We start from the raw sequence: 57,493 nt of genomic DNA on the forward strand, positions 1-57,493 counted from the left end.
ATATGAAAAGGACCTGGAAGATCGTACTAACGGCGGGGGCTATACTGGCAGTGGTGCTGCTGGGTGTTGGCTGGTACCTGAACGTACACTGGAAAAGCTTGCTGGACAAGGAGCTGCGCCGCTACGTAGCGGAAAGCTCGGACAGCCTTTACACCCTGGCTTACGGCAGAATACATCTCAACCTGCTCACCGGTAACCTGGCCATAGAAAACGTGGCCCTGATACCCGACAGCGCTGTGTACGCCAGGCTGGTAGCCGGGCAGCAGGCGCCGCAGGTGCTGTACCGCGCCTCCACCAGCCGGCTGCAGATCAGCCGGATGAGGTTGTGGCGCTATTTCCTCAGCAAGCAGGTAGATGCGGGGGCTTTTATCCTCTCCGATCCGGAGATCATTATCACGGAAGACCGCCGCAGCATAGACACCGGGCGCCAGCGCAGCTTTTACGAGGCCATCAATAAAAACATCAAAAGTTTCGATATAGGCCGCATTTCACTGCAGCAAACCAAACTCCAATACACCCTGATTGCGGAAGACAGCAGCAAACAGATCACCCGCCTCAATAACCTGGACGTAGACATCCGGGGGCTGGCCATAGATTCCATCAGCCAGAAAGACCCTACCCGCTTTCTCTATGCCCGCAATTTTGACATTAACCTCGATAAATGGGATTACCGCACGCCAGACAGCCTCTACTGGCTACACGTCAGCAAAATAAGCTATCACGCCATAGAACGGGCGCTCGACGTGGGAGAAGTGCGGCTGGAGCCGCGGTACGACCGGGCTGCTTTTGACAAGCGGCTGGAGTACCAGCAGGACCGGTATGAGCTGGCCTTCCGTAACATCAGGCTGGAGGGCCTGCCCCGCATGCACCTGCTGCAAAAGAAGATACTGATGAACAAGGCTGCCATCAACGGCGGCTACTTTCATGCCTACCGCAACCGCGGGCTGCCCATGGCGCCCGGCAATAAATATGGGCAATTCCCCAACCAGGTGCTGGCCAGATTTGAGATACCCATGCGTATAGACACCCTGGTGGCCAGCAATATAGACGTAAGCTATTCGGAGCGCAGCGATCAGACCGGGGAAACCGGCCAGGTGCAGTTCCAGCGGGCCGGCGGCACTTTCCGCAACATTACCAATATTGACTCCCTCGTAAAGGAGAACGGTCATTGCACGGCAGACCTGCATGCCATTCTCATGAAAAGCGGCAAGCTGAAGGCCCGGTTCAACTTTGTGCTGGGGGCTGAAGACGGCGCTTTTGCCGTTAGCGGGCAGCTGAATGATATGGACGGCAGGGAATTTAACACCGCCACCAAGGCCCTGGGCATGGTAGAGATCCGCTCCGCCCGCATCAAACAGATGGATTTTGACCTGCGCGGCAACGAGCGCAGCGCCGGCGGCACCCTCACCATGCAATATTCAGCCCTGCGTATAGCCATGCTCCGGGAGGAGAAAAACGGCAATGGCACGGAAAGAAAGGGCCTTGCCAGCCTGCTGGCCAACCTCATGGCCATCCACAACGAAAACCCTTCTCCCGGCCAGCCCCTGAGAGTGGCCAAACCGCGCTATACCAGGCACCCCAAAAAGTCATTTTTCAACCTGATCTGGAAAACCATCTACACCGGGGTAAAAGAGACCGTTGGCACGGAAATGCTGGAAAGCATGGGGCAGTCTCAAAAGTGATATACACATACTATCCACCACCCCTAAAAACACCTTGTTTTTCATGGAAATTAGGCTGATTTTGCTTATTTTTGCTGGATTGTCTACTGATTTGTTAAAAACGAATTTTCTGCTAAAAATATGAGTGAAGAACTAGTGCAAGCAACTGCCCCCAGTAACGGTTATGATGCGGGCAGCATTCAAGTATTGGAAGGACTGGAAGCCGTTCGTAAACGTCCGGCGATGTACATCGGGGACATAGGGGTGAAAGGTTTACATCACCTCGTATACGAAGTAGTGGATAACTCCATTGACGAGGCGCTTGCCGGCTTTTGCAAAAACATTGAGGTAACCATTTGTGAGGACAATTCCATCCGCGTGAAGGACGACGGGCGGGGGATTCCCACAGGCATGCACCCGAAAGAAAAACGTTCGGCGCTGGAGGTGGTAATGACCGTACTGCACGCCGGCGGCAAATTTGACAAGAACACCTACAAGGTATCCGGCGGTTTGCACGGGGTGGGCGTAAGCTGCGTGAACGCGCTGAGCGATCCCCTGCACGTAACGGTACACCGTGAAGGCAAAATATTTGAGCAGGAGTACAAAATGGGCATCCCCCAGTATCCTGTACGTGAAACAGGCGCCAGTGATATTACAGGTACCATCACTCACTTCAAGCCAGACGCTACCATTTTCACTGAAACCACCTACAACCGCGAAACCCTGGCAGGCCGTCTCCGCGAGCTGGCCTTCCTGAACCGGAAAATACGCATCACCCTCACGGACGAGCGTGAAAAGGACGAAAACGGCAACGCTTTCAGCGAAACCTTTTACAGCGAAGGCGGCATTGTGGAATTTGTGGAGCTGATGGATAAAAACGGCCGCCGTAACGCGCTGGTGCAAAGCCCCATTTTCATTGAGGCGCACGATGCGGCCAGCAACGTAGCCGTGGAAGTGGCCATGCTGTACAACGACTCTTTCAATGAACATATCTTCTCTTACGTAAACAACATCAACACCATTGAAGGCGGTACCCACGTAGCGGGCTTCCGCAGGGCTATTACCAGGGTGTTCAAGAGCTACGCGGACAAAAACAAGATGTTCGAAAAGTCTAAGGTAGAAGTAGTGGGAGATGACTTCCGCGAAGGCCTTAGCTGTATTGTAAGCGTAAAAGTACCCGAACCGCAGTTTGAGGGCCAGACCAAAACCAAGCTGGGCAACTCTGATGTAATGGGCGTGGTAGACAGTGCCGTGGCCAACACGCTGGAGGCCTACCTGGAAGAGCACCCCAAAGAGGCTAAAACCATCATTAACAAGGTGGTGCTGGCCGCCCAGGCCCGTGAGGCGGCCCGCAAGGCCCGCCAGATGGTTCAACGCAAAAGCGTGATGACCGGCAGCGGCCTGCCCGGTAAGCTGGCGGACTGCTCTGATAACGACCCCGGTAAATGCGAGCTGTTCCTCGTCGAAGGTGACTCCGCAGGCGGTACGGCTAAACAGGGCCGCAACCGGAACTTCCAGGCCATTCTCCCCCTGCGCGGCAAGATCCTGAACGTGGAAAAAGCCCTGGAGCACAAGATCTACGAGAACGAAGAGATCAAGAATATTTTCACCGCCCTGGGCGTTACCATCGGTACCCCGGAAGATGAAAAAGCCCTCAACCTCAGCAAGCTCCGTTATCACAAGCTGATCATCATGACGGATGCTGACGTAGACGGCAGCCACATTGCCACCCTTATTCTCACCTTCGTGTTCCGCTACATGAAGGAAATGGTAGAGCAGGGTTATGTGTACCTGGCACAGCCGCCCCTGTACCAGGTGAAAAAAGGGAAAGACTTTATTTACGCCTGGAACGAAGAGCAACGCAAGGCCGCAGTAACCAAACTGGCCGGCGGCGGCAAGGAAGACAGCGTTACCATTCAGCGGTACAAAGGTTTGGGCGAGATGAACGCAGAACAACTGTGGGACACCACCATGGACCCGAATGTACGTACCCTCAAACAGGTAACCATAGAAAGCGCCTTCGAAGCAGACCGTATCTTTACCATGCTGATGGGCGATGAGGTGCCCCCGCGCCGCGAATTCATTGAATCTCACGCCAAATACGCTAAAATTGACGCGTAAACGGCTTGAAAATATCCTTTCAAAGGGCTGCTCATTAAAGAGCAGCCCTTTTTTTGTCATATTTATATAAATAACGAATTTTATTAATGAAATAATTTCATAATCTATATAAGTTTGCTATATTGCATGCAATTAGCAGTACCTATGAAAACCAAATCCCTGATGCCGGGCCTGGCCATACTGGCCGCAGCCCTGCTTTCCGCCTGCGAAAAGAAGGATATTTTCAACGATAACAACAGCCACGGCCACTTTTCCATGAAGGTGAATGACTCCCTGGTAACCGTCACCAAGCAGCTTACCGCCAGCCTGTATGACTCCACGGGCAACTATGTATTGGTGATCAGCGGCCTCACTGCCAGCAACCAGGGCCTTACCGTGAATGTTGTATTCCCCGGTAAACAGCTGAAAACAGGCGAATATAAATTGAGCGCTACAGACATGAACTTCATAGCCTGGAGCAAAAAACTGGGTACTTCAGACGGTTACGCCGCAGATGACGTAAACCTGAACGCCGCGGCTACCATCACCATAGAATCTATTACGGAAACAAAAGCAAAAGGCTCATTCACGGGCGTGCTGGTGCATGATGCAATAGATGAAGATAAAAAGACCGTTACGGAAGGGAAGTTTGAAGTAAGCCCTATCATCAAAATGAACTAGCACTTTTTAATATAACCATGTCCTATTTATCCCAACTTACCTGATTATGGCCCGTTGCGCCGGGCGCGCGGAGCCATAGTAGCAAAATAGACTGACAGACAGTTTAATTGACAGTAGAAAACACCCGTCATGCGTCTTCCGGCGCTTTATGACCGTGTACGATCAGACTGAAAAAGGGCTGCCGGTGACGACCGGCAGCCCTTTTTCCTTTTTGGTTTTGTGGTCCGTTTATTTGATCCCGAACACCGCTCTTACTTCAGCACGCACTTTAATGGTCTTGAAGTCGATATTGGAATCAGGCGCACCGCCCATGGCGTCTGCAGCAGCAGCCTTGTACATTACGCGGTTGGCCATTTCGGGGCGCACGTCGCTGTACTGGTCTGTATTAAACTCCTGCACTTCCAGCACACCGGCAATTTTTTCATCTATAGCACCCAGCAGGTACTCTGCTTTGGCTTTAGCGGCCTTCAGCGCGTTCATTTTCACCTGCTTGCGGTACTCGTCCATTTTGCTGTGGGTGTAGGAAGCGATGTTCACGCTTTCAATACCTTCATCGTCTACAGCAGACAGGATGCCGTTGATCTTGTCAAGCCGGTTCAGCTTCAGGCTGTATTGCTTGCGGGCCATAAAGTCCACATCGTTTTTCTTTTTCCTCCACCACTGATCATAATTGTAACCAAACACGTTGGCAATGGTGAAATTCTCTTTCGGGATGCCTGCTTTCTCTACCGCGTCCTGCAATTGCTTTTCCAGGGTGGTGATGGCTACCTTGCTGGATTTGTTCTTCATGTACTCACGCAGGGTGATGTTCAGCGTGATCACATCCGGGGTTATTTCCATCTCAGCGGAACCGGTCACTTCGATCTTTTTCACCGGGGGTTTGCTGTCTGGTGTTTGTGCAAAGGCTGTTGCTGTCATAAAGAGTCCCATTAATAATACGGTTAATTTTTTCATTGCTTTCAGTTTTAAATTCAAGATCAGGATGCAGGGGTTGTATACAATTCCACATGCCCGTGCAGGCTTTAACTTTTCTTTATGTTTTTAGTCAGGTAATGAGGGTTTAACGTACGAGGCAAATATATGTTACAAAAATCAACCGCGCGCTTCCGTCATTTTTTTGAGGAATGCATAGATGTCGTTCATATCCTTCATACGGTCTATTATCAGCATGAAGTTTTTACCCAGCTGTTTCAGCCGGGCGTTGTTGGTGCGCGTTTGTATATAATGCAGGATGTGCTGGAAAGTAGGGGATTCAAAATAGGGGCTGTCAGGATTATTAATAAAATAACAACGCAGGGTTTCTTCTTTCAGGATCATTTTTTCAAAGCCCAGCTCAATAGCCATCCAGCGTGTACGGATGGTGGTGAAGAGGTCTTTCACCGGCTCCGGCACCGGGCCGAAGCGGTCTTCCATGCCCTGTTCAAACTCTGTCAGCCGGGCTTCCTGGGTAATATTGTCCAGCTCCTGGTAGAGGTTCAGGCGTTCCTGTATGCTTTCTACATAAGAGTCCGGGATCAGTATTTCCAGGTCTGTATCTATGGTACAATCGCTGATGTAATCTTTTTTCTCTTCCAGCTGATCTTTGAAAAGATCTTTGAAGTCTGTCTGCTTCAACTCGCGGATGGCTTCGTCCAGTATTTTCTGGTACATGTCCAGCCCTATTTCCGCAATAAAGCCGCTTTGCTCCCCGCCTAAGAGGTTGCCTGCGCCGCGGATGTCAAGGTCTCTCATGGCTATCTGGAAACCGCTGCCCAGCTCGCTGTGCTGTTCCAGTGTTTGCAGGCGTTTGCGGCTGTCTGCCGGTAGTGTGCTCATGGGCGGGGCCAGCAGGTAACAGAAGGCTTTTTTATTGCTGCGCCCTACCCTCCCGCGCAACTGGTGCAGGTCACTCAGGCCGAAGTGATGAGCGTTGTTGATGATGATGGTATTGGCGTTGGAGATGTCCACTCCGCTTTCCACAATGTTGGTGCATACCAGCACGTCATACTTGCGGTCTATAAAATCCATGATCACCTCTTCCAGCTTGTGGCCTTCCAGCTGGCCGTGCGCGGTGGCAACAGACAGGTCAGGGCACAGCTCCTGGATGAGGCCGGCCATTTCACGCAGGCCGTTGATGCGGTTATGAATGAAGTATACCTGGCCGCCGCGTTCGGTTTCGTAATAGATAGCATCCCGTATCTGGTCTTTGTCAAACACCAGCACCTCCGTTTCAATAGGCTGGCGGTTGGGCGGCGGGGTGTTGATCACGGAAAGGTCACGGGCGCCCATCAGGGAGAACTGCAGCGTTCTCGGTATAGGCGTTGCCGTTAGCGTGAGCGTATCCACGTTCACCTTCATCGTTTTCAGCTTCTCCTTGGCGGTAACACCAAACTTCTGCTCCTCGTCTATCACCATTACGCCCAGGTCTTTGAACTTCACGTCTTTACCAAGCAGGGCATGGGTGCCGATAATGATGTCTACCTTTCCTTCTTCCAGCTTTTTCAGCGTTTCTTTTTTCTCTTTGGAAGATTTGAAACGGTTGATGTAATCTACCGTACAGGGAAAATCTTTCAGCCTTTCCGAAAAGGTTTTGTAGTGCTGGAAAGCCAGGATGGTAGTGGGTACCAGCACGGCGGCCTGCTTGCCGTCTACCACGGTTTTGAAGGCGGCGCGTACCGCCACTTCCGTTTTACCGAAGCCTACGTCTCCGCACACCAGGCGGTCCATCGGGGCGGGAGATTCCATATCCCGCTTCACATCTGCCGTAGCCTTGCTCTGATCTGGCGTATCTTCATAAATGAAAGAGGCTTCCAGCTCCGTTTGCAGGTAAGTATCCGGCGTATGGGCAAAGCCTTGCTGGGCCTTGCGGGCGGCGTAGAGTTTGATGAGGTCTTTGGCAATGTCTTTCACCTCCGTTTTCGCCTTCTCCTTCAGCTTCTCCCAGGCATCACTGCCGAGCTTGTTCACACGGGGCGCTACGCCTTCCTTGCCGGTATATTTGCTGATCTTGTGCAGTGAGTTGATGTTCACATACAGCAAGTCGTTGTTCTTGTAAATGATGCGGATGGCTTCCTGCATTTTGCCGCCCACTTCTATTTTCTGCAGGCCGCTGTACACGCCTACGCCGTGGTCTATATGCGTTACGTAATCTCCCGCCTGCAGCTCTTTCAGGGTTTTGAGGGTGATGGCCTTGTTCTTGTTATAGGCCTGCTTCACCTTGTATTTGTGATAGCGCTGGAAGATCTGGTGGTCTGTATAACACACCAGCTTCAGGTCCGTATCAATAAACCCTGCGCTGATGGCTACCGGCACGGGGTAAAATACCAGCTCCGCTTTCAGGTCTTCAAAAATGCTGCGAAGGCGCTCCAGCTGCCGCGGGTTTTCCGCAAAAATGAAGAGGGACGATTTTGTAGCGTTGTGCGCGGCCAGGTCTTTGATCAACAGGTCAAACTGGCGGTTAAACACCGGTTGCTCCCTGGTGTTGAAAGCAATGGCCTGCACGGCGGCCGGTACGTTTTGAAAATTGAAGCTGGGCCCAAACACCACGCAGGAGCGTTGCAGCAGCTGCTGCATGAGGGTATGGCCCTTTACAAAATCTTCTTCCGTGAGGGTCATTTCCTCTTCCTCCGTTACCCTGACCCGCTGGCCGGTTTGCAGCCAGTCTTCCAGCCGCTGCTCCATCTGGCCAATGATGCCCTCCACATAGGCGGGGTCTTTGACCCACACTACGGTGTTGGCCGGCAGAAAGTCAGGCAGGCTCATCTTGGCGTGGGTGGTGGCCCGCGTGTCCATATTGGCAATGAGCGTTACCTGCATCAGCTTGCGCTCGCTGAGCTGGGTTTCCGGGTCAAACAGGCGGATGGAGTCTACCTCTTCCCCGAACAGCTCCAGGCGGTAAGGTTTTTCGTTGCCGAAAGAATAAATATCGAGAATACCCCCGCGCACGGCAAACTGGCCGGGGCCGTATACAAAATCGGAATGTTCAAACCCCCAGGCCGTGAGCTTCTCCAGCAGGCCGTCTACCTTCAGCGTTTCGCCCACTTTGATGTTGACCATGTTGGCGTTGTAGGCGGTGTTGCCCGCTACTTTTTCATAGAGGGCTTCCGGGTAGGTAACCAGCACTTTGCGGTGTACCTGCTGGCCGGTGAGCTTCATGAGCGCCTCTGTGCGCAGCATGCTGTGGCTGCTGTTGAACTCCTGGAACTGGCCCGTTTTCTTGAAGGAATCGGGGAAATAAAAGATGTCCAGCGCCTGGGTAAGCTGCTCAAGGTCATTATGAAAGTACGCTGCTTCCTCCTTGTCATTCAGGATGAAGAGATGGTTGAGGTCTGTAGCGCCCCAGGCCGATGCCGCAACAAAAGAAGCGGCGCTGCCGGCCAGGCCGGTGAGGTGAAAATAGCCGGGAGTGGGCAAAGCGATCCCGTCCGCCAGTGATTTCAGGCGGGCATCTCGCTCAAACAACTGTAAAACTCCCTGCAAATTCATGAAGGATGCAAAGATAAGGCATTTTTGGATGAGGGAAGCAGCCCCAAAGGAGTGATTGCCGGAAGCTGAGGAATCGGGCCCTCCAGGACAGGAACGGCAAACAGGACATCCGGGCCTTCAACCATGGTTACTGCTGTTAGTCCATATTTCATCATCCTGGGGTCATCCTAGGGTATTCCTGGGGTTTTCATAGGTTATTTTATAGAAAAAACCCTAAGAATACCCTGGAATAACCTCATATTAACCTTAAAATGATTATCTTTTGATAAAATAACAATACCATGGCTATCAGCGAACATCTTCTTTTAAAGAAAATGTCCGGTCACGTAGGCCGGCAGATCGTATTCAAACAATACGGCAACAAAACCATTATGGCCAAGTATCCTGACATGAGCAACCGCACGCTTAGCCCCAAGCAGCTGCGGGTAAACGAGATCATGGAGGAGGCGAATTTTGAGGCCAAGCGGATCATGGCAGATGAGGAGCTCAGAAATGAGGCACAGGTAAGGCTGAACGTAACACGCAACAAGTTGTACACAACGCTTGTCAGGGAGTATTTCAAAGCGGCGCGGGCGGCGGAAAATGATACCGTATCTGGCGGGTAAACGGCCGGCTTCCCTGCTGCAAAAATAAGTTTGCCGCACCCCGTCTATACGTTTCAGGAATTTTGCTTAATTTAAAAGAAAGGAAGCATCATTTTACATTAAACTTCACAACATGCTCGAGCAATGGTACACCGGCGTGGTAACGAAGATTGTGGATGAGACGTATAATACAAAGCGGTTCTGGATACAGATACCTGAAAAAGCCAGCTTTGACTTCAAGCCCGGCCAGTTTGTAACCCTGGACCTTCCCATTCATGAAAAAAAGAACAAACGGTGGCGCAGCTATTCCATTGCCTCGCACCCTAACGGCAGCAACGAGATAGAACTGGTGATAGTACTGCTGGAGGGCGGCCTGGGCTCCACTTACCTGTTCACCCAGATAAAAGAAGGCAGCGAATTGACGCTGCGCGGCCCGCTGGGCGTATTTACCCTGCCTGAAGTGATGGAACGGGATATTTTCCTGGTGTGTACCGGCACGGGCATAGCCCCCTTCCGCTCCATGACGCACCACCTGCACCTGCACGGTATTCCACATCCCAACATATATCTCATTTCCGGCTCGCGGTACGAAAAAGACCTGTTGTACAAAGCCGAAATGCAGCGGCTTTCTCAAGAGATGCCGGGCTTCCAGTACATCCCTACCCTTTCCCGGGAAGACAGCCCTTCCTGGTCAGGACGCAAAGGTTATGTACATGCCGTGTACGAAGAGCTGCTGGCAGACAAAAGGCCCGCACACTTTTTCCTCTGCGGCTGGAAGGCCATGATTGATGAGGCCCGGCAGAAGATTGTGGCCATGGGGTATGACCGGCATGATATTCACCTGGAGTTGTATGGATGATGGAATATCTTTAACCCAAAACCTGTACATATGAAAAAATCCCTGTTTACCTTTGCGGCTCTGGTGACCTTTGTCAGCTCCGCTTTTGGACAGTTTCCCATCAACACCTACATTCAACAGACAAGCACGCTCGACCCTGCTAACAACTATACTCATCTTTTTACCCAGTGGCGGTACAATACAGAACAAATTGGATACGTTGGTTATGGTTCCAGTAATGGAACGTTGTACCTGCATAACCAGATCGGCAACCTTGAACTGAACGGCTTGAACAATCTGCTGTTTTTCACAAACAATGCCAAGGCTATGACCCTTTCTTCCGAGGGACGGCTGGGTATTGGTACGGATGCACCAGTTTGGCAACTGGATGTTGCCGGCACCATTGGAGGCAAGCAATCACTATGGTTAAAAACCAATGTTATTAATTCCACTGAGGTGATACTTGAAAAGCCAGATCAGAGCTATTATAGCATAGCTGCCAACAATACTGCCTTTTCCCTCTACAACCACGCAACACAGCACGTATTCTTCATGGCAGACGCCAACGATAACGTTGGCATTGGTACCGCTGACACCAAAGGGCACAGGCTGGCCGTATCAGGCAGCATTATTGCCACCAAAATAAAAGTGCAGCAAACGCCCTGGCCAGACTATGTATTTGAACCCGGCTACCAGTTGCCTTCCCTTTCGGAACTGGAGCATTTCGTGAAAAAAAACAAACATTTGCCTGGTGTACCCTCGGCTGAAGAAGTGGCTGAGCAGGGTATTGACCTGGGCAGCAACCAGGCCGCACTGCTCGAGAAATTAGAAGAGCTTACGCTGATCATCATCGAGCAGAACAAAAAATTGGAAGCGCAGGAGAAGAGATTGCAGGCGCTGGAAAAGAAAAACGGGTAAACCACTACCCCCTCAAACTACCGTAATAGCAGACGCCTAAAATAGTATGAGCTGGCCGTTATCTGGCCAGCTCATACTATTTGACAGAAAGACAAGCTGCTGCTGTCTCTTCCATGTATTGTGCTTACACAACTATTCCAATATCTTCTTCATCACTATCTCCTTCACCTGCGCCATAGGCACACGCTCCTGTTCCATGCTATCCCGGTGGCGGATGGTAACGGTACCGTCTTCTTTCGTCTGGTGGTCAATGGTTACGCAGAAAGGCGTACCAATGGCATCCTGGCGGCGGTAGCGTTTGCCGATGCTGTCTTTTTCTTCGTAATAACAATAGAAGTGCTGCTTGCATTCTGCCATCAGCTCACGGGCAATTTCAGGCAGACCATCTTTTTTAGTGAGCGGCAGCACCGCCAGTTTGATGGGCGCCAGCCTGGCCGGGAATTTCAGCACCACGCGGCTGTCTTGCTTCTCTGCCGTGCTCAGGTCTTGCTCCTCGTAGGCTTCGCTGAGTATCATCAGGCAGCAGCGGTCAAGACCAATGGAAGTTTCAATTACATAGGGAATGTAATTCTGGTTGATTTCCGGGTCAAAGTACTGCAGCTTTTTGCCGGAGTATTGCTGGTGCTGGCTCAGGTCAAAGTCTGTGCGGGAGTGAATGCCTTCCACTTCCTTGAAACCGATGGGGAAATTATATTCGATATCCACGGCTGCATCCGCATAGTGGGCCAGCTTCACGTGATCATGATACTGCAGGTTGGCCGGGTTCAGGCCCAGGCTTTTGTGCCATTTCATTCTTTCCTCTTTCCAGTACGCGTACCATTCTTTCTGCGTGCCGGGGCGGATGAAGAACTGCATTTCCATCTGCTCAAATTCCCGCATGCGGAACACGAACTGGCGGGCTACGATCTCGTTGCGGAAAGCCTTACCCACCTGCGCAATGCCAAAGGGTATTTTCATGCGGCCGGTTTTCTGCACGTTGAGGAAGTTCACGAAAATACCCTGCGCGGTTTCGGGGCGCAGGTAAATTTCGCTGGCTTCTTCAGACACGCTGCCCAGCTGGGTGGAAAACATCAGGTTGAACTGGCGCACGTCCGTCCAGTTTACCGTACCGCTCACGGCGCATTTTATTTGGTTGTCTTCTATCAGTTTCTTCAGGCCCGCAAAATCATTTTCTTTCAGCAGCTCTTCCATTTGCGCAATGAGCGCAGCGGCGGCATCTGCCTCCAGCGTTTCGGCAAAACCTTCAATCAGATGGTCTACCCGGTAACGTTTGTTGCTGTCTTTATTATCGATCATCGGGTCACTGAAATTGTCTACGTGCCCGGACGCTTTCCAGGTGGTGGGGTGCATGAAAATGGCAGCGTCTATGCCCACAATGTTTTCATGCATCTGTGTCATGCTCTTCCACCAGTAATCCCGTATATTTTTTTTCAGCTCCGCGCCATACTGGCCATAGTCGTACACCGCGCTCAGCCCGTCATAAATTTCGCTGGACTGGAAAATAAAGCCGTATTCCTTACAATGCGAAATGATCGCCTGGAACTTGTTCTGATCTGTTGCCATAGGGCGCAAAGATAAATTTGAATTTTGAAACAACGTATTATATTAATAACATATTCATCTTAGTTTCTCATTATCGCGGTGGCGGTTGCTGTCACGCACCGTTTTTTTCTCGAAATTCTTCTCCAGGGCCACGGTGAGGTCTATGCCCGTCTGGTTGGCCAGGCAGAGCAGCACCCACAGCACGTCTGCCAGCTCATCTGCCAGCTCCTTCTTTTTGTCTGATTCCTTAAAGGACTGGTCTCCGTACTGGCGGGCAATAATACGGGCCACTTCTCCCACTTCTTCCGTCAGAATGGCCATGTTGGTGAGTTCGGAGAAATAGCGGACGCCGGTGGTTTGTATCCATTTGTCTACTTTTTCCTGGGCTTCCTGGATGGTGATGCTCATTATTCGCGGTTTTTTGTATCAATAATAATAGTGACCGGCCCGTCGTTCAGCAGGCTCACCTTCATATCCGCCCCAAACTCGCCGGTACCGATGCTTTTCCCCAGGTCTTGCTCCAGCCGGGCCTTCATTTTTTCATACAGGGGAATGGCAACCGGGGGCTTGCTGGCCCTGATGTAGGAGGGGCGGTTGCCTTTTTTGGTGGAGGCATGCAGGGTGAACTGGCTTACCAGCAGCAGGTCTCCGCCCGTTTCCAGCAGGCTGCGGTTCATCACGCCGGCCTCGTCGTTGAAAATGCGCAGGTTCGTTATTTTGTTGCTGAGCCAGGCAATATCTTCCTCCCCGTCTGCATCCTCAATGCCCAGCAATACCAGCAAACCACCTTCTATGGCTGATTTTACCGTGCCGTTAATGGTTACGGCCGCGTTGCTCACCCGTTGTATAACTGCTTTCATCTGTTGTTATTCCTTTACCGGGGAAGTTCATATCCCCCGAAATCCCTTTACTTTTGCGTTTAAAGATAAGAAATGCTTTATGCCTGACGTATCAGCGGAAATAAAATTCAAAACAGCGCGCAGCGGCGGCAAAGGCGGCCAGCACGTGAACAAGGTGGAAACCATGGTGGAAGGCTATTTTGACATTGCCGCCTCTGCCATACTCACGGAGGAGCAGAAGGCGCTGCTCTTGCAGAAGCTGGGCGCCAGGCTCAATGCGGAAGGGCTTTTGCAGGTAAGGTCGCAAACGGAGCGCAGCCAGCTGGGCAACAAGGGAGAGGTGATCAAAAAAATGAACCGCCTCATTGCACAGAGCCTGGTGGTGCCCAAAAAACGCATCAAGGTAAAACCCACCCGGGCCATGATAGAAAAACGCATCCAGTTCAAAAAGCGGCTGAGCGAAAAAAAGAGCAACCGCCGCAATAACTTTGGATCCGAGTAAGTCAACTCCTATTTTTGGAATAAATTCAGCGCATTGGGAAATATTAAAAAACTGGCAGGGCAAACCATCTGGTACGGGGTGCCCACCATTGTTCACAGGTTCCTGGGATTTGTATTGCAGTTATTTTTGACCGGCCTTATGCCGGCGGATGAATACGGGGTTGTGACACAGATCTATGCCGTAATTCCCTTTCTGAACATCGTTTTTACTTACGGGCTGGAAACCAGCTTTTTCCGTTTTGTACAGCATACAGACAAGTCAACGCTGTACAATACCCTCTGCGTGTCTATGCTGGTGAGCACTACGGTTTTTACGGCCCTGCTGCTGGCGGGCACCGGACAGGTTGCGGCGCTGCTGCGTATCCAGGGGCACGAAACCCTGATCACGCTCACGGCCGGCATCGTTTTTTTTGATACCCTGGCTACCCTGCCCTTTGCCATGCTGCGGCAGGAAGGCAGGCCCCGCAAATATGCGCTGGTAAAAGTGCTGACAATTGTTACCCAGATAGCGCTGAGCATTTTTTTCCTGGTGGTATGCCCCTGGCTGGCAAAAAAGGGCCTGGCCAACTGGTACAACCCGTCTTTCAACGTAGGGTATTTTGTACTGTCTAACCTGGTGGCCAGCGCTATGGCCCTGCTTTTCCTGTATAAGGAAATTACTGTTTTCCGCTGGGTGTTTGACAAAGTACTGTGGAAGGAAGTGATGCGCTATAGTCTCCCGTTGCTAATTGTAGGCTTCGGCGGTATGATCAACGAAATGCTGAGCAGGCTGGTATTTGCACAGGTATACCCCTATCCGAAGGAAGAAACAGACACGCAACTGGGTATTTTCGGGGCTGTATACAAGCTGACTGCACTGGTCACTATTTTCATCAACATCTTCCGCATGGGTGCGGAGCCTTTCTTTTTCAACCAAAGCCGCAACGAAGACGCCCAGCTCACTTACGCCCGTGTGCTTAAATTCTTTGTTATGGCGCTGGGAGCGGTTTTCCTCGTGGTATCCTTGTTTCTTGACCTGTGGGGAATGTTCATTACGCTGGGGGAAGACAAAAGGTACGCCGAAGGCCTGAATATAGTACCCATACTGACCATGGGCACCGTGTTCGTGGGAATTTATTACAACCTTACAGTATGGTACAAGCTTACCAACCGGAACATGACCGGGGCATATATCACCCTGGCCGGCGCCCTCATCACTATCGGGCTGAACGTTCTGTGGATACCGGAGTACGGGTACACAGGCTCTGCATGGGCTACTTTCATCTGTTACGCCTTTATGATGGTAAGTTCTTACCTGCTGGGGCAAAAATATTATCCGGTGCCCTATGACGTGGGGCGCATTCTCTTCTACCTGGGCCTTGCCGCGCTCATTTACGCGGCGCACGCCTACATCCGCTCTCTGAATCCCGGCATGATCACTTTGCATGCCTGCGGGGTGGCCGGGCTATGTATATACATGATAGTTATACTGCTGGCGGAGCGGCGGGAAGTGGCCAGCCTGTTGAACCGCAAACCGCGTTAGCTGCCGTGGCCGGCTGCCGGGCTCATCATGCCAGCAATCCCTCAACCCGTAAACCCTGCCCCTCAGGCAAACCGGCTGGTGGGGTCTTCCGGCACAAAAGGATTGTGCACCTTCTCAAACCCGATGGTGGTGGAAGGGCCGTGGCCAGGGTATACCACCGTATCATCAGGCAAGGTGTACAACTGCTGCCGGATGCTGCGGGCCAGTGTTTCAAAATTACCCCCCGGAAAGTCTGACCGGCCTACACTTTGTTTAAATAACACATCTCCGGCTATCACAAATTGCTGTTTGGCGCAATACAGGGAAATACTGCCCGGGGAATGGCCGGGAGTAAAGAGAATATCCAGCTCGTCCTCCCCCAATATCACCTTTTCCCCTTCCTTCAGGTAGCTTTTGGGCATGGGAGAAGGCTCAAACGGCAGGTTGTACATGAGGCCTGACTGCGGAGAACGGTCCAGCACCACCTGGTCTTTTTCATGGATTTCCAGCCCCACCCCAAAGGTTTTGACCACCAGCGCATTGCCGAAAATATGGTCAAGGTGGCAGTGGGTATTGATCAGCCGGACAACTTCCAGGCCGCTTTCCCGTATAAACTGAAGGAACTCTTCCCGCTCATTTTCATAATAAAAGCCCGGGTCTATAATGATACACTGCTTTTTTTCGTTTATAAGGACATACGTGTTTTCCTGGAGAGGATTCACTGTGAAATATTTGATTTCAAGCATTGTTGGATGATTTTTGCTAATTTTAATTTGCAACACAATATTATCAATACTTTCCGTATGAACCGATTTATTACCAGGTCATTCATTCTTTCCTTTATCCTATTGATTGGCACGTTTCACGTTCAGGCACAGACGAATACGGTTGAATTTGGCCAGAACCGGGTTCAGCACAAAAACTTCAAATGGCGCTTTTACACCACCCGCCACTTCAATACCTATTTTGCCCAAAACGGCCTGGAGCTTGGAAAGTATGTAGCACAAACGGCCGAAAAGGAGCTGCCTTCCATGGAGGAATTTATGGAGTATACGTTCCGGCAGAAGGTAAATATTGTGGTGTATAACAACTTCGGAGAGTTCAAGCAGTCCAATATAGGCATCGGCATAGACTGGCAAAATACCGGCGGCGTTACCAAACTGGTGGGCAACAAGCTGCTGGTATATTTTGACGGGGACCATGCCAACCTGCGCCGGCAGATACGCCAGGGCATTGCCCGCGTGATGCTGGAAACCCTGCTGTTTGGCGAAGACATCGGGGAGTTTGCCGGCAATGCCGTGCTGATAGATTTCCCCAACTGGTTTACAGACGGTTTCATAGCCTATGCCGCTGAAAACTGGAACCCCAAGCTGGATGACGAGCTGAAAGCCACCATGCTTTCCGGCAAATACTCCACCTTCAACCAGCTGGCCTTTGACAAGCCGCTGCTGGCGGGCCAGGCTTTCTGGTATTATGTGGAAAGCAAATTCGGGAAAGACGCCGTGCCTTACCTGATGTACATTACCCGTATTAACCGGGGCCTCAAGAAGGGTTTTGAACAGGTGCTGCACATGAAGCCGAAAGACGCCCAGAAAGACTTTATGACCTACACCCTGCGGCGCTACCAGGAAGACAACCGCCGGCGCCGGCAGGTAACCCGCGGCACAGGCATTGTTTCTCACGAAATAGGGAAAAGGGATTATTACCGCTACCAGGCCAACCCTCAGAACCGGAGTTACGCCGTGGTGGAATACACCAAGGGCCTTTACAAAGTGAAGATCAACCTGGGCTGGAGCACTTCCAAGGTACTGCTGAGAAGCGGCGTGCGGCAGCTTACCTCCAAGCTTGACCCCAATTACCCGCTGCTGGCCTGGAACCAGAAAGGCAACCGCCTGGCCATTGTTTACGAACATGAAGGCAAAACCAAGCTGATGGTGTACGACCTGATCAGCAAAACCACCATCCGCCAGGACCTTCCGCAGTTTGACCGGGTGATAGACATGAAGTATTTCTTTGAGTTTGATAATTCCCTGCTGTTGTCTGCCGTAAAGAACGGGCATACCGATATTTTCACCTACAGCATCAGCAACGGTAAAACGGAGCAGATCACCAATGACGTGTATGACGACCTGGACCCCTCTTTTGTGGCCTTCCCGGGTAAAAGCGGCATCATCTACTCCTCCAACCGGCCGTCTACCAAAGCCCGCAGCGCTGATACCGTGCTGCCCCATAACCGGTACAATATCTTCCTGATAGACAACTGGAACAAATCTTCCGAAAAACAGATCTCCCAGCTGACGGACCTGCCCTACGGCAATGCCCGCCTGCCGGTGCAGTACAACACCACCCACTTCACTTTTGTGAGTGATGCCAATGGCATCAACAACCGCTACGCCGGTTTCTTCAAGGCCGAAAGAGCAGGTGTAGACTCCCTGTTTTTTGTAGGCGCCGAAATACTGCATAACCCTGACAAGGAAGAGCTGGATTCCGCCCTGGCAGAATACGGCTCCACAGCGCCAGACTCTGTGCAGGCGGTCACCATCACCAATGACTCCACGTATGTATTCCCTGTTACCAACTACCAGTACGGCATCAAGGAATCCCGCATTGCCGGGGATCAGGGAATGGTGTCTGAAGTGGTGCAGGTAGGAGATTATAAACGCCTGTACAAGCTGAAAGTGGATACCAATACCCTCCGGCGCAGGAATGTATCGGCCAGGCCTACACGCTTTATGGCGCAGAAGATGCATGAAGACAGCCTGAAACTGGGGCTGCCCAGCTACTATCAGAAAGATACAGCTACCAAGCAAGACAACTTCTTCCTGAACGAATTCGGCAACGAGCCCGCAGATACTACCAGCGCGGCCACCGTACTGGCCCGCGAAACCCGGGAAGAACCGCCCGTGCTGAAGCTGGCGCGGCTGAGCAACTACAAGCTCAAGTTCTCTTCTGATTACCTGGTGGCGCAAATAGACAACTCCGTGCTCATGAACAGGTACCAGCCCTATTTTGGGCCGCCCAGCTCGCCCATCCGGCTTACAGACCCCGTGAACGGCCTGGTGCGCATAGGCGTGAGCGACCTTATGGAAGACTACAAGTTCAACGGCGCCTTCCGTATTCCGCTGGCGCTTGACGGTACGGAGTACATGTTCTCGTTCTCTTACCTGAAAAGAAGGTTCGACTATAAATTCACCTACTACCGCAAGGTAGACAAGGCCTCTCTGGGCGTTTACACAGACACCACCATGGGTACCTACCCCATCAAGAACAAAACCAACATCTACCAGGTGGAGGTGAGGTATCCGTTTGACGTGGTGCGCAGCATCCGCCTGATGGGTGGTATCCGGACGGACGAACTGGTAGTACTGGCTAACGATGTGCCTTCGCTGAAAGAGGAAAACTTCAAGGAAACCAACGTACTGGCCCGCCTGGAATACGTACATGACAATACGCTCAACCCCGCCATCAACATCTACAAAGGGACCCGCTACAAGGTGTACGGAGACCTGATGGCCCAGATCAAGAGCAACCGCAACACCCTGTTCAATGAAGTAACGCCTAAAGGCAAGCTCACCTACAACATGGGCGGTGAAATACGCCATTACGTTGAAATTCACCGCAACTTCATATGGGCTACGCGTTTTGCCGTAGATATGTCATGGGGCAGCCGTAAACTGATCTACTTCCTGGGCGGTGTAGACAACTGGCTCATTAAACCGGACATTTACCGGAACACGCCCGTTTCGCCAGACAACTACGCCTACCAGACACTGGCGGTGAATATGCGTGGCTACAAGCAGAACATCAAAAACGGCAACAACGTAATGCTGATGAATACGGAGCTGCGCCTGCCGGTATTTACTACCTTCCTTGACAAGCCCATCAACTCGGCGTTTCTCCGCAACCTGCAACTGATGAGCTTTGTAGACATTGGTACCGCCTGGAACCAGAAGCTCAGCTTCAAGGATGCCAACTATACCACGTACACCAGTCCTGACGGCATTACCGTGCGCATCAAGGAAGGTTTCCTTGGGCCGTTTGTAGGAGGTTATGGGTTTGGTGCAAGGACCACGCTGCTGGGCTATTTTATGCGGGTAGACGCCGGCTGGCCCATGACGGGCTTCTTCCGCGGCAAACCGCTGTTTACCTTTGCCATGGGAGTTGACTTCTAGAACAGTATATTTTGCATAAAAGAATGAGGGCGCGCCGGCAATGGCGCGCCCTCATTCTTTATGTCAGCTGTGCAGGCTCAGCAAAATTTCGGGACAAAGATCAGCGCTCCTGTTACCGCTGCGGCAATGGCCGCTGCCAGTACCGCTCCAGCCGCCACGTCCTTGATCCATTTTACGGCCGGGTGGTGTTCCGGGCTGAGGTGGTCCATTATTTTTTCGATAGCGGTGTTCAGCATTTCGGTGATCCAGACGAGGGCCATTGCGAGCGTTAACAGTATCCATTCCGTCAGTGTGCACCGCAGCCAGCAGGCCAATGCCACCACCACTATGGTAGCGGCCAGGTGAATGCGGGCGTTGGGCTCGCTGCGCAGAAAGGCCAGTATGCCGTTAAAAGCAAAGCGGAAACTGCGCAGCCTGTTGCGAACTGTTTGCATCCGGGAAAGTTTACTGGCTGAATTTGATCATGGTCTCCAGGGCGGCCAGGTGGCCTTTGAAAGCCTTTTCCCCGGCTTTGGTAATAGAATAGGTAGTATTTGTTTTACGGCCAATGAACCCTTTATGCACTTTGATGTATGCATTTTCTTCCAGCGTACTCAGGTGGGAGGCAAGGTTGCCGTCTGTTACTTCCAGCACTTCCTTCAGGTCATTAAAGCTCACTTCTTCGTTCACCATCAATACACTCATAACACCCAGGCGGATGCGGCTTTCGAATACTTTATTCAGGTTACCTATCGGGTTCATGGCCATGCTGATTTATTCCGCGGGTGAACGTTCATACTTCCACCACATAATAGTGCCGTACAAAATGTGCAGTACGCCAAAACCAAGCGCCCAGAAAAGGAGGCCGTGGTAGAGGTTAAAAAGGGCAATAATGCCCAGGATGATTTCCGCGTACCCCAGGTAGCGTATATCCGTTAACGTGTATTTGCCGGCATTCACCAGCGCCAGGCCGTAAAACACCAGGCATGCCGGCGCCACCAGCCCCAGGTACCCATGCTCCAGCAGGCCCAGGATGAACAGGCCGCCGGCAATCAGGGGAATAGCCAGGTTGATGAACACCTTCCGTGCGGCCGCGTCCCACATAGGCAAACCCTGCCGCTGCGCCTTGCGCCAGGTGAAATAGAAACCGGCGCCCAAGGCTGCCACCAGCACGGCGCCCGCTATCAGCAACAGGCGAAACACCAGCACGGCTTCACTGGTGCGCTGGTACCCTTCCGGGGCGGCAGAAAGCAGGTCCCAGGCAAAATACGCACCCACCAGCGCGCTAACACCGGCGCCAACGCCCCCCAGGCCGCTGAGAGACATGAAACGGGTACTCCGTTCCATTATACGTTTAATATCCGTCAGCGTGTCAAGATGTTGTTGCTCATTCATAGAAAAGCACTTTGTGTGTCAAAGCTATGAAATATTTGGCACGTTATTCACAGTGTACAAAGGGAACTTTCAGCAAGCCGTTACCAGCTGTAACATTTTATTTCCTTTATCCGTACATCAAACAAACCATAAATATTTGTTATAAATATGTCGTTTTATACCTGCTTGAACGTTGTATCTGTGAAAATATCTAATTTGCCTCATGTATGACCGGCTGGAAACGAACCATAGCTTTCATTATTTGTACCATCAGCTTCTTTCCCCTTAGCGCTCAATATAAGATCAGTGGAATTGTAAAGGACGCGCATACCCAGGAACTGATCCCTTTTGCCACTTTACAATTTGTTGGCACAAATACCGGCATGGTAACGGATGCGGCAGGCGCCTTTCTTTTCGAGCTGTCTTCCATCCCGTCTGACTCCCTGCTGGTGAGAGTAATGGGGTATAACAGGCTGGTATTGTTCGTAGACAGGCAGCAGAAGGAACAAACCCTGACGTTCGAGATCAGCCGGGGAGACGTATCCCTCAAGCAGTATGAAGTAAAGGCCAACGTCAACTTTGCCCTCATCCTGCTCCGCCAGATCATCCGCCGCAAGCCCTACAACAATTACGACCGGCTTGACAGCTATACCTATGAGGTGTATAACAAACTGGAGCTGGACATCAAGAACCTTAACACCAGCAAGCTGTCTAAAAACCGCTTCACCAAACCGTTTTCCTTCATCCTGAAAAATATAGACAGCACTACGGAAAACCAGCCTTTTCTGCCGGTGTTCCTCACGGAAAGCATTTCTGACTACTACTTCCAGAAAAACCCGAAAAAAACCAAGGAGGTGATCAAGGCCAGCCGCACTTCGGGGCTGGATAACGAGAGCGTAACCAAGTTCCTGGGCGGCATGTACCAGAACATCAATGTGTATGACAACTTCATCCCCGTTTTTGACAAGAGCTTTGTAAGCCCGGTCAATAACAGCGGCGCCATGTACTACCACTACCGCATTACAGACACGCAATATGTCAACAACCACCGTTTCATCAAGCTCAACTTTGAGCCCCGCCGCAAGGGTGAAAACGTGTTTGTAGGTGAAGTATGGGTGCAGGATTCTACTTACGCCATCCAGAAAATGAGCCTGTCCGTACCTGGGGACGCGAATATCAACTTTGTACGAAAAATAAGCCTGGTGCAGGAGTTCAAACCCATGCAAGACAGCAGCGGGTGGTTCCTGGCCAAAGATAAATTCATTGTAGACTTCTGGACGCCCAGCCCCAAGCCTACCAAAACCATTGAGTTCATAGGCCGTAAAACCACGTCTTACAACAACATTGTGGTGAACGACACTGCGGCCACCAACATTTTTACGGAGCGACGCTACCCGCAAAACATTGTGGTGGCAGACAGCGCGCGCATGCGCCCCGACTCTTTCTGGCTGGGCCACCGCCACGAAGGCCTCAGCAAAAACGAAATGGCCATTTACAAAATGGTAGACACGCTGCAAAAGATGCCGCTTTTCCAGAAGTACTCCAACACCATCCGCTTTCTGGCCACGGGTTACAAACCTTTTGGCCCGCTGGAATGGGGGCCGTACTGGTACCTGTTCTCCCGGAACCGGCTGGAAGGTTTCCGTATGCGGCTGGACCTGGGCACCACCCCGCAGTTCCACAAAGACCTTTACCTCAACGGCTACCTGGCTTACGGCTTTGGAGACGACCGCTTCAAGGGCAAAATATCCGCCCTCTGGCTGCTCAAACGCCACCCGCGCATGTACGTTTACGGTTCCTTTGTACGTGACCTCGATAACGGCGCCAGCTATTATGATGAAGTGGGTACGGACAACATCTTCTCGCTCGCCATCCGCAAGCCCAATGTGCCGCAAAAGTTTATGCTGATAGACGAAAAACGGGGCGAGTTTTACAAGGAATATTTCAGCGGTTTCTCCCATCATTTTTCTGTAGCGCATAAACAGTTCCTGCCTTTCGCCCCCCTGCCCACCGGCAACTTTTTCCCGCATAACGGCACGGGGCTGGACCCTCTTACCAATATGGAAGTAGCGCTCAAGCTACGCTATGCCTTCCGCGAAGAATTCCTGGAAGGGAATTACTACCGATTCAGCCTTGGCAGCAAATACCCGATTGTAGAGCTGAAATATGCCCTTGGCCTGAAAGGTGTAATGAAGAGCAACTACAACTACCATAAGGCTGCCTTCACGGTGTCTGACTATGTCAAGCTGCCTCCCTTCGGCCAGCTGTACTATAATTTCTTCGGCGGTAAAATATTCGGTTCGCCCCTGCCTTACCCCCTGCTGGAGATCCACCCCGGCAATGAAATTTATTACTACAACAAATACGCCTTTAACATGATGAACCGTTTTGAGTTCATCAGCGACGAATACGCCGGCTTCAACCTGGAACATACCATCGGCAACGGCGTGTTCAACTACATTCCGCTGGTGCGCAAGCTCAAGCTGCGGCAATTCTGGACGGCCAAAGGCATCATCGGCAAATTGTCTGAGCCCAACAAGGCCATGAACCTCAATGCCGGTTACCCCTTCAAAACACTGCAAGGCAACCCTTACATTGAGGTAGGCACGGGCGTGGAAAACATCCTGAAATTCTTGCGGGTGGATTTTGTATGGCGCCTTGCTCCCAAGCCCTTGCCTAACGAGCCGTATGAAAAACGTTTCGGCATTTTCGGCAGCTTCCGCCTGCAGTTCTAGGAGTGTAACAAACAATGGATGTGCGGCAATGGTCATTGCATATGCTGCAGCTGCTTTTCCAGGTTGTCCATCTTCTCATGCAAAGCCTGCAAACAGTTCATCACCGCCTGCCAACCCACTGGCGGCCTGCCGCCACGCTCTCCCCTGCCCCGCGGCGCCTGTTCGCCCAACAGTTCCGAATAATGCACGTTCAATACCTCTGCAATGGCCATCACCATAGCCCATGTTAACCGTTTGATCATATTCCTTTCAATGTTGCCATAAGACGTTTTACTAACGCCTAACTTCGCAGCCATAAAATCCTGCGTTACGTTTTTGCTTTCCCGTACTTTTCTTATCTGCGAGCCTATATTCATGATTAATACTGCTATGGGAGCAATATTAGAAGAATGAAAAACACCCGCCAAATCAAACTGGTAAAAGCTGAAATACTTTCCGGATAATTGAATATAAGTTCAGTGCAACTGAATTTTACACAAAAAAAATGCGCTCATTTTGAGCGCAGGCGTATCATTTTGAGAAGAAAAATTTCTATTTGAGAAAGCGCTTGCCAACAAGCCCGAAAATCAGCGCGCCGCACAGCGCGCCGGCTGCATCTGCCGCTACGTCCCACATTTCAAAGCTGCGGTTGGCGGTAAAATACTTTTGGATAAATTCAATACCCAGGCCATACAAGCTTACCACCAGCGCCAGGCACAGCAAGGCCAGCGTGCTGATGCGCCCCTTCTGCCGGTAATAGCCGTATGCCAGCAGCAGCACCGTGCCGCCAAAGAGGAAAAAGTGCACGATCTTGTCCATGTGCAGCAGGTCAAACAACCCGCTTTTGGGCACGGCAGACGCGGGCATGGTGCATAAAAAAAGAATGAGGATGATCCATCCCAAGGCGGGTAAATAATACCGGATCATCCTCATTTTATTTGAGTTCGTTTCGTTCATTATACTATTCGCCGATCAGCGCTTTGTAAGCGTCAGCAGTCAGCAAGCCGTCCACATCCGCCGGGTTGTCTACCTGTATGGTCACCATCCATCCTTCTCCGTAGGGATCGGAATTAACCAGTTCAGGGCTGCTTTCCAGCTTGGGGTTCACTTCGCCCACTGTGCCGGATACCGGCAAAAACAGGTCTGATACGGTTTTCACAGCTTCTACCGTTCCAAAGATCTCTTCAGCTTTCAATGCTTTGCCTGCGGTAGTGATGTCTACAAATACAATGTCTCCCAGTTCGCGCTGTGCAAAATCGGTAATGCCTACTTTCGCGGTATTGCCTTCTAACAAAACCCATTCATGGTCTTTTGTGTAACGCAGTTGTGACGGAAAATTCATGTCAGTTTTGATTTTGAGCCGTAAAAATAAGGTTTAAGGCCAGAATAATAAAAAACTTCTTCGTTAACAGGCCTTTAGAAAAACAGGAACTTCTTTTTCAGCCTGATTTTCATGCGTACGTCCTGCAACGGACGGTTGTTCTTGTCTGTTTTCACGGCGGCAATGCTGTCTACCACGGGCAGGCCGCTGATCACTTCGCCAAACACGGTGTAATTCTGGTCAAGGTGCGGCGCACCGCCTATGGTTTTATACACTTCCCGCTGGTCTACCGGTATTTTACGGCCTCCCAGGCGGGTCTGCTCCAGCGTATCCAGCTGCCCGTCTGTAAACTTTTTGCCCTGTACAATATAAAACTGGCACCCGTCAGAGGCTTTGGCCGGGTTATTGTCACGCGCAGCGGCCAGCACGCCCTTTTTGTGGAACAGGTCCAGCTGAAACTCAGCCGGCACGGTGTAGCCTACACTGCCCTCGCCCAGCAGGGCGCCTGCCGCGGCGTTTTTGGACAACGGGTCTCCGCCCTGTACCATAAACTGTTTGATGACCCGGTGAAACAGCAGGCTATCATAAAAATGTTGTTTCACCAGCCTGATGAAATTGTCCCGGTGTTTCGGCGTCTGGTCATACAGCCTGATCACCATGGTGCCGTAATCCGTGGTAACCTTCACTTTGCGGTTACGTTGGGCCTGGGTGGCCATGGCGGCCAGCAGCAAAAAAGAAAGGAGTAGTGTTTTATGCATCGGGTCAGTTTTATGGGCCGGGCGTTGGTAATGCCGGTTCAGCCGCCGTTGCGTCGCACTCTGCAACTTTAGTGCTTGTATGGGCGGCGGGTATGGTTACTCTTCAAAATAGGCGATCACATGTTCCTTTAAAAACCGCTCCTGTTCCTCCAGCCCCATTTTGGGCACGGGCTGCAGCTTCTTGAAATGTGGCCAGCCATCACGGTCACGGCCCTCCGGCTCGTAATACCCGCTCTGGGTAAGCAAGGTGCACACGGCAATGTGCATCAGGTCTTGCTTTTGTTCTTTGGTAAACTTCTTTTTCGGGCTATTCAGCTCCTGTATCCCTATCAGTAAAAGAATGGCTTCCATATTGGGCGTTTTGCCAAAACGCTCCCGCAGCATGTCTTCCACTTTTTTCCATCTTGTTGCAAAATCTTCCTGGTCCATCCCCTGGTTTTTAATGTTTTATATTCATGGCATAGCGATTGCTGCCTTAAACGGACAACAAATGTACGGTTTACCCAAAAAATTGATGTAAATATCCGGACGCTTTCTTAAATTGGAATTTTTTTTAAACCATATCTGTTTACCGGGGAGGCTGTTCAGCAAGGTGTTTTAACAGCATTTTAACGGCGCATACCCGCCATGGCAGTACGTTTAAAGAGCAGAATCACTATTTTAGCAACTTACGAAATGTAAATACATGGAAAATACATCGTACGATATCCGCCAACTTAACGAAAGGATTCACCAGGCCAGTGCATTTGTAGACCTCCTGAACATGGAGATCAACAAGGTGATAGTAGGCCAGAAGTACATGGTGGAGCGCCTGATGATAGGCTTGCTGGCCCAGGGGCACGTGCTGCTGGAAGGGGTGCCCGGCCTGGCCAAAACGCTCTCCATCAAATCTCTGGCGTCTGCCATCAATGCCCGTTTTTCCCGTATCCAGTTTACGCCAGACCTGCTGCCGGCAGACGTGGTAGGCACCATGATCTACAACCAGCAGCGTAATGAGTTTGTGGTAAGGAGAGGCCCTATTTTCGCCAACTTCATCCTGGCAGACGAGATCAACCGGGCCCCTGCCAAGGTACAAAGCGCCCTGCTGGAAGCCATGCAGGAACGCCAGATCACCATTGGTGATTCTACCTTCAAGCTGGAAGAGCCCTTCCTGGTGCTGGCCACGCAAAACCCTATTGAGCAGGAAGGCACCTATACCCTGCCGGAAGCGCAGGTAGACCGTTTTATGCTGAAAGTGGTAATAGGCTACCCCACCAAAGAAGAAGAACGCCACATCATCCGCCAGAACCTGCAGCCGGAAGGCCAGACCAAAATAAACCCGGTGGTGAACCCCACGGAAATACTGGAAGCCCGCAAGCTGGTACGTGAAGTGTATATGGACGAAAAAATTGAACAGTACATCATAGACGTGGTGTTTGCCACCCGCAACCCCGAAGAGTACAAGCTGGCCAAGCTGAAACCGCTCATTGCCTACGGCGGCTCTCCCCGCGCCAGCATCAACCTGGCCCTGGCTTCCAAAGCCTATGCCTTCATGAAACGCAGGGGCTACGTAATACCGGAAGACGTGCGCAGCGTATGCTTTGATGTAATGCGCCACCGCGTAGGCCTTACCTATGAGGCGGAAGCAGAGAACGTAACCAGTGAGAACATCCTCAGCGAAATACTCAACGCAGTGGAAGTGCCATAAACAGCAAACCATGGAAACTTCAGAAATACTCAAGAAGGTGCGCCAGCTGGAGATCAAGACCAAAGGCCTCACCAACCACATCTTTGCAGGAGAGTACCACAGCGCCTTCAAGGGCAGGGGCATGTCTTTCAGCGAAGTGAGGGATTACCAGTTCGGGGACGATGTAAGGTCTATAGACTGGAACGTGACGGCGCGCTTCAATCACCCCTTTGTCAAGGTATTTGAAGAAGAAAGGGAGCTGACGGTAATGCTGCTGGTGGATGTGAGCGAGAGCGAGTCTTTCGGTACCGCCACGCATACCAAACGCAGCCTGGTAACGGAGCTGTGCGCCGTGCTGGCGTTTTCCGCCATCAAGAACAATGACAAGGTAGGCGTTATCTTTTTCAGTGACGGCATGGAGAAATACATCCCGCCCAAAAAAGGCAAATCCCATATCCTTTTCATCATCCGCGAGCTGCTATCGTTCACACCTAAACGAAAAGGCACCAACATATCCGAAACGCTGCGTTTCTTCAACAACGCCGCCAAAAAGCGCAGCATCGTTTTCCTGCTGAGCGACTTCTTCTCCGGCAACTACCAGGACGCGCTGAACATTGCCGCCAAACGGCACGATGTGGTAGGCGTACAGGTGTACGACCCGCGGGATAAAGACCTCCCCGCCGTAGGTATGATCAAGATGACAGACGGCGAAACTGGCGCTTCGCAGTGGGTAGACACGGGAGATAAAAGGGTGCGACAGCACTATGCCCACCAGTTCCAGCAGCACGCGCAGTATTGCCGGAATGCCTTCCTGAAAAGCGGGGCGGAGCTGATCAGCATCCGTACTGACGAAGACTATGTAAAAGCATTGCAAACATTTTTCCTGAACAGGGTTTAAGATAAAAACTGATCACTGCCACACCGGATGAAAGTCAAGAAGCACATATTTGTTTACACTATGCTGGTTTGCCTGCTGGGCAGCAGCCCGTTGCTGGCGCAGCAGTATGAAGATTATTTCCAGGTGAAGGCCGTGCCTGACACTACCAAAATACGGCTGGGGGAACAGGTGAAAATATCCGTTACCGCCAAAGTGATGCTCTACGCCCTGAAAGGCGCCAGCCTGAAAGTGGTGTTCCCCAACCTGCCGGATTCCATTAACCACCTGGAAATAGTATCCCGCACGCCATTGGACACTGCGGGCTCCAATGAACAGCAAAAACTCTGGAAACAGACCATCACCCTTACCAGCTTTGATTCAGGGCGCTGGGAACTGCCGCCCATGAAATTTGAAGTGTTTTCGGTAACAGACGGATCTTATGATTCCGTATTCACAGCCCCCATTGCAATAGACGTTACCACCGTAGCCGTAGATACCACCAAGGCTTTCAAACCCATCAAACCCTTGCGCCGGGTAGCCTGGAACCTGCTGGACTACTGGCCCTGGCTGTTGGGCATACTGCTGCTGGTAACCGCTGTAGTGCTCTATTTTGTATACTGGCGCAAACGCAAGCCGGCCCCCAAGCCGCCGCCGGCCAAACCAGCCAGATCTCCCTACGAGGTGGCTATGGACGAACTGGCGCAACTGGGGAAAGACAAACCCTGGAATACAGACGTGAAGCTGTACTATACGCAGCTAACGGACGTGCTCAGACAATATTTTGAGCAGCAGTTCCATATAGCGGCACTGGAGCAAACCAGTGCGGAGCTGATGCAAAACATTAAACCTGTAACGGTGCTCAACCAGCAGCGGGACAAACTGCAGAGCATACTGACGCTGGCAGACCTGGCCAAGTTTGCCAAACTTCAGCCTTCGCCGCAGGAGCATGAGGACTGCCTGCAGAAGGCCATAGCCGTGGTAGAATGGACAAAACCGGCTGCCACCGCCACGCCTGCACCTGAACCGGACAGCACAAATCAGAAGAAATAAACATGGACCTGGACATCTGGAAACATATCACTTTCGCATACCCTGCCTTTTTCTGGCTGCTGCTGCTCATACCTGTTATGATATGGTGGCAGTACCAGGGCGGCCGCCGCTTCCAGGGCTCCGTGCAGGTATCTTCCCTGCAGGGCCTCAAAGGCCTGCCCGTTTCCTGGAAAGTACGCTTCCGGCCGCTGCTGCTGGTGCTGCGCATTATTGCCTTTGCCGCGCTGGTAACCGCGCTGGCACGGCCGCAAACTTCCAACACCTCTGAAAGCATAGACAGTGAAGGCATAGACATTGTGATGAGCATAGACATCTCCGGCAGTATGCTGGCGGAAGACCTGCGCCCCAACCGCATGGAGGCCGCCAAAAAAACCGCCATGGAGTTTGTAGACAGCCGCATCAGCGACCGCATCGGCCTGGTCATCTTCTCCGGGGAAAGTTTCACCCAGTGCCCCATCACCATGGACCACGGCGTGCTCAAACAGCAGATCATGCAGATCAGGAGCGGCATGCTGCAAGATGGTACGGCCATAGGCATGGGCCTGGCCACGGCGGTAGACCGGCTGCAGAACAGCAAGGCCAAAAGCAAGGTTATTGTGCTGCTCACAGACGGTGTGAACAACACCGGCCTGGTAGACCCGCTCACGGCGCTTGAAATTGCCAAAGCCTACAAAATAAAAGTATACACTATTGGCGTGGGCACCATCGGCAAAGCGCCATCACCCGCCACCATGCCTGATGGCAGCGTGCAGATGCAGATGGTAGACGTGCAGATAGATGAGCCGCTGATGAAAAAGATAGCTGCCGAAACCGGCGGCCGTTACTTCCGCGCTACAGACAACACTTCGCTTAAAAATATCTACCAGGAGATAGACAAGCTGGAGCGCTCCAAGGTGGAGATCACTTCTTACAAACGCTTCACGGAACATTTCTTCCCGCTGGCCATGATAGCACTGGCCTGCCTGCTGCTGGAAGTAGTGTTGCGGTATACGCTGTTCCGGAGATTGCCATGATTTGATTTACCTTTACGCCGTGCAAGCAACCATTTACAAATCTACCGGCAGCTGGTATGTGGCCAAATCAGCCACAGGCGAGTTTTTACAGGCGCGCCTGCCCGGCATTTTCAAAAAAGACGGAGATATCACCTCCACCAACCCCATTGCCGTTGGAGATGAAGTGACCATCAGCATGGAAGACGGCGGGCAGGATACCGCTGTGATCACAGATATTGCCGAACGGAAAAACTACATTGTGCGCAGCTCTCCCCAAAGCAGGCACAAAAAACATATAGTGGCCGCCAACCTCGATCAGGCTATACTGGTATGCACCGTGAAAGAACCACGCACTTCCCAGGGGTTTATAGACCGCTTTCTTGTAACGGCCGCAGCCTACCATATACCGGCAGTGCTTGTTTTCAACAAAAAAGACGTGTACAAGGCCAAAGACATGGAAAAGTTTGAGCACTGGAAAAATGTGTATGAGTCCATGGGGTATACCGTGTTGCTCACCGCCGCCGCAGCGGGTGAAGGCATCAGCGAACTGGAGCAGGTGCTGCATAACAAAACCAGTCTCATGTCTGGTCACTCAGGTGTAGGCAAATCCACCCTCATTAACCAGGTACTGCCTGAGCTGCAATTAAAGACCAAAAATGTGAGCGGCTGGAGCGGCAAAGGCATGCACACCACCACCTTTGCAGAAATGTTTGACCTGCCGGGCGGCGGGCGGCTGATTGATACGCCCGGCCTGCGTGAGTTCGGCATTGTGGATATACCCAGGGCAGAACTGTCTCACTACTTTCTTGAAATGCAGCCTTACCTCAACAACTGCCAGTTCAATAACTGCCAGCACCTGGACGAACCGGGCTGCGCGGTAAAAGAAGCGGTAGAAGCAGGGGAAATAGATATGGAACGTTACCTCAGCTATGTGGCTATCTGGCACAGTATTGAGGAAAAAGATTATTGAAAATTACTCTCTCCTCCTGAACAGCCCCTTTTTAGGCGGCTTGTTCATTTCATCAAACACCTTTTCCGCCCCCATGTTCCTGGGCGGGGTTTTACAACCTGTTTTTTGTGTACGGCAGCCGGCCAGCACAACACCCAGAACCAGTAATAGCATCCATTTACGCATAAGCAGGCTGTTTAGAATAACCGCATTTGTTTTCCTGCCTTGCTGTTTTGCTTGGCGTTGTTGGCATTATAGAAGGTAGTGCCCGGGCAACCGGACTTTTGCGTGGCGCAGCCGGCCAGCAGGAACGCCAGCCAAAGGCCTAATAACCATTTTCTTTTCATAGGAGGGATATTTCAGCTTATGCAATATAACGCTTTTTTATAAAGTGTGTATATTATACCTGGTCGCGGAACCAGTCGGCATACATGATGTAGTTATTGGCAATACGGTCTATTTCACCGTGAATCAGCTCCTGGCTTACATTTTTCACCTTTTTGGCCGGTACCCCGGCATAAATGCTGCCCGCCTCTACCTGCGTGCCTTCCAGCACCACGGCGCCGGCGGCAATAATGGTGTTGCTGCCTATATGGGCATTGTCCATCACAATGGCCCCCATGCCTATCAACACATTGTCTTCCACCGTACAGCCGTGCACAATGGCATTGTGGCCGATAGATACGTTGTTGCCAATGTGCGTTCGGGTTTTCTGGTAAGTGGCGTGTATCACGGCGCCGTCTTGTATGTTCACCTTGTTGCCCATGCGGATGCTGTTCACATCTCCGCGCACCACGGCATTGAACCAAACGCTGCAATCCGCGCCCATCACTACATCACCTACAATGGTGGCATTGGGCGCAATAAAACAATTTTCTCCCATCTGCGGGAGCACTCCTTTTACGGGTAATATTACTGGCATAGTACAAATATAGAACTTCACTAACTTCGCCCCAATGAATAACAGGCAGCTTTTTTTACAACATGTGGCGCAAACCTCGGATGCCCCCCTGGCACTGGAAATAGTGAAAGCGCAGGGAATGTACATGTGGGATGCAGACGGCAAAAAATACCTTGACCTTATTGCGGGCATCAGCGTTTGCAATGTAGGGCACTGCCATCCCACCGTGGTAAAGGCCATACAGGAACAGGCGCAAACCTACATGCACCTGCTGGTATACGGGGAATTTGTTCAGTCTCCGCAGGTGGCCTACGCCAAATACCTGGCAGACCATTTACCCACCTCCCTCAACAGCGTTTATTTTACCAACTCCGGCAGTGAAGCGGTAGAAGGCGCCATGAAACTGGCCAAACGCCACACCGGCAGAACAGGGATTGTTGCTTTCAGGAACAGCTACCACGGCTCTACGCAGGGCTCCCTGAGCATAATGGGAGACGAGTACTGGAGAAATGCTTACCGGCCGCTGTTGCCTGACGTGCAGCACCTGCATCATGATGATATGGGCGTGCTGGAACAGATCACGGAGCGCACCGCCTGCGTTATAGCGGAAACGGTACAGGCGGAAGCAGGCGTATGGGCGCCCTCCCGCGAGTGGATGCAGGCCCTTCGGCAACGCTGTACGGAAACCGGTACGCTGCTGATACTCGATGAAATTCAATGTGGCCTGGGGCGTAATGGCACGCTCTGGGCCTTTGAGCAATACGGTATTGTACCTGACGTGCTGCTGCTGGGCAAAGCCCTGGGTGGCGGAATGCCGCTGGGAGCCTTTATTGCAGACCGCGAAGTGATGTGGGGGCTTACCCATCAGCCTGTACTGGGGCATATCACTACCTTTGGCGGCCACCCCGTAGCCTGCGCGGCCGGCCTGGCGGGCATGAAAGCGTTGGTAGAAGGGGACCTGGTGGCCGGAGTGGCGGCAAAAGAGCAGCTTTTCCTGCACCTGCTGCGGCACAAACACATCCGGGCGGTGCGCTCCAAAGGCCTGATGCTGGCTGTTGAGCTGGATGATTTTGCTTCCAATAAAAAAGTGATCGATTACTGCATAGCCAACGGGCTGGTTACAGACTGGTTCCTGTTTGCGCCGCAATGCCTCCGCATTGTACCCCCGCTTATTATTACGGAGGAAGAAATACGGGAGGCCTGCCGTATCATACTGGCGGGACTGGATACGCTGCAATAGGTTTATCTGGTGCTCCGCACCTTACCTCAAAAAAGAAACCTCCCGGGAAACCGGGAGGTTCGTTTCAAACTGCTTATGAGAAAATTCAACTAAAAACTTATTGCTGACCAGCTTCCCGTTTTGCTTCTGACTTCATTTTATCATTGGCAAAGATGGAGAACTCAACGCGGCGGTTTTGCGCGCGGTTGGCTTCACTATCGTTCGGGAATTTGGGCTGGGTTTCACCGTACCAGAAGGTTTGTACACGGTTGGCGGCTACTCCCTGGGCTACCAGGTAATTAGCTACGGATTTGGCACGGCGTTCAGACAGGCCGTAGTTATAGGCGTCTGCCCCGGTATCGTCCGTGTGGCCTTCTACGCGTACGTGGGTGTCAGGGTATTTGTTCAATACCCCCGCCAGTTCGCGGATATTGCTTTGGGCAGTAGCGGTCAGGTCAGATTTGTCGAACCCGAAAAGCACGCCGGAGTTAAAGGTCACGTTAATACCCTCTCCTACGCGTTCCACGGTTGCATTCGGCACTTCGTTCTTGATCTCTTCCGCCTGTTTGTCCATTTTTTTACCGATCAATACACCTGCAGTACCGCCCACCGCAGCACCAATAATGGCGCCCAGGGCAGTATTACCTGCGGCTTTACCGATCACGGCCCCGGCTGCGGCGCCGCCGCCGGTACCTATTACAGCGCCTTTCTTGGTATTGTCCATACCCTGCCAGGTGCTGCAGCTACCTAACACCATTGTGCCCGCCAACGCTATTGCCACCAATGCATTAAATCGTTTCATCTTAATAAGTTTAAACATAAAAGTTTATTTGAGATAGTTGCCTAAACAAATACTCTGCCAAGATCGGTTTTTTCAAGTAAATAACTGGTAATCAATAAAGGAAAAATTATGAATAACGGACAGGTGAAGGGCTCTCCGCCCGTCCGTTACTGCCGGTTAACGTCCGAAAAGTCCGCCCAGCAGACCGCCCAGGCCGCCGCTGCTTTGCTGCTGTTTGGCGCCATTGCTGATCATGCCCATGAGGTCCTGCAGGTCAACATCACCATCTCCGTCCTTATCCAGCCCGCCGGCAAATTTGCCCAGCAGTCCGCTCAGGTTCAGGCCCTGGGTGGAGCCGCCTGTCAGGGAGCTGAAAATACCGTCCAGCGAAAAGCCGTTGTCTGCCGGGTCATTGGTTTTTTTCACCAGGGAGCCCAGTACGGCAGGGATCAGGGAGCCGGCTATGGAAGCGGCAGCCCCGCTGTTCAGGCCAAGCTTTTGGGTGAGGTTGCTGATAAGGTTACCGGAAATGTTATTTACAACAGGGTTGTTATTGTCTACCTGGCCATTAGAATTGAACAGGCTCATTACTTCCTGCACGTTGCCGCTGGCAAGTGCGTTTTGCAGGCCATCTGCAATGGAATGCGTGGCTTCGCCAATAATGGCTTCATTCTGGTCATTGGGGACAGCAGGGTTGGCAACCACAGTTTGCTGAGCGTTCTCGCGCACCAGTTGTACTAATTGATCTAACATGTTTGACATGATTTAGGAAGGTGGATAAATATATTACGGTAAAAATTGGCCACCTTGATAACAATTCTTCCTGCTGAATTGTTGCAGGTTGCCCCGTGTTCATGCAATATTAACAATGAGGCTGCGTCACTGCTGCTCTCCAGACTTCATTTTCTCAGCATTCTCTGCAAACTGCAGGGCTTCCACCATATCTTGTATCTCCCCGTTCATGAAGGCATCCATGTTGTACACCGTCATGCCAATGCGGTGGTCCGTAATACGGCCCTGGGGATAGTTGTAGGTGCGTATTTTGGCGGAACGGTCGCCAGTAGAAACCAGGCTTTTCCTTTTGGAGGCAATGGCATCTTCATGTTTGCGTACAGCCGCCTCATAAATGCGGGTACGCAGCATGCGCATGGCAATGTCACGGTTGGAGTGCTGGCTGCGGCCTTCCTGGCATTCTACCACCACGCCTGTGGGAATGTGGGTGAGCCTCACGGCAGACTCCGTTTTGTTAACGTGCTGCCCGCCCGCGCCGGAGGAGCGGAAGGTGTCCATTTTAATGTCTGCTTCACGGATGTCCACGTCCACATCGTCAGCCTCCGGCAGCACGGCCACCGTGGCCGCAGAGGTATGCACCCGGCCGGATGCTTCCGTGGCCGGCACCCTTTGTACGCGGTGTACGCCGGATTCAAATTTGAGCGTGCCGTACACGTCATCCCCCGTTACTTCCACCACTACTTCCTTGTATCCGCCTACGGAGCCGGGGTTCTCGTTCATAATGGCGGTTTTCCATCCTTTGTTCTCGCAATAACGCAGGTACATCCGGAGCAGATCTCCCGCAAACAGGGCGGCCTCGTCACCGCCTGTGCCGCCCCTGATCTCCAGGATGGCGTTCTTCTCGTCTTGCGGGTCTTTGGGTATCAGCAGGTTGCGGATCTCTGCCTCTGCTTTTTCCTTCTGTTCGGCCAGGCTTTCCGTTTCTTCTTTGGCCAGCTCGCGCATTTCCTCATCGCCGCTTTCTAGTACCTCCCGGTTAAAGGCAATGGCATCCAGCAGGTTGCGGTAGGCATCATATGCCTTCACTATTTTTTCCAACTGGCGGTACTCTTTGCTGAGCTTGCTGAACTGCTTGTTATCTTTCACCACCTCCGGGTTGGTAAGGGCCAGGGCTACCTGCTCGTACCGGCCTTTGATGGCATCTAGTTTATCTATCATACTGGATCAGGAATTAGTAATTACGAACGAAAATTGCGTAATTCGTAACTGTTTTGGGTTGCAAAATTACGTTTTTAGGCATAATAAAAGGGGATGATCAAGCTGACAGCAGACGATATTTTTGACGGCAGGCGCTTTCTTGGGCCAGACAGGGTGGTGGTGCTGGATGAGGACGGTACGGTATCCGCCGTGGTGCCTTATTCCTGGGCAGGAGACGACGTGCAACGTGTAGAAGGGATACTTTGCCCGGGATTTGTGAATACGCATTGCCACCTGGAGCTATCTCACATGAGAGGGACAATACCCGAAGGAACGGGGCTGCCCCGCTTTCTCACCACCGTTATGGAACAACGCCAGCCTTCAACGCTGGAAATACTGGAACAGGCCATGGCCGATGCCGCCGCGGCCATGCGGCAAGAGGGTATAGTAGCAGTGGGCGATATCTGTAACACCACAGCCTCCATTCCCCTCAAAATAAATTCCTCCCTTTACTGGCACAGCTTTGTAGAATGCATGGGTTTTACAGACGCTTCCGCGCCGCAGCGCCTGGAACACGCCCTCACCGTATGGGCAAAGTTCAAAGGTTACCAGCTGCCCGGCTCCCTGGTGCCGCATGCGCCCTACTCCGTATCTGCCACCCTTTTCCGGCTCATTGCCGGTATGGAGAACAATACGCCGCTGTGCATCCACAACCAGGAAACCGCCGCGGAAAACGAGCTGTACCTGCATAAAACGGGACCTTTCCTCGATTTTTACCGGCATTTCAATATTGCGGCAGAAGGTTTCCAGCCCACCGGCCAGAGCAGCCTGCAGAGTTTTTTGCCGTATTTCAGTGATGCGGCAAACCTGCTGCTGGTACATAACACGTATACCACGGCAACGGACATACGTTTTGCTGAAAGCGCCGCCCCGCAGGTGCACTGGTGCCTTTGCCCCAATGCCAACCTGTACATAGAGGGTACGCTGCCTGATGTGCCGGCGCTGCTCCAATCAGGCGCCAGCATCACCCTGGGTACGGACAGCCTGGCGTCTAACCACCAGCTGTCTATCTGGGCGGAAGTGCAGACCATCCGCGGCCGCTTCCCTGACATTCCACTGGAAACCATGCTGCAATGGGCCACCCTCAACGGCGCCACTGCGCTTGGCATAGACGGGACATATGGGAGCCTGGAAAAAGGGAAGAGACCCGGACTTGTGCAGATCGTCAACAATTCGGCAACATTTTTTACTATCTGAGCATATATCTGCATCACTATGGAAGAGATCCTTAACCAGGTTATCCTTGGCAATACCGTAGCCAACTATGGCATTGTACTGGCCATTATATTGTTCGTTTTCTTCATCCGCCGGTTCCTGTCCAAACAGCTGGCTGCAGGGCTTTTCCGGCTAATCAAACACTGGTCTCCCCAAATCAGCCAGCATGAATTCGTGGAGCTGCTGCTGCGGCCGATAGAATATTTCCTGCTGCTCACGGCGTTCATTATGGCCAGCAACCACCTCGTGTTCCCTGAAGAGCTGAACATTACCTTGTACAACCGCCCCAGCGGACCCTACCGGCTGCAAGACCTCACACAGCTGCTGCTGAAGGTCACTTTCTGCCTTACTGTTATCTGGATTGTGCTGCGGCTCATAGATTTCATAGCCCTCATCCTGGAAAAAAAGGCAGACCTCACGGAAGATAAAACAGACAACCAGTTCATCGTTTTTTTTCGTGACTTCTTCAAGGCCATCATCATTATACTGGGCAGTATGGTGGTGATCCACATCCTGTTCGGGAAAGAACTGGTAGAGAAGCTGGTGGCGGGCCTTGGCATAGGCGCGGCAGCCCTGGCCCTCGCCGCCAAGGAAAGTATCGAAAACCTCATTGGTTCGTTCATTATTTTTTCAGACAAACCCTTCCGTGTGGGAGACTTCGTAAAGGTAGACTCCTTTCAGGGCACCGTAGAAAAGATCGGCCTGCGCAGCACCCGCATCCGTACGCTGGAAAAAACCTTTGTGACCGTACCCAACAAAAAAATGGTAGACTCCGTGCTGGACAATCTTTCCCTGCGCACACAGCAACGCGTGGCTATCAAGATGGAGCTGGCCGCAGACACGCCGGCCGCCAGCGTAACCCTGGTGGTAAAAGACATTCATGCCTTCCTGGCCGGCCACCGGGATGTTGAGCCCGGCTTTTCCGTGAACTTTTTTGATTTCAGCAAAGACTCCTTTGTACTGCAGATCATTTACATGACCAACATTCTTGACGGCAACCGGTACCTCCAGCTGCGGGAAGAAGTGAACCTGGCGGCCGCAGGCATCATGGAGCAGCATGGGGTACGGCTGGCCATGAAAACGGATACGCCGCCGGCCGCGTAAGGCTAAAACAGGCCGGGTGTAACAACCCGTTGAACGCAAAGCCCGCTTTGCTTTAACGCTCGGCGCATAACGAAGCGCCCGGCATTCGCAATGTAAACCGCGGTATGCAATAAAAAAGAGGCCGATGGCAAAAACCATCGGCCTCTTTTGTTGCCTGCCGGCAGGCAATATCAATCTTTTCTTTTGGCATTCATTTTCATTAGTATCTGGGCCAGGTTCTCTTCCACGCTTGTAGGTGAACCGGCCGTGATGCGGCCCTCTTCCTTCCCGTTCTGCAACACCAGTATGGTGGGCACTTTTTTTACCTTGTAGCCGTCCACAGCATTGTCTCCGCTGTTGCCGGAGTTATCTACCCCGTACATCTGGATATTCTCTTCCGGTACGCTGGCCAGTATCATTACTTTATAAAATTCGGGCAGCAATTTGCGGCTGGCCTCGTCTGCCGTGTTCACCAGGGCTACCAGCTTTATTTTCTCTTTATTGGTCTTGATGTAGTTCACCATGTTGGCGTTTACATTATACTTGTTCACGCCGGTATAAAACCATGCAAAGGCCGAATCGTTGCTTAATTGTTTCAGTTCCAGTTTGCCTTTCACCTGCCTGGGCCCGTTCTGGCCCATAGCCACGGTAGACAACAGTAAACCGCATCCTAATAATACTCTGTGTAAACGCATAAAATCTGGTTTATAATTGATCTTTTAACTCTGTTAAAAACGCTCTTACTTTCTGCAGCGACTTTACCATCTCAAAATTGCGTGAGGCGGAGCGTTTGTCTTCCCGCAGCTTCTGCTTGGCGCCCTCAATGGTGTATTTCCGTTCGCGCAGCAGGTGGTAGATCAGCTTCAGGTTGTGGATGTCTTCCTGCCTGAACAGGCGGTCTCCCTTCCGGTTCTTCTTCGGCTGAAGGATGTCGAACTCGTTTTCCCAGTACCGTACCAGGGAGGTGTTGACCCTGAACATGCCGGCCACTTCGCTGATGGAGTAGTACTGCTTGTCAAGCGTCAGCTTTTCCAGCTCCTGTATCACGGTTGGGTCTCCGGCCAGTTCCTTCAGGCTTTTGCGGCCGCGTTTTTTGCCTTTGCCGGGCAGCTCTACCACGCCGGCGGGGGCCGCCTCTTCTTTTGCATCCTTCTCTTTATCCGTTGCAGGCTGCTGCGCTGCTTTCGGTGGAACGGGCGTTGGCAGTTCTGTGGCAAATAAATCCAGTTGCTGCATCATAACCGAAATCAATTGTGATTGAAAAAGAATACTGATACAATATTACGGAATCGCTCACGCATACCGCCCTGCCAAACCGTCTATTTTTGCACAACCGGGCATTTCCTCCAATAATCATTCCACTAATCGAAAGACTGGTTGCCGGAGCGGGCAATTTTCAGCATGCGGTCAAACTGTTCCGGGGTAAGGTCGTTGTAAAAGAAATACACGGGGTCTACCTTCACACCGTTCTTTACCACTTCGTAGTGGCAGTGCGGCCCGGTAGATTTGCCGGTGCTGCCTACCCAGCCCAGCACGTCACCTCGTTTCACGCTCTGGCCCCGCTTTACCTTCATGCGCACCATGTGGCCGTACAGGGATTTGTAGCCATAGCCATGGTTCACCACCACGTGGTTGCCGTAGCCCACGTCACTGAGGCTGGCTTCTTCTATCACCCCGTCTCCAGTAGCGTAAATGGGCGTACCGGAGGGAGCGGTGAAGTCAAGCCCGCTGTGGAACTTCATGGTTTTGTAAATCGGGTCTATACGGTAGCCGAAGCCAGACGCAATGCGGTCAAGGTCTTTATTGGCCACCGGCTGGATGGCCGGTATAGAGGCCAGCATTTTCTGCTTGTTCTTAATCAGGTCTTCTATCTGCAGGTAGGATTTTTCCTGCATTTTGACCCGGTTGGTCAGTTCCGCCAGCATTCTGGTGGCGCTGGCAATAATTTCGCCGTTCTCTTTCCGCTGCAATTGCTGGATCTCCTCATCTTTATCCGGCTGGCCGGCCCGCACACTGTCAGGAATAGGGGCCGCCTCAAAGATGACCCGGTAAATGGAATTGTCACGGTGCTGCAGCTCGTCTATCTCCGTTTTCAGGTCTGCCATGCGGCTCTTGAGGCCTTCATACTCTTCCTTCATATTGTCAATGTCACGGCGGAGCAGCTTTTCCTTCGGAGAGTCCAGGAAGCGGTAGGCTACAGAGAGGAACAGGATGCCCGTTACGATGGCGGCGGATAAAAAACCCAGTATCCGGAGTATTTTCACCCGCATGGATACTACGAGCTTTTCGTACTTGAGCGTTTGAGTATTGTAGAAATATTTGACCTTCTTCATGAACCAGTTGGCTTGATATGGCGTACGCATTCCCGGTTTTTCACAGGAAAACGGCGGTTATAGCTTGTTTTTTTGATGAATACAATCTATTTATTTCGATATTTTTGCACCGCGTTCAAACGCCTCTGGGAGCAGCGGCGGTATAAACAGGGGTGCACAAACCTAAGTGAATTAGGCTAAAACGGCAACCTTTTGAGTGCCAATTTTCCCGGCGGACCACTTTGCATAAAATACAAATAAACGCCAAAATTAGGACCGACGCAATTATAAAGTTAAAATTAGATATTAATACGTAGTAATATTTTATGACCGCAGGCGAGATCAGACAACAATTCCTGGATTTTTTTGCTTCCAAAGGCCACCACATTGTGCCTTCAGCCCCCATCGTGGTAAAGAACGACCCTACCCTGCTGTTTACCAACGCGGGCATGAACCAGTTCAAAGACATCTTTCTTGGCAACAAACCCGCGCCCTGGAAAAGGGTGGCAGATACCCAGAAGTGCCTGCGCGTAAGCGGCAAGCATAACGACCTGGAGGAAGTGGGCATAGACACCTACCACCACACCATGTTTGAAATGCTGGGCAACTGGAGCTTTGGCGACTATTTCAAGGAAGAGGCCATAGCCTGGAGCTGGGAACTGCTGACCGCGGTGTACAAGCTGCCCAAAGACAGGCTGTATGTAACTGTATTTGAAGGAGATGCCGCAGAAGGGCTGGCCCCTGACAGTGAGGCCATGGCCTTCTGGAAAAAGCATGTGGCGGAAGACCGCATCCTGATGGGCAACAAAAAAGACAACTTCTGGGAAATGGGCGATACCGGCCCCTGCGGACCCTGCTCCGAAATACATGTAGACTGCCGGTCTGACGAAGAAAGAGCGGCCACGCCGGGCAAAGACCTGGTGAACAGAGATCATCCGCAGGTAATTGAGATATGGAACAACGTATTCATGCAGTTCAACCGCCTGAAAGACGGTTCCCTGGAGCCGTTGCCCGCCAAACATGTAGACACGGGCATGGGCTTTGAGCGCCTGGTGCGGGTGCTGCAAGGGAAACAGAGCAATTATGATACAGACGTATTCACGCCCGTAATACACGCCACAGAACAACTCTGCGGCAAACAGTACGGCCAGGCTGAAAAAACAGACATCGCCTTCCGTGTAATTGCAGATCACATCCGCGCCATCTGCTTCACCATAGCAGACGGGCAGCTGCCGGCCAACAACGGCGCCGGTTACGTGATACGCCGCATCCTGCGCCGCGCCGTACGGTACTATTTCTCCTTCCTTGACGTGAAAAAACCACTGTTGCATGAGCTGGTGCCCGTATTGGCAGCGCAGTTCAGCAAAGTATTTCCCGAACTGCAGCAGCAGGAAGACTTTGTGAAAAAAGTAGTGTTTGAGGAAGAGAACGGTTTTCTCCGTACGCTTGACAGCGGCCTGGGCCGCATTGAGGCCATCACCACCGCTACCGCTGCCCAGCCTGTGATTGAAGGCAAAACCGCCTTTGAACTGTTTGATACCTACGGTTTCCCCATAGACCTTACCAACCTGATTGCTGCTGAAAAAGGCTATACGGTAGACATGGCAGGGTTTGAGGCCGAAATGAAGAAACAGAAAGACCGCTCCCGCGCAGCCACCGAGCTGGATATGGGAGACTGGACGCTGCTGAGCGAGCAACCGTCAGGCATTTTCACCGGCTACACAGAGCTGGCCACGGAAGCTAAAGTGCTCAAATACCGTAAAATAAAAGCAAAGGGTAAAGAGCAATACCAGCTGGTGCTTGACAAAACGCCCTTTTACGCTGAAAGCGGCGGGCAGGTGGGAGACACCGGCGTATTGCGCTTCAACGGAGAAGCCATTGCGGTAACAGATACCAAAAAGGAAAACGACCTCATTGTACATTTTACAGACAAGCTGCCCGCCAAAATAGACGGCACGGTACAGGCCGAAGTAGACGCCGCCCGGCGGCAGGGCACAGCCCGCCACCACTCTGCCACACACCTGCTGCATGCCGCGCTGCGCAAGGTATTGGGTACCCACGTGGCGCAGAAAGGCTCACTGGTAAACGCAGATTACCTGCGGTTTGACTTTTCCCATTTTGCCAAGGTAACAGATGAAGAGCTGGCGCAAATTGAGGCCATCGTAAATGAAAAGATCCGGGAAAACATACCCGTGGTGATAAAGGAGCTGCCCCGTGAGGAGGCGCTTAAACTGGGCGCTATGGCGCTGTTTGGCGAAAAGTACGGCGAAACCGTGCGCGTGGTGACCATAGACCCCTCTTATTCGATAGAGCTCTGTGGCGGCACCCATGTAGGCAGCACCGGCGAGCTGGGCCTGTTCAAGTTTCTGTCTGAAGGCGCTGTGGCCGCCGGTGTACGCCGGGTAGAAGCCGTAACAGGCGCCAAAGCGGAAGCTTACGTGAATGAGCAGTTGCAGCAACTGAAAGCCGTGAAGGCACAGTTAAAAAACCCGAAAGACGCCGGCGCCGCCGTAGAAAACCTGGTGAATGAAAAAGCCACGCTGGAAAAGCAGGTGGCCGCGCTGGAACTGAAACAGGTACAGCAACTGGCGGCGGCGCTGCCCGCACAGGCCACCGCGGTAAACGGCATACAGTTCCTGGGCGCACAGGTAGAAGCAGCCGGCGCAGACATGCTGCGGCAATTTGCTTTTGCCGTGAAAGACAAGCTCACTGAGCCTTACCTGGTAGTACTCTGCGCGGAAGCAGGCGGCAAAGCACAGGTAGTAGTGATGCTGTCTGACAGCCTGGTGAAAGATAAGGGCCTGAACGCACAGAAGATCATTAAAGAGCAGGTAGCCCCGCTGATCAAAGGCGGCGGCGGCGGGCAGCCCACGCTGGCAACGGCGGGCGGGCAAGACGCCGGTAACCTGCAGGCAGTAATAGAAAAAGTGAAAGGGCTGCTCTAAGCCCGAAACACTCCAGATATTAAGGCTGGCCGTTTTGCGGCCGGCCTTTTTTTGATCACCATGCAGCAGCCGCTTTCCGCCACGTCTTTTTAACAATCTTTTTATCCCGCCCCGTCTATTTTAACATTTTCTTACCTGATCCCAACCTTAAATTTGCGAAAACCGTAAACACGTTTTGATATGCGCAAATTATTGTACATCCTCAGCATGAGCGCCCTGACCACCCATTTGGTACTACCGGCCGCTGCCCAGGAAAAACGTTCCGGTAAACTGGGAGAGTATGATGAGATCATCATTAAAAGAAAAAATGGTGACAAGAACGCCAAGGTAACTATCGAGATCAAAGATGGGGAAGTGCTGGCAGACGGCCAGCAACTGGACGCGTACAAAGGTGATGGCATCATCATCCAGCGCCGCCATATTGTACCCCGCAACGGCAACACTGGCGCCATGTCTTTCTTCAACGATGATGATGATGACCGCAGCTTTGCCATTACCGGCAACAAAGCCGTGCTGGGCGTTATCACCGAAAAGAAAGAAGCTGCCGGCGCCACGGTGGTTGAAGTAGGTGAAGGTACCGCAGCCGAAAAGGCCGGCCTCAAAAAAGGGGACGTGATCACGGCCGTCAATGATAAAAAAGTAAATGAGCCGCAAGACCTGCATGAAATGATCGGTGAAATGGAGCCGGGAGATAAGGTAACGGTAACCTATAAACGCAACGGCAAAGAAAGCAAGGCAACCGCCACCCTTGGCCAACGTACAGACAATGTGCCGCGCATCTTCAACTTCCCGCCCACCCGGCCAGACAACCAGTTCCGCTTCCGCGGAGATATGCCGCCCTTCGGCAGCTTCGGCCCCCGGTTTGGCGACCGCGGTACCCGACTGGGCCTGTCTGTTCAGGATACCGAAGAAGGTAACGGCGCAAAAGTATTAGGCGTAACCAAAGGCTCTGCGGCTGAAAAGGCCGGTTTCGCGGAAAACGACCTCGTAACGGAAATTGCCGGCGAGCCGGTGAAGAACGCGGCCGAAGTAGCAGAGGCCTACCGCACTCATCAGCATGAAAGCAGCATTTCCGCCAAAGTGCAGCGCAATGGCAAAACGGAAACGCTCACTATTAAAGTGCCTAAAAAACTGAATACCGAAAATCTGTAATTATAGTTTAAGTGTAAGCAAAAAGAAGCGGCCTGTGTAATGCGGGCCGTTTTTTATTTCATTATCAGTTTAGCCAGTTTTATTTTGTTGCCGAAAGGCGGGTATTTTACCGGCACGTCCAGCCAGGTAGCGGTTTTCATCACCCCTTTCATGTGTGTAAATTCTTCAAAGCTGGCACGGCCGTGATAGCGCCCCATACCGCTATAGCCAATACCGCCGAAGGGCAGTTCCGCGTTGGTGAAATGCACCAGCGTGTTGTTTACACAGCCGCCACCGAAGGCCACCCTGTTGATAAAAGCCTGCTCCGTTTTACTGCTGCCGGAAAAAATGTATAAAGACAAGGGATAAGGGTTACGGGCAATTATACCTACCGCCTCATCTGTATTGCGGTAAGTGATAACCGGCAGCACCGGCCCGAAAATTTCTTCTTTCATTACCGGTGCGTCAAAAGACACGTTCGTAAGAATGGTAGGCCCCATGTACAGCTGCTCCCTGTCTGTATCCCCGCCGGCTTCCACATGGCCCTGCTGCAGGTAGGTAGCCAGGTGGTCAAAACGTTTATGGTTGATAATGCGCGGGTAGTCTGGGCTGGTGGCCGGGTTTTCCCCGAAGAACTGTGTGATGGCGGCCTTCATATATTGCAGCAGCGGTGCGGCAATGCTTTCATGGGCCAGCACATAGTCCGGCGCTATGCAGGTTTGCCCGGCGTTCCAGCATTTGCCCCAGATGATGCGTTTGGCGGCCGTTTTGAGATTGGCGGAAGCGTCTACCACGCAGGGGCTTTTGCCGCCCAGCTCCAGGGTAACGGGGGTGAGGTGGGGCGCCGCCATTTCCAGTATTTTGCGGCCTACGGGTATGCTGCCTGTGAAAAATATATGGTCAAAGCGGTGTTGCAGCAGGGCGGGTATCACCTCCTGCCCTTCCCCGGTCACCACCGTCACAAAGGCCGGGTCAAAAGCTTCGGCAATCACTTTTTGAGTAATGGCTTCCGTATGCGAAGCTATCTCCGAAGGTTTGAGTATAGCACAGTTGCCGGCGGCAATAGCGCCTATCAGCGGGTTAATGAGCAGTTGAAAAGGGTAGTTCCATGGCCCTATCAGCAGGGTGAGCCCCTTGGGCTCCGGGTAAATTTTGCTGCCGGAAGGGTAATGCATCAAGGGTGAGCTGACCGGTTGCGGCCGCATCCATTGCCGCAGGTTGGTGAGCGTATGGTCTATTTCGTCATACAACAGCCCTACCTCACTGCCAAAAGCCTCCATGGGATGTTTGCCCAGGTCTGCATGCAGAGCGGCCAGTATGGCGGGCTCATGACGCCTGATCACCTTTTTGAGCTGCTTTAGCTGTGCCTTGCGGAAAGCGTAAGAACGGGTAGCCCCGGAATCGAAAAAACGCCGCTGGGCACTGTATATATCGGTAATGGGCTTCATGGGAAAATGGGTATGTTCCCTGTAATTTCGTGAAAATTCCCTGCTTTTTAGCAGTTTGAATATCTTTGTGCGAATCAGTACGGAGAAAATAGTATGAGCGCAAGCATCGATTATAACAAGTATGAAGCGGTGATAGGCCTGGAAGTTCACGCCCAGCTTTTAACGCATAGCAAACTTTTCAGTAGCGACAGTGCGGCTTTCGGCGGCCAGCCCAACACGCACATCAGCCCGGTAACGCTGGGCCACCCCGGCACGCTGCCTTTCCTGAACCGCAAGGCGGTAGAGCTGGCCATCAGGCTGGGTTTTGCCTGCCACTGTGAAATTGAGCGCGAAAACTTCTTCGCCCGTAAAAACTATTTCTATCCTGACCTGCCCAAAGGCTACCAGATCAGCCAGCATACGGCGCCCATCTGCGTAGGCGGGCATGTGCCCATTTTTGCAGACGGCGCCGCGCGCAACATCCGCCTCAACCGCATCCACCTGGAAGAAGATGCCGGCAAATCCATACACGACCAGGACCCTCACAACACCATGGTAGACTACAACCGTGCCGGGGTACCCCTGGTGGAGATAGTAACGGAGCCCGACCTGCACCATGCAGATGAGGCGTACGCCTACCTCACGGAGCTGCGCCGCCTGGTACGCTGGCTGGAGGTGTGTGACGGCAATATGGAAGAAGGCTCCATGCGCTGCGACGCCAATATTTCCATCCGCCTGAAAGGAGATACCAGCCTGGGCACCAAAGTGGAAGTGAAGAACATGAACTCCATCCGCAATGTGAAACGCGCCATAGAAAATGAGATAAAAAGGCAGATAGAGCTGGTAGAAGCCGGTGAAAGGATCGTGCAGGAAACACGCAGCTTCGAAGCGTCTAACGGCAGCTCTTTCCCGCTGCGCTCCAAAGAGGAAGCGAATGACTACCGTTACTTCCCGGAACCAGACCTGGCACCCTTCCGCATTACCGAAGACTTTCTGAACGAGATACGCAGCGCGTTGCCGGAACTGCCGGAAGAAATGGTGCAGCGCTATATGCAAGAACTGCAGCTACCGGAATATGACGCCCGCGTGATCTGTGACGACAAACCCACTGCAGCCTATTTTGAGGCGCTGATAGCCACCACGCCCCATCATAAAGCCGCCGCCAACTGGATGCTGGGCCCCGTAAAATCATGGCTGAACGAAAGGAACGGCAGCATGGAGCAATTTCCCCTCCAACCCGCATCCCTGGCTGAACTGATTGCCCTTATCGCAGACGGCAAAGTGAACTTTTCCATTGCCTCTTCCCGCATTTTGCCTGCCATGATAGAAGCACCGGGTAAAACACCGCTGGCCATTGCCACAGAGCTGAACCTCATACAAGACAAGGACGAGAACAGCATTCTGCCCGTTATTGAGGCCGTGCTGGCCAAATACCCCGGTAAGGTGGCAGAGTTCAGGGCAGGGAAGAAAGGATTGATAGGGCTGTTTGTAGGAGAAGTGATGAAAATGAGCGCCGGTAAGGCAGACCCTAAACTCACCAACGAGCTATTGCTCAAACAGTTGAACAGCTAGGAACGCCGCTCATCCAGTTTTGCGTGAAAGGCCGGCCTAACTGCCTTGCCATTGCAGCATGCTGGAATAAGTTACGGCCTGTTTGCCAGTAACATGCGGTTGCCGGTTACATAATTTTAACAAAACTGCCGCGGGCATCCGGGTATTTAACCCTATTTTTGAATTTGTCATAGAAAAAAGAAAAACCATGAGAAAACTTGCCACCTGGATAGCCGGAGCAGCATTGCTGGCCGGCTGTGCGAGCCACCCGGAGAAAGGAGCCTTCAAGATCGACGTTAAGCTGGCCAATGCCCCGCTTGAAAAAGTGTACCTGGAAGAAATATCAGGCCAAGCACCCAAAGTAGTAGATACTACCGCCGTGAAAGACGCTTCCGGAAAGGTAGAGCTGGATGGCATGGTAACAGAGCAGGGCCTGTACCGCATCCGCTTTGAAAGCGGTAAATACATACTGCTGGCGCTGGATGCGGGAGACATGAGCATTAATGGTGATTATAACGAACTGGAAAAGATCAGTGTAAAAGGCTCTGAAGCCACCACGGAAATCCAGCAATTGCTCAACCAGTACAGCGAAAAAACACAGGCGCTGAGCAAGGAAATGCAGGCCATGGACAGCCTGCGGATAGCCAAAACGCCAGACAGCGTTATGGCGGCCCGAATGGACGCATTCGAGAAAAAAGAAGAACAGTACAAAGAATATTTCCTCAACGCCGCACAAAAAAGCAAACACCCCGTACCGGCCGTGTTCGCCATCAACCTGGTGGGTTTCAAAGACGCGGAAGACATGCTCTCCCACAAGAAAGAACTGGAAGACATCATCAAGCGCTTTCCCAACAACGCCATGGTGAAGGATATGCAAACCTTCCTGGCAGACGTGCAGAAAGACCAGACGCAGGCCTCCGCGGCAGGCCCGGCTTCTTTCATTGGCAAAGATGCGCCTGATTTTACCCTGCCTGACCCCTCCGGCAAAAACATCAGCCTCAGCTCCTTCAAAGGGAAATATGTGCTGGTAGACTTCTGGGCCAGCTGGTGCGGCCCCTGCCGCCAGGAAAACCCCAACGTGGTGAACGCTTACCTGAAATACAAAAACAAGAATTTCACTATACTGGGCGTTTCACTGGACAAAACAAAGGAGGCCTGGCTGCAGGCCATTGCGGATGACGGCCTGAACTGGAACCATGTAAGCGACCTGAAATTCTGGGAGTCTGCCGTGGTGCCCTTGTATGGCATTTCCGGCATTCCCACCAATATACTCATAGACCCGCAGGGCAAGGTGATTGCTGCCAACCTGCGCGGCAGCGGGCTTGAAAGCAAGCTGAGCGAAGTATTACAATAAACTGTTTGCATGCATACAGCAAAAGGGCCGGCTTTGCAGCCGGCCCTTTTTTATTTTTATCCCCCATAGCCGGGGTTTTGTTCCAGCGCTGTGTTTTGCTGAGTGTCTACAAATGGAATAGGGAATATCACCAGTTGTGCGTTCCACTCAATTTCGGGTTGGGAAGTGCGGGCCGGTATGTTCCTTTTGGTCCGCACAAAATCCGTCATGCCATGCCCTTCAAACGCCAGTTCTATTCTCCTTTCATTCAGTATCAGGTCTATCAGCTGGGCCTGCGTAACGGGCGGCGTAATGGCTCCCGCGTTGGAACGGGCACGTACTTCCAGCAAGGTGGTGAGCGCCACCGGGTCAGGCGCTGCCGTGTTCAGCCGGGCCAATGCTTCTGCCTTGATCAGCTTTATTTCTCCCAAACGTAAAACGGGCACCCAGGAATCAAACGTAGTAGTGTAATACTTGGCCGTCCAGTAGGTAAGCGTGGTAGTGCCGGTGGTACGCAGCAGCTGCGTTCTGCGTTCATCTGTAGCAGAAAAATTGGGCAGGTTGCGGTAGGCCGCATTCACGGAAATGTCTCCGCGGCCCAGCGGACTGTAGTGCTGCCCGATAGCGTTGTTGGTGTTCGGGTTGTCTGCCGTGTTCATGGCCACGGCAAAAATGCCCTCAGATGTGCTGGAATAATTGTCCTTGGAGAAATAGTTCTGCAAGTCAGGCTCCAGCGAGAAATTGCGGGCGGAGCTGATCACCTCATCTGCTTTGGCATTTGCATTGCCCCATTGCCCCATTACCAGGTAGATCCTTGCCATCAGTGCATCTGCAGCCGCCTTGGTGGCACGGGCATGGTCGAAGTAATCATCATCCCAGGTTACGGGCAGGTTGGCGGAAGCTTCTGTGAGGTCTGCCAGCATCTGGTCATACACCTGTTTTACGGTGCTGCGCGGTATTTTGTTGGCGGCAGAAAGCGCTTCCGCACCATTGGTCACTGCGTCCAGCACCAGCGGAACGCCCAGGTGGCTGGCATCTGGTGTGAACACGTAAGTTTGCGCATACAGGTTCACGAGGTAATAATAACAGAGCGCGCGAATGAACTTTGCTTCCGCGTAATATGGCCTGGCCGCATCAGCGCCAATCACAGACTCATTTTCCTGCAGCCGCTTCAGGAAATAATTGGCTTCAAAAATGGTGCGGTAGCCGCCCGTCCATGCGTTTTGCGCTATGGTGTTGTTGGATATCATGTTGAATGTTCCCACATTGCCGAAGAAGGAAGACACGTTGGCGTCATTCCCCCGCTGGTCTACATAGATCAGTACACGGCCGCCGAGGAACTCTGCGTTTTGCAGCGCATTGTACATGCCTATGGCAGCCTTCTCGATCCGGTCAGGGGAATTAAATATCTGTGCCGGGTCTATATTCACAAAGGGCTCCTGCTCGTCTACCTTTGAACAGGCCGTCAGCAGCAACAGGCCTGCCAGCATAGCGCCCAGGTATTTGACGAAAGTATGTTTAATCGTAGTCATAGTCGTAAGTTTTAATCGGTACATCAAACCTTTTTAGAAACTGGCATTGAGGCCTATTGAAAAAGTACGCGCCAGCGGTACGCCCCGGCTGTCTACACCAAAGGCTATGTTCGCCGTGCGGTTGGTGTTGATCTCAGGGTCTTGCCCGGAATAACCTGTAAGCAACGCCAGGTTGTCTCCCGCCACATAGAGGCGCAAGGTATTCATGCCCAGTTTCTGCTTGATGTTCGGGAAGCTGTACCCCAGGCTTACTGTTTTCAGGCGCAGGTAGTCTGCTTTTTCCAGCCAGCGCGTGGAGGTTTGCGTGGTGATGTTGTCTACCAGGTACAAGCGGGGCACGCTGGTGTTGGTATTGGTGGGCGTCCATCGTTTTTCTATTTCCGTGATGTTGTTCTGCAGGAAGTTGGTCATCAAACCCTGCCGCGTTGCGTTCAGGATGGAGTTGCCGCCACTGAACTGGAGCTGTATGTTCAGCTCAAATCCTTTGTAGGAAAGCGTGTTGTCCCATCCGCCATACCAGGTGGGGTAACCGGTCACCCCTTCCAGATATACCGCATCACTGGCAGTGATGGCAGATACCTTGGTGCTGCCGTCTGGCGTGGTCCAACGGTCTGCCGTGGGCGCTCCGGGGTTGTACATTCTTACGTTGCCTTCTTTATCGTAAAACATGCCGTAGCCTGTTTCGGGGTTTACGCCCGCCCAGCGGATCATATAGAACACACCCAGCGGACGGCCAACGCTGGCGCGGTTGGAACCGCTGATAATGTCTGTACCGTCTACCAGTTTTTTCACTTCGTTCTTGAGATGGGTGAAGTTGGCGGAAGTGGCCCAGGTGAAATTTTTGGCTTCTACCGGTGTGGCGTTTACCGTAATTTCAAAACCTGTGTTGCGCATGGCGCCAATATTGGTAGTAACGGCCGATGCAGGTACGCCCACCGTTCGGAGCACCGGTGCGTCCAGTACCAGTTTGTCAACATTATTGCTAAAATAATCCAGTACAAGGCCGATGCGGTTGCGGAGGAAAGAAGCGTCCAGCCCAACGTCCAGCTTGCGTGAAGATTCCCATTGCAGGTTGGGGTCTCCTATCTGCGACATAGACAGGCCATTGAGGTCTGCATACTGTCCACCGCCATACAGGGTACGGGCGGCATACGGGCCAATCTCCGAATTACCTACTACGCCGTAGCTCGCGCGCAGCTTCAGATCGCTCACAAAGTCTACATTATCCTTGAAAAAGTTCTCTTCATAAATACGCCAGCCAATGGAACCGCTGGGAAAGTACCCGCGGCGGTTGTTGATGCCGAAACCGGAATACGCATCCGCACGGAAGGCAAATTCAGCGTAGTATTTTGCGCCGTAGTTGTAGGCCAGGCGGCCGAAGTAGGAATCGAAGGCCCTTGCATTGGCCGTACCGCCGGTAAACGAATTGTCTGTACCTGCAAACAAACCGTCATAAATATTCTGGAAGTAGCTGTCTGCAAGGTTGCCCTGGCCGGTGAACAGCTCTGTGCGTTTGCTGTACTGGTATTCAACGCCTGCAGTGATAGTAACGTTATGTTGCTGCGCAAAGGTATGCGCGTAAGATGCAAAGTTAGACCAGTTCCACTGGTTCAAACGCAAGAGGTTTTCCTGCACCAGGCCATTGAAACCCACGCCCAGGCCGGCCTGGTCTGGCCCGCTGTACTGGTCTTCAAAGTTCTGGATGTAATCTATCCCGAAACGGGAGGTCAGCTTCAACCCGGTAACCGGCGTTACCTCCAGGTAAACGTTACCCAATGTGCGGTTGCTCTGATTATCGTTCCTGCCCATGTACACAGTGGTAAGCGGGTGGAAGAAACGGTTCAGCCGGTAGGTGATGTTGTTGTTGCCATTGCCGAGGTCCCGGTTGCTGGGGTTCAGGTAATAACCGCCAAACTCGCCGGTGTTGTTATATATAGGCACGTTAGGCGGAGCGTTGTAACCCGCAATGGTAGAGCCTGCCAGCAGCCCGTCCGAGAGCACGCCGTTGTTCAGGCCGCGGGAAGCATAGAGGCTGATGCCTGCCTTCAGCCAGGTTTTGGGCGTAAGGTCGAGGTTGAGCCTGGCGGAGCCCCTGCGCAGGCGGTTGGTGATCACAAAGCCTCTCATATCTGCATATTCTGCAGAAGCGTAATACTGCGCCCTGTCTCCCCCGCCGGAGAAGTTCAGCTGGTGCGTTTGCGAGAAACCCGTTTTGAATACTTCGTCAATCCAGTTGGTACGGTCTGGCTGCCCGTCTCCATTCACGTCTATGTCTGCGGCAATGTTGGCAACACCGGCGTTGGCAGCTTTTTCGTTCTGGATGGCAATGAAACGGTCTCCATCCAGCACCTTGGGTATTCTGGCGCCACGGGCCCAGCCGAGGTTGGTGTTATATCCCACATTAACGGTGCCTTTCAGCCCGCGTTTGGTGGTGATCACAATTACGCCGTTAGCCGCACGGGAACCGTAAAGCGCAGCTGCGGCAGCGTCTTTCAGCACATCAACGGAAGCAATGTCATTGGGATTGATGTCTGCCAGCGGGTTGAAGCGGGTACCGTTGCCACTGTTGAACACATTGAGATTGGTAGCCGTGTTCAGCGGCACACCGTCCAGCACAATCAGCGGCTGTGCGCTGTTGCTGATGGAGTTTACACCACGGATGCGGATGGCCACGGCATCACCCACCATACCGGATTGCACGTTCACGTTCACGCCGGCCGCCGCTCCGTCAAGCGCCTGGTCAAAACTCTGGATGGGTTTGTTGTTGATCTTGCTGCCGTCAATATTGGCAGTGGAGGCCGTCACATCTTTTTTCTTGATGTCTACGTACCCTGTTACCACTACTTCCTGGAGCGTACGGTCATCCAGGTCCAGCTGCACATCACGGGCGCCCCCGGCCGGCGCCGCCAGCTCCTGCGTGCCGTAACCAATGAAGGAATACACCAGCACGTCAGAAGGGCCGGATACCTCTATCCGGTATTCCCCGTTTGCGTTGGTGATGGTGCCTTTGGTAGTTCCTTTGATGGAGACGGTAACGCCGGGAAGTGGAGATCCGTCTTTTGCGTCTGTTACTTTGCCGGTAATGACCCGCTGCTGGGCATGGAGCTGCCCAAACATCAATACCGAAAAGAACATGAGGAGTAACATTCTTTTCATCTCGAATGGATTTTGGTGATGAGATTCTAATTGTCCAGCTAGGGAGTAAACAGGAGATTTTGATTGTTTGAGGGTTATCGTTTCACCAGTAGAGATAAATAGTTGCTGCTTTCGGGTTACAAATAGTTATTTGTAAATTAATAAAGAATTGTCAATAAACCACCATAAATAGTTAAAATAACATCATTAACAAATATGTCATTTTAGATATAACAAGATAAGTTTATGCGGAAGTTGCAGTATTACGGTTGTTTCAAGGAGCAATCTCCACTTTGCAGCAAAAAGCCGCCCCTGTTGGCGGAGCGGCTTGCCGAGAGATTTAAAATTATCTAGTTAATGCTAAATCACCTTATTGATACTTCGGATGCTGCGACACGTTCTCGTTAGCTTGTGTTTCCCGCAAAGGTATAGGCATATAATATCCCCGGTCTGCCGGCGTATTGAGAAGCGCGGCTGGCGCCTGCACTACATCTTCCGGTATGCGGCTGATGGGCGCTTTTTTTCTCCGGAGGTCAAAATAGCGATGGCCTTCGAAAGCCAGCTCTTTATATCGTTCTTCCAACACGGCATCAGCAAGTGCCTGCGGGCTGGCAAATGTTACGGCAGTGTAACCGTTCAGCCTTTGTGCGCGCAGGGCATTGAGGTCTGCAGTGCCGGATGCCAGTCCCACCGTACCAGTGGCTGCATAAGCTTCTGCGCGGACCAGGTACATTTCCGACACGCGCAGCAATTTTACATCTGCCAGGTTTACGAGTGCAGGCTGGCCGCCTACGTATTTGTTCACTGCCCAGCGGCCGGCGCCCAGGTCTTTGAACCAGGCGTTGAAACGCACGTCTGTAGCAGCATTCATGCTATTCATCAGCTTAAATGCGGGAGCGTACATAATACGTGTGCCCTCCCTGTAAAAATCTCCCAGTTTCGCGTCCTGCGCTTCGCGCCTCAGTTTCCAGATCACTTCAGCATTGCTTTTATCCAGCCAGACGTCAGCGAACTGCGCGGGCGTAGCCAGCGGCATGGCGTTGATCACCGTAGAGGCGTGAGTGATAGCCTGCTCCCAATGCTCCTGCCAGAGCGCGGAGCGCGCCTGCATGGCAATTACCGCCAGCGCGGTTACATGCGTATTGACGGTATAGCCGGCGGGTATCAGCGGGCGGGCGGCCGCGAGGTCGGCATCTATCTGTTCAAACACTTTGCTTACCGGCACCCGCGCGGGTTTGCCGATGGCGGAACTGGTCATTACCGGTATACCGGGTGAAGTGGGATCATAATCTACCGCATAATGCCGAAGCAGCTCAAAGTGGCAGTAAGCGCGGATAGCCAGCAGCTCGCCTTTCAACTGGTCTCTTTTGGCTTCATCCTGCTGGGGCACTGCTACGCCGTCTATCTTGTCCAATATGCGGTTGGCCCTGTCTATCACCATATAAAAATTCTGCCAGGCCTGGCCAATGTCTGCAATAACGGGCTCCTGCTTCCAGCTAAACACTTGTACGCCTTTGTTGGTGTTGTTCTCTACCGGCAGCATGTTTTCATCCGCCATCAGTGAGCTGATAGTAATGCTGGTGGTGCCCAGGCCGGCGTAAACGCCCAGCACGCCGGCATTCAGATCATCTACCGTCTGGAACACCACAGACTGGTCTACGTTTTCGGTGGGTTTTACGTCCAGGTCTCCCAGGCAGGAGCTGGCCGTCCAACACAGCAGCAGTGCGCAATATTTAGAAAGTGATCTCATGTTTCTCAGAATTGTATGCTTGCGCCGGCCGTAATGGTACGGGCGGCAGGATATTCAAATAAAGCGGTATTGTTCGTGTCTTCGGGATCAAGGCCGTTCCAGCCGGTGAAGGTCAGCAGGTTCTGCCCCTGCAGGTACACAGTGGCGCCCTGCAGTATTCGTGTGCCTTTCAGCAGCTTTGCGGGAAAGGTGTAAGCCAGCTGTATATTCCGCAGCCGTACAAAAGAAGCGTTCTGAATTTCACGTGAGCTGAAGCCGAACGGTTCGGAGAACTTCGGCTGGTTGGTAATATCGCCGCGCTTGCGCCAGCGGGTAAGCCATTTGCGGCTCTGGTTGCTGGCGGCGTTGCCGTTGCTGTTCAATGTATAGAACTCTTCGGAGCTGTAACGGTAAAGGTCTTGCATGTAGGAAAAAAGCATGTCTAGCGAAAAGCCTTTCCACCTGGCACCGGTGGTAAAGCCGCCAAAGCAAGACGGGTCTGAGGTACCAAATTCGGCCACGCTTTGCGCGGGGTTGTTGACGTTGGTGATGGAACCGTCCTGGTTGTAATATTGCGGCTTCCCGGTTTCGGGGTCTACCCCGGCCCACTTCACCACATAGTGCGTATTAACGGGCAGGCCCGTACGAAAGAGGTTAGTACCCTGTGTAAATTCAGTGGTTTTACCCAGGCTGATGATCTTGTTTTTATTATAGGTAAGCGTGAGACCGGCGTACAGGGTGAATGCACTGTTCCGCACAATGTCTCCGCTGAGGTCTATTTCTATACCACGGTTGCGGATGGTGCCGGCATTATTGAGGCGGGAGGAAAAGCCGCTGGTTTGCGAAAGCTGCTCTTCCACAAACACTCCTTCAGTAAGCCGGTTGTACCAGTCTGCAACCAGCCGCAGGCGGTTATCAAACATGGCCAGGTCTATACCGGTATTCAATATTTTGGTATACTCCCAGTCATAGGTGTCGTTACCGGGAGAAACGGGTACAATGGCAGGCGAGCCGTCGTAACGGGCGGCGCCGTAACCCGCGGTGTAGGCAAAGTTGCCGGGGAAGGGCGAAGCAGCCGTACCATAGGTAGCGCGCAGGCGCAGGGTGTTCAGCCAGCTGAGCGGCTGCATAAAGCTTTCCCTGCTCATATCATAACCGGCGCCCACAGAGTAAAAGCTTTTCCAGCGGTTTTGCTCAGGCACGGTAGAAGAACCGTCCCGGCGGTAGGTAACGTTCAGCATGTACTTGTCTGCATAGCTGTACCGCGCCAGGCCAATCCAGGAAGCCATGGCCAGGCCTGACTTACCGCCGCCTATCTGCGGAATAAAGCCGTTGAGCGCGGTGCCCTGGGTGATGCCGGAAAGCGTGCCGCTCAGGCCGGGCGTAATGCCATAGCCGGTAATGCGCATGCTGGAAGTTTTCATGCGGTTGAACTCGTAAAAAGCGCCGGCGGTGAAATGGTGAAGCTCATTGAAATGCCTGGAGTAGTTGAGGCCTGTGGTGGCGGTAAACTGGTAATACCGCGTCATTTCCTCCCGGTGCAGGCCCTGCCCGCCTGGCGTGGTGGCGGCGCTGTAGGAACCAGGCTTTACGGTGCGGGTATCTACATTTTCCCGGTAGTCCATACCAAAGTTGGCAGAAGCATAGAGGGAGCTGGTAAAATTATAGCGCATGGCGGTGTTGATGAGGCCTTTCAGCTGGTTCACACGGTAGCTGGTATTTTCCATAC

The 57,493-nt window shown here is 52.3% G+C and carries 50 protein-coding genes (1 of these 50 cut by a window edge); 22 read left to right on the top strand and 28 right to left on the bottom strand.

All coding sequences use genetic code 11. The annotated features are described in order from the left end of the window. The first annotated feature begins 2 nt into the window (after positions 1–2). The 3 genes from ABDW36_RS02085 to ABDW36_RS02095 all read left to right on the top strand — a co-directional run bounded on the left by ABDW36_RS02085 (position 3) and on the right by ABDW36_RS02095 (position 4,442). Positions 3–1,682 carry a hypothetical protein gene (locus ABDW36_RS02085; protein WP_343700222.1) on the top strand — a complete coding sequence of 560 codons (1,680 nt, stop codon included), beginning with the start codon at positions 3–5 and terminating at the stop codon, positions 1,680–1,682. A 120-nt stretch (positions 1,683–1,802) separates the two neighbouring features. Further along, positions 1,803–3,782 carry a DNA topoisomerase (ATP-hydrolyzing) subunit B gene (gyrB, locus tag ABDW36_RS02090; protein ID WP_343700223.1) on the top strand — a complete coding sequence of 660 codons (1,980 nt, stop codon included), beginning with the start codon at positions 1,803–1,805 and terminating at the stop codon, positions 3,780–3,782. A 144-nt stretch (positions 3,783–3,926) separates the two neighbouring features. After that, positions 3,927–4,442 carry a hypothetical protein gene (locus ABDW36_RS02095; protein WP_343700224.1) on the top strand — a complete coding sequence of 172 codons (516 nt, stop codon included), beginning with the start codon at positions 3,927–3,929 and terminating at the stop codon, positions 4,440–4,442. Between the two features lie 228 nt (positions 4,443–4,670). Here the strand turns inward: ABDW36_RS02095 and ABDW36_RS02100 are convergent, their stop codons facing one another. After that, a complete protein-coding gene (locus ABDW36_RS02100) occupies positions 4,671–5,360 on the bottom strand; it encodes an SIMPL domain-containing protein (protein WP_343700225.1) in 690 nt (229 codons plus the stop codon). A 174-nt stretch (positions 5,361–5,534) separates the two neighbouring features. Then, positions 5,535–8,906, bottom strand: coding sequence for a transcription-repair coupling factor (mfd, locus tag ABDW36_RS02105; RefSeq protein WP_343700226.1), 3,372 nt, complete (start codon positions 8,904–8,906; stop codon positions 5,535–5,537). Between the two features lie 281 nt (positions 8,907–9,187). Here mfd and ABDW36_RS02110 point away from each other — a divergent pair, with 281 nt between their 5' ends. The 3 genes from ABDW36_RS02110 to ABDW36_RS02120 all read left to right on the top strand — a co-directional run bounded on the left by ABDW36_RS02110 (position 9,188) and on the right by ABDW36_RS02120 (position 11,246). Beyond that, the gene (locus ABDW36_RS02110) at positions 9,188–9,511 is read left to right on the top strand and encodes a hypothetical protein (RefSeq protein ID WP_343700227.1); all 324 of its coding nucleotides are present in this window, start codon (positions 9,188–9,190) and stop codon (positions 9,509–9,511) included. A gap of 112 nt (positions 9,512–9,623) precedes the next feature. Beyond that, entirely contained in the window at positions 9,624–10,349 is a 726-nt protein-coding gene (locus ABDW36_RS02115; RefSeq protein WP_343700228.1) for an FAD-binding oxidoreductase, read from the top strand. 30 nt (positions 10,350–10,379) lie between these two features. Next, positions 10,380–11,246: a hypothetical protein gene (locus ABDW36_RS02120; RefSeq protein WP_343700229.1), complete on the top strand. Its 867-nt coding sequence runs from the start codon at positions 10,380–10,382 to the stop codon at positions 11,244–11,246. A 132-nt stretch (positions 11,247–11,378) separates the two neighbouring features. On the opposite strand, the gene ABDW36_RS02125 is transcribed toward ABDW36_RS02120, so the two are convergent. The 3 genes from ABDW36_RS02125 to dtd are packed head-to-tail and all read right to left on the bottom strand — an operon-like array spanning position 11,379 to position 13,648. Next, positions 11,379–12,809 (bottom strand): glycine--tRNA ligase, encoded by a 1,431-nt coding sequence (locus ABDW36_RS02125; RefSeq protein WP_343700230.1) that lies wholly within the window; start codon positions 12,807–12,809, stop codon positions 11,379–11,381. 54 nt (positions 12,810–12,863) lie between these two features. Beyond that, positions 12,864–13,196 (bottom strand): nucleotide pyrophosphohydrolase, encoded by a 333-nt coding sequence (locus tag ABDW36_RS02130; protein WP_343700231.1) that lies wholly within the window; start codon positions 13,194–13,196, stop codon positions 12,864–12,866. Further along, the gene (gene dtd, locus ABDW36_RS02135; RefSeq protein WP_343700232.1) at positions 13,196–13,648 is read right to left on the bottom strand and encodes a D-aminoacyl-tRNA deacylase; all 453 of its coding nucleotides are present in this window, start codon (positions 13,646–13,648) and stop codon (positions 13,196–13,198) included. Before dtd ends, ABDW36_RS02130 begins: the two co-directional genes overlap by 1 nt. A gap of 79 nt (positions 13,649–13,727) precedes the next feature. Between dtd and arfB the strand changes: the two genes are divergently transcribed. Both arfB and ABDW36_RS02145 read left to right on the top strand, forming a co-directional pair. Continuing rightward, positions 13,728–14,129 (top strand): alternative ribosome rescue aminoacyl-tRNA hydrolase ArfB, encoded by a 402-nt coding sequence (arfB, locus tag ABDW36_RS02140; protein ID WP_343700233.1) that lies wholly within the window; start codon positions 13,728–13,730, stop codon positions 14,127–14,129. 33 nt (positions 14,130–14,162) lie between these two features. Next, positions 14,163–15,650 (top strand): polysaccharide biosynthesis C-terminal domain-containing protein, encoded by a 1,488-nt coding sequence (locus ABDW36_RS02145; protein ID WP_343700234.1) that lies wholly within the window; start codon positions 14,163–14,165, stop codon positions 15,648–15,650. Positions 15,651–15,712: 62 nt separating this feature from the next. Here the strand turns inward: ABDW36_RS02145 and ABDW36_RS02150 are convergent, their stop codons facing one another. Next, positions 15,713–16,375, bottom strand: coding sequence for an MBL fold metallo-hydrolase (locus tag ABDW36_RS02150; protein ID WP_343700235.1), 663 nt, complete (start codon positions 16,373–16,375; stop codon positions 15,713–15,715). Between the two features lie 57 nt (positions 16,376–16,432). Here ABDW36_RS02150 and ABDW36_RS02155 point away from each other — a divergent pair, with 57 nt between their 5' ends. Then, a complete protein-coding gene (locus tag ABDW36_RS02155; RefSeq protein ID WP_343700236.1) occupies positions 16,433–19,801 on the top strand; it encodes a hypothetical protein in 3,369 nt (1,122 codons plus the stop codon). 77 nt (positions 19,802–19,878) lie between these two features. Here the strand turns inward: ABDW36_RS02155 and ABDW36_RS02160 are convergent, their stop codons facing one another. Genes ABDW36_RS02160 through ABDW36_RS02170 form a run of 3 tightly spaced genes read right to left on the bottom strand, consistent with a single transcriptional unit; the run spans position 19,879 to position 21,175 of the window. Beyond that, complete coding sequence (locus tag ABDW36_RS02160) at positions 19,879–20,235, bottom strand: diacylglycerol kinase family protein (RefSeq protein WP_343700237.1); 357 nt, start codon at positions 20,233–20,235, stop codon at positions 19,879–19,881. 10 nt (positions 20,236–20,245) lie between these two features. Then, the gene (locus ABDW36_RS02165; protein ID WP_343700238.1) at positions 20,246–20,542 is read right to left on the bottom strand and encodes a transcriptional regulator; all 297 of its coding nucleotides are present in this window, start codon (positions 20,540–20,542) and stop codon (positions 20,246–20,248) included. 12 nt (positions 20,543–20,554) lie between these two features. Beyond that, positions 20,555–21,175, bottom strand: a complete 621-nt coding sequence (locus tag ABDW36_RS02170; RefSeq protein WP_343700239.1) for a hypothetical protein — start codon at positions 21,173–21,175, stop codon at positions 20,555–20,557. A 206-nt stretch (positions 21,176–21,381) separates the two neighbouring features. On the opposite strand from ABDW36_RS02170, the gene ABDW36_RS02175 reads away from it, so the two are divergent. Next, positions 21,382–23,889 carry a DUF5686 family protein gene (locus ABDW36_RS02175; protein WP_343700240.1) on the top strand — a complete coding sequence of 836 codons (2,508 nt, stop codon included), beginning with the start codon at positions 21,382–21,384 and terminating at the stop codon, positions 23,887–23,889. A 32-nt stretch (positions 23,890–23,921) separates the two neighbouring features. On the opposite strand, the gene ABDW36_RS02180 is transcribed toward ABDW36_RS02175, so the two are convergent. The 5 genes from ABDW36_RS02180 to ABDW36_RS02200 form a co-directional block, all read right to left on the bottom strand. Beyond that, positions 23,922–24,245 (bottom strand): helix-turn-helix transcriptional regulator, encoded by a 324-nt coding sequence (locus ABDW36_RS02180; RefSeq protein WP_343700241.1) that lies wholly within the window; start codon positions 24,243–24,245, stop codon positions 23,922–23,924. A gap of 175 nt (positions 24,246–24,420) precedes the next feature. Next, the gene (locus ABDW36_RS02185; RefSeq protein WP_343700242.1) at positions 24,421–24,771 is read right to left on the bottom strand and encodes a VanZ family protein; all 351 of its coding nucleotides are present in this window, start codon (positions 24,769–24,771) and stop codon (positions 24,421–24,423) included. A gap of 58 nt (positions 24,772–24,829) precedes the next feature. Next, positions 24,830–25,210, bottom strand: coding sequence for a glycine cleavage system protein GcvH (gcvH, locus tag ABDW36_RS02190; protein WP_119077971.1), 381 nt, complete (start codon positions 25,208–25,210; stop codon positions 24,830–24,832). 74 nt (positions 25,211–25,284) lie between these two features. After that, positions 25,285–25,947 (bottom strand): peptidylprolyl isomerase, encoded by a 663-nt coding sequence (locus tag ABDW36_RS02195; protein WP_343700243.1) that lies wholly within the window; start codon positions 25,945–25,947, stop codon positions 25,285–25,287. A gap of 96 nt (positions 25,948–26,043) precedes the next feature. Beyond that, positions 26,044–26,376: a hypothetical protein gene (locus tag ABDW36_RS02200; RefSeq protein ID WP_343700244.1), complete on the bottom strand. Its 333-nt coding sequence runs from the start codon at positions 26,374–26,376 to the stop codon at positions 26,044–26,046. Between the two features lie 334 nt (positions 26,377–26,710). On the opposite strand from ABDW36_RS02200, the gene ABDW36_RS02205 reads away from it, so the two are divergent. The 5 genes from ABDW36_RS02205 to rsgA are packed head-to-tail and all read left to right on the top strand — an operon-like array spanning position 26,711 to position 31,502. Further along, the gene (locus tag ABDW36_RS02205; protein WP_343701697.1) at positions 26,711–27,634 is read left to right on the top strand and encodes a MoxR family ATPase; all 924 of its coding nucleotides are present in this window, start codon (positions 26,711–26,713) and stop codon (positions 27,632–27,634) included. Positions 27,635–27,644: 10 nt separating this feature from the next. Then, positions 27,645–28,511 (top strand): DUF58 domain-containing protein, encoded by an 867-nt coding sequence (locus ABDW36_RS02210; protein WP_343700245.1) that lies wholly within the window; start codon positions 27,645–27,647, stop codon positions 28,509–28,511. 27 nt (positions 28,512–28,538) lie between these two features. Continuing rightward, on the top strand, positions 28,539–29,540 hold the full coding sequence (locus ABDW36_RS02215; RefSeq protein WP_343700246.1) for a hypothetical protein: 1,002 nt from the start codon (positions 28,539–28,541) through the stop codon (positions 29,538–29,540). A 2-nt stretch (positions 29,541–29,542) separates the two neighbouring features. Then, a complete protein-coding gene (locus tag ABDW36_RS02220) occupies positions 29,543–30,553 on the top strand; it encodes a VWA domain-containing protein (protein WP_343700247.1) in 1,011 nt (336 codons plus the stop codon). Positions 30,554–30,572: 19 nt separating this feature from the next. Then, positions 30,573–31,502 (top strand): ribosome small subunit-dependent GTPase A, encoded by a 930-nt coding sequence (rsgA, locus tag ABDW36_RS02225; RefSeq protein ID WP_343700248.1) that lies wholly within the window; start codon positions 30,573–30,575, stop codon positions 31,500–31,502. 3 nt (positions 31,503–31,505) lie between these two features. On the opposite strand, the gene ABDW36_RS02230 is transcribed toward rsgA, so the two are convergent. Genes ABDW36_RS02230 through ABDW36_RS02240 form a run of 3 tightly spaced genes read right to left on the bottom strand, consistent with a single transcriptional unit; the run spans position 31,506 to position 32,403 of the window. Further along, positions 31,506–31,667, bottom strand: coding sequence for a hypothetical protein (locus tag ABDW36_RS02230; RefSeq protein WP_343700249.1), 162 nt, complete (start codon positions 31,665–31,667; stop codon positions 31,506–31,508). An 11-nt stretch (positions 31,668–31,678) separates the two neighbouring features. Next, complete coding sequence (locus tag ABDW36_RS02235; protein ID WP_343700250.1) at positions 31,679–31,828, bottom strand: hypothetical protein; 150 nt, start codon at positions 31,826–31,828, stop codon at positions 31,679–31,681. A gap of 53 nt (positions 31,829–31,881) precedes the next feature. Then, on the bottom strand, positions 31,882–32,403 hold the full coding sequence (locus ABDW36_RS02240; RefSeq protein WP_343700251.1) for a gamma carbonic anhydrase family protein: 522 nt from the start codon (positions 32,401–32,403) through the stop codon (positions 31,882–31,884). 34 nt (positions 32,404–32,437) lie between these two features. Between ABDW36_RS02240 and ABDW36_RS02245 the strand changes: the two genes are divergently transcribed. Then, positions 32,438–33,622, top strand: a complete 1,185-nt coding sequence (locus ABDW36_RS02245; protein WP_343700252.1) for an aminotransferase class III-fold pyridoxal phosphate-dependent enzyme — start codon at positions 32,438–32,440, stop codon at positions 33,620–33,622. 97 nt (positions 33,623–33,719) lie between these two features. Here ABDW36_RS02245 and ABDW36_RS02250 read toward each other — a convergent pair whose 3' ends face one another. The 3 genes from ABDW36_RS02250 to prfA form a co-directional block, all read right to left on the bottom strand. Then, the gene (locus ABDW36_RS02250; protein ID WP_343700253.1) at positions 33,720–34,403 is read right to left on the bottom strand and encodes an OmpA family protein; all 684 of its coding nucleotides are present in this window, start codon (positions 34,401–34,403) and stop codon (positions 33,720–33,722) included. A 156-nt stretch (positions 34,404–34,559) separates the two neighbouring features. Next, positions 34,560–35,135 carry a hypothetical protein gene (locus ABDW36_RS02255; RefSeq protein WP_343700254.1) on the bottom strand — a complete coding sequence of 192 codons (576 nt, stop codon included), beginning with the start codon at positions 35,133–35,135 and terminating at the stop codon, positions 34,560–34,562. Positions 35,136–35,261: 126 nt separating this feature from the next. Beyond that, positions 35,262–36,332 (bottom strand): peptide chain release factor 1, encoded by a 1,071-nt coding sequence (gene prfA, locus ABDW36_RS02260; protein ID WP_343700255.1) that lies wholly within the window; start codon positions 36,330–36,332, stop codon positions 35,262–35,264. 93 nt (positions 36,333–36,425) lie between these two features. On the opposite strand from prfA, the gene ABDW36_RS02265 reads away from it, so the two are divergent. After that, positions 36,426–37,568 carry an amidohydrolase family protein gene (locus ABDW36_RS02265; RefSeq protein ID WP_343700256.1) on the top strand — a complete coding sequence of 381 codons (1,143 nt, stop codon included), beginning with the start codon at positions 36,426–36,428 and terminating at the stop codon, positions 37,566–37,568. 18 nt (positions 37,569–37,586) lie between these two features. After that, positions 37,587–38,690, top strand: coding sequence for a mechanosensitive ion channel domain-containing protein (locus tag ABDW36_RS02270; RefSeq protein ID WP_343700257.1), 1,104 nt, complete (start codon positions 37,587–37,589; stop codon positions 38,688–38,690). Between the two features lie 170 nt (positions 38,691–38,860). Here ABDW36_RS02270 and ABDW36_RS02275 read toward each other — a convergent pair whose 3' ends face one another. From ABDW36_RS02275 to ABDW36_RS02285, 3 genes are all read right to left on the bottom strand, one after another. Further along, the gene (locus ABDW36_RS02275; protein WP_343700258.1) at positions 38,861–39,364 is read right to left on the bottom strand and encodes a hypothetical protein; all 504 of its coding nucleotides are present in this window, start codon (positions 39,362–39,364) and stop codon (positions 38,861–38,863) included. 10 nt (positions 39,365–39,374) lie between these two features. Then, a complete protein-coding gene (locus ABDW36_RS02280) occupies positions 39,375–39,908 on the bottom strand; it encodes a MerR family transcriptional regulator (RefSeq protein ID WP_343700259.1) in 534 nt (177 codons plus the stop codon). Between the two features lie 122 nt (positions 39,909–40,030). Further along, a complete protein-coding gene (locus tag ABDW36_RS02285) occupies positions 40,031–41,032 on the bottom strand; it encodes a peptidoglycan DD-metalloendopeptidase family protein (RefSeq protein WP_343700260.1) in 1,002 nt (333 codons plus the stop codon). A 275-nt stretch (positions 41,033–41,307) separates the two neighbouring features. Between ABDW36_RS02285 and alaS the strand changes: the two genes are divergently transcribed. Next, complete coding sequence (gene alaS, locus ABDW36_RS02290; protein WP_343700261.1) at positions 41,308–43,926, top strand: alanine--tRNA ligase; 2,619 nt, start codon at positions 41,308–41,310, stop codon at positions 43,924–43,926. A gap of 180 nt (positions 43,927–44,106) precedes the next feature. Then, a complete protein-coding gene (locus ABDW36_RS02295) occupies positions 44,107–45,078 on the top strand; it encodes a PDZ domain-containing protein (RefSeq protein WP_343700262.1) in 972 nt (323 codons plus the stop codon). A 53-nt stretch (positions 45,079–45,131) separates the two neighbouring features. Here the strand turns inward: ABDW36_RS02295 and ABDW36_RS02300 are convergent, their stop codons facing one another. Beyond that, positions 45,132–46,505 carry an aldehyde dehydrogenase gene (locus ABDW36_RS02300; RefSeq protein WP_343700263.1) on the bottom strand — a complete coding sequence of 458 codons (1,374 nt, stop codon included), beginning with the start codon at positions 46,503–46,505 and terminating at the stop codon, positions 45,132–45,134. 93 nt (positions 46,506–46,598) lie between these two features. Here ABDW36_RS02300 and gatB point away from each other — a divergent pair, with 93 nt between their 5' ends. Both gatB and ABDW36_RS02310 read left to right on the top strand, forming a co-directional pair. Beyond that, entirely contained in the window at positions 46,599–48,056 is a 1,458-nt protein-coding gene (gatB, locus tag ABDW36_RS02305; RefSeq protein WP_343700264.1) for an Asp-tRNA(Asn)/Glu-tRNA(Gln) amidotransferase subunit GatB, read from the top strand. A gap of 187 nt (positions 48,057–48,243) precedes the next feature. Next, entirely contained in the window at positions 48,244–49,389 is a 1,146-nt protein-coding gene (locus ABDW36_RS02310; protein WP_343700265.1) for a redoxin domain-containing protein, read from the top strand. A 56-nt stretch (positions 49,390–49,445) separates the two neighbouring features. Here the strand turns inward: ABDW36_RS02310 and ABDW36_RS02315 are convergent, their stop codons facing one another. From ABDW36_RS02315 to ABDW36_RS02330, 4 genes are all read right to left on the bottom strand, one after another. Further along, entirely contained in the window at positions 49,446–50,900 is a 1,455-nt protein-coding gene (locus ABDW36_RS02315; protein ID WP_343700266.1) for a RagB/SusD family nutrient uptake outer membrane protein, read from the bottom strand. A 33-nt stretch (positions 50,901–50,933) separates the two neighbouring features. Next, positions 50,934–54,056, bottom strand: coding sequence for a TonB-dependent receptor (locus tag ABDW36_RS02320; RefSeq protein WP_343700267.1), 3,123 nt, complete (start codon positions 54,054–54,056; stop codon positions 50,934–50,936). A 349-nt stretch (positions 54,057–54,405) separates the two neighbouring features. Beyond that, positions 54,406–55,785 (bottom strand): RagB/SusD family nutrient uptake outer membrane protein, encoded by a 1,380-nt coding sequence (locus ABDW36_RS02325; protein WP_343700268.1) that lies wholly within the window; start codon positions 55,783–55,785, stop codon positions 54,406–54,408. A 5-nt stretch (positions 55,786–55,790) separates the two neighbouring features. Continuing rightward, positions 55,791–57,493 carry the 3' portion of a SusC/RagA family TonB-linked outer membrane protein gene (locus ABDW36_RS02330; protein WP_343700269.1) on the bottom strand. It continues 1,138 nt past the right edge of the window, so the window shows 1,703 of its 2,841 coding nt (coding positions 1,139–2,841); its start codon lies beyond the right edge, outside the window — the gene reads right to left on this strand; it ends in the stop codon at positions 55,791–55,793.

It is taken from the genome of Chitinophaga sp. (assembly GCF_039596455.1).
In the GTDB taxonomy this organism is placed as follows: domain Bacteria; phylum Bacteroidota; class Bacteroidia; order Chitinophagales; family Chitinophagaceae; genus Chitinophaga.

What these genes read in the sequence shown, in the direction of transcription:
- ABDW36_RS02215 (WP_343700246.1), top strand. Translation starts at nt 28,539, where the DNA reads ATGAAAGTCAAGAAGCACATATTTGTTTACACTATGCTGGTTTGCCTG.
- ABDW36_RS02295 (WP_343700262.1), top strand. Translation starts at nt 44,107, where the DNA reads ATGCGCAAATTATTGTACATCCTCAGCATGAGCGCCCTGACCACCCAT.
- ABDW36_RS02230 (WP_343700249.1), bottom strand. Translation starts at nt 31,667, where the DNA reads ATGCGTAAATGGATGCTATTACTGGTTCTGGGTGTTGTGCTGGCCGGC.
- ABDW36_RS02125 (WP_343700230.1), bottom strand. Translation starts at nt 12,809, where the DNA reads ATGGCAACAGATCAGAACAAGTTCCAGGCGATCATTTCGCATTGTAAG.
- ABDW36_RS02130 (WP_343700231.1), bottom strand. Translation starts at nt 13,196, where the DNA reads ATGAGCATCACCATCCAGGAAGCCCAGGAAAAAGTAGACAAATGGATA.
- ABDW36_RS02205 (WP_343701697.1), top strand. Translation starts at nt 26,711, where the DNA reads ATGGAGATCAACAAGGTGATAGTAGGCCAGAAGTACATGGTGGAGCGC.
- ABDW36_RS02275 (WP_343700258.1), bottom strand. Translation starts at nt 39,364, where the DNA reads ATGCGTTTACACAGAGTATTATTAGGATGCGGTTTACTGTTGTCTACC.
- ABDW36_RS02255 (WP_343700254.1), bottom strand. Translation starts at nt 35,135, where the DNA reads ATGTTAGATCAATTAGTACAACTGGTGCGCGAGAACGCTCAGCAAACT.
- alaS (WP_343700261.1), top strand. Translation starts at nt 41,308, where the DNA reads ATGACCGCAGGCGAGATCAGACAACAATTCCTGGATTTTTTTGCTTCC.
- ABDW36_RS02175 (WP_343700240.1), top strand. Translation starts at nt 21,382, where the DNA reads ATGACCGGCTGGAAACGAACCATAGCTTTCATTATTTGTACCATCAGC.
- ABDW36_RS02170 (WP_343700239.1), bottom strand. Translation starts at nt 21,175, where the DNA reads ATGAATGAGCAACAACATCTTGACACGCTGACGGATATTAAACGTATA.
- arfB (WP_343700233.1), top strand. Translation starts at nt 13,728, where the DNA reads ATGCCTGACGTATCAGCGGAAATAAAATTCAAAACAGCGCGCAGCGGC.
- gcvH (WP_119077971.1), bottom strand. Translation starts at nt 25,210, where the DNA reads ATGAATTTTCCGTCACAACTGCGTTACACAAAAGACCATGAATGGGTT.
- ABDW36_RS02150 (WP_343700235.1), bottom strand. Translation starts at nt 16,375, where the DNA reads ATGCTTGAAATCAAATATTTCACAGTGAATCCTCTCCAGGAAAACACG.
- ABDW36_RS02085 (WP_343700222.1), top strand. Translation starts at nt 3, where the DNA reads ATGAAAAGGACCTGGAAGATCGTACTAACGGCGGGGGCTATACTGGCA.
- ABDW36_RS02220 (WP_343700247.1), top strand. Translation starts at nt 29,543, where the DNA reads ATGGACCTGGACATCTGGAAACATATCACTTTCGCATACCCTGCCTTT.
- gyrB (WP_343700223.1), top strand. Translation starts at nt 1,803, where the DNA reads ATGAGTGAAGAACTAGTGCAAGCAACTGCCCCCAGTAACGGTTATGAT.
- ABDW36_RS02270 (WP_343700257.1), top strand. Translation starts at nt 37,587, where the DNA reads ATGGAAGAGATCCTTAACCAGGTTATCCTTGGCAATACCGTAGCCAAC.
- ABDW36_RS02195 (WP_343700243.1), bottom strand. Translation starts at nt 25,947, where the DNA reads ATGCATAAAACACTACTCCTTTCTTTTTTGCTGCTGGCCGCCATGGCC.
- mfd (WP_343700226.1), bottom strand. Translation starts at nt 8,906, where the DNA reads ATGAATTTGCAGGGAGTTTTACAGTTGTTTGAGCGAGATGCCCGCCTG.
- ABDW36_RS02280 (WP_343700259.1), bottom strand. Translation starts at nt 39,908, where the DNA reads ATGATGCAGCAACTGGATTTATTTGCCACAGAACTGCCAACGCCCGTT.
- gatB (WP_343700264.1), top strand. Translation starts at nt 46,599, where the DNA reads ATGAGCGCAAGCATCGATTATAACAAGTATGAAGCGGTGATAGGCCTG.
- ABDW36_RS02325 (WP_343700268.1), bottom strand. Translation starts at nt 55,785, where the DNA reads ATGAGATCACTTTCTAAATATTGCGCACTGCTGCTGTGTTGGACGGCC.
- ABDW36_RS02250 (WP_343700253.1), bottom strand. Translation starts at nt 34,403, where the DNA reads ATGAAACGATTTAATGCATTGGTGGCAATAGCGTTGGCGGGCACAATG.
- ABDW36_RS02160 (WP_343700237.1), bottom strand. Translation starts at nt 20,235, where the DNA reads ATGCAAACAGTTCGCAACAGGCTGCGCAGTTTCCGCTTTGCTTTTAAC.
- ABDW36_RS02165 (WP_343700238.1), bottom strand. Translation starts at nt 20,542, where the DNA reads ATGAACCCGATAGGTAACCTGAATAAAGTATTCGAAAGCCGCATCCGC.
- ABDW36_RS02235 (WP_343700250.1), bottom strand. Translation starts at nt 31,828, where the DNA reads ATGAAAAGAAAATGGTTATTAGGCCTTTGGCTGGCGTTCCTGCTGGCC.
- dtd (WP_343700232.1), bottom strand. Translation starts at nt 13,648, where the DNA reads ATGAAAGCAGTTATACAACGGGTGAGCAACGCGGCCGTAACCATTAAC.
- ABDW36_RS02300 (WP_343700263.1), bottom strand. Translation starts at nt 46,505, where the DNA reads ATGAAGCCCATTACCGATATATACAGTGCCCAGCGGCGTTTTTTCGAT.
- prfA (WP_343700255.1), bottom strand. Translation starts at nt 36,332, where the DNA reads ATGATAGATAAACTAGATGCCATCAAAGGCCGGTACGAGCAGGTAGCC.
- ABDW36_RS02245 (WP_343700252.1), top strand. Translation starts at nt 32,438, where the DNA reads ATGAATAACAGGCAGCTTTTTTTACAACATGTGGCGCAAACCTCGGAT.
- ABDW36_RS02285 (WP_343700260.1), bottom strand. Translation starts at nt 41,032, where the DNA reads ATGCGTACGCCATATCAAGCCAACTGGTTCATGAAGAAGGTCAAATAT.
- ABDW36_RS02110 (WP_343700227.1), top strand. Translation starts at nt 9,188, where the DNA reads ATGGCTATCAGCGAACATCTTCTTTTAAAGAAAATGTCCGGTCACGTA.
- ABDW36_RS02155 (WP_343700236.1), top strand. Translation starts at nt 16,433, where the DNA reads ATGAACCGATTTATTACCAGGTCATTCATTCTTTCCTTTATCCTATTG.
- ABDW36_RS02180 (WP_343700241.1), bottom strand. Translation starts at nt 24,245, where the DNA reads ATGAATATAGGCTCGCAGATAAGAAAAGTACGGGAAAGCAAAAACGTA.
- ABDW36_RS02200 (WP_343700244.1), bottom strand. Translation starts at nt 26,376, where the DNA reads ATGGACCAGGAAGATTTTGCAACAAGATGGAAAAAAGTGGAAGACATG.
- ABDW36_RS02265 (WP_343700256.1), top strand. Translation starts at nt 36,426, where the DNA reads ATGATCAAGCTGACAGCAGACGATATTTTTGACGGCAGGCGCTTTCTT.
- ABDW36_RS02115 (WP_343700228.1), top strand. Translation starts at nt 9,624, where the DNA reads ATGCTCGAGCAATGGTACACCGGCGTGGTAACGAAGATTGTGGATGAG.
- ABDW36_RS02320 (WP_343700267.1), bottom strand. Translation starts at nt 54,056, where the DNA reads ATGAAAAGAATGTTACTCCTCATGTTCTTTTCGGTATTGATGTTTGGG.
- ABDW36_RS02315 (WP_343700266.1), bottom strand. Translation starts at nt 50,900, where the DNA reads ATGACTACGATTAAACATACTTTCGTCAAATACCTGGGCGCTATGCTG.
- ABDW36_RS02210 (WP_343700245.1), top strand. Translation starts at nt 27,645, where the DNA reads ATGGAAACTTCAGAAATACTCAAGAAGGTGCGCCAGCTGGAGATCAAG.
- ABDW36_RS02095 (WP_343700224.1), top strand. Translation starts at nt 3,927, where the DNA reads ATGAAAACCAAATCCCTGATGCCGGGCCTGGCCATACTGGCCGCAGCC.
- ABDW36_RS02310 (WP_343700265.1), top strand. Translation starts at nt 48,244, where the DNA reads ATGAGAAAACTTGCCACCTGGATAGCCGGAGCAGCATTGCTGGCCGGC.
- ABDW36_RS02240 (WP_343700251.1), bottom strand. Translation starts at nt 32,403, where the DNA reads ATGCCAGTAATATTACCCGTAAAAGGAGTGCTCCCGCAGATGGGAGAA.
- ABDW36_RS02100 (WP_343700225.1), bottom strand. Translation starts at nt 5,360, where the DNA reads ATGACAGCAACAGCCTTTGCACAAACACCAGACAGCAAACCCCCGGTG.
- ABDW36_RS02120 (WP_343700229.1), top strand. Translation starts at nt 10,380, where the DNA reads ATGAAAAAATCCCTGTTTACCTTTGCGGCTCTGGTGACCTTTGTCAGC.